Annotated in this window: 39 protein-coding genes, 1 tRNA gene and 1 pseudogene (2 of these 41 running past the window's edge); 16 read left to right on the forward strand and 25 right to left on the reverse strand. The window is 47.8% G+C overall.

The window, feature by feature from the left end:
- From AC15IQ_RS13955 to AC15IQ_RS13975, 5 genes are all read left to right on the forward strand, one after another.
- Positions 1 to 1917, forward strand: partial view of a PAS domain S-box protein gene (locus AC15IQ_RS13955; protein ID WP_483179884.1) — the 3' portion only. It extends 132 nt beyond the left edge of the window; only the last 1917 of its 2049 coding nucleotides appear in the window; its start codon lies beyond the left edge, outside the window; the stop codon is at positions 1915 to 1917.
- Positions 1918 to 1980: 63 nt separating this feature from the next.
- On the forward strand, positions 1981 to 3483 hold the full coding sequence (locus tag AC15IQ_RS13960; RefSeq protein ID WP_483179886.1) for a phospholipase D-like domain-containing protein: 1503 nt from the start codon (positions 1981 to 1983) through the stop codon (positions 3481 to 3483).
- 181 nt (positions 3484 to 3664) lie between these two features.
- Positions 3665 to 4519 (forward strand): DegV family protein, encoded by an 855-nt coding sequence (locus AC15IQ_RS13965; protein WP_483179888.1) that lies wholly within the window; start codon positions 3665 to 3667, stop codon positions 4517 to 4519.
- Between the two features lie 244 nt (positions 4520 to 4763).
- Positions 4764 to 5855 (forward strand): glycerol dehydrogenase, encoded by a 1092-nt coding sequence (locus tag AC15IQ_RS13970; RefSeq protein ID WP_483179890.1) that lies wholly within the window; start codon positions 4764 to 4766, stop codon positions 5853 to 5855.
- Positions 5856 to 6326: 471 nt separating this feature from the next.
- A complete protein-coding gene (locus AC15IQ_RS13975; RefSeq protein WP_483179892.1) occupies positions 6327 to 7046 on the forward strand; it encodes a hypothetical protein in 720 nt (239 codons plus the stop codon).
- A gap of 73 nt (positions 7047 to 7119) precedes the next feature.
- On the opposite strand, the gene AC15IQ_RS13980 is transcribed toward AC15IQ_RS13975, so the two are convergent.
- Genes AC15IQ_RS13980 through AC15IQ_RS13990 form a run of 3 tightly spaced genes read right to left on the reverse strand, consistent with a single transcriptional unit; the run spans position 7120 to position 9824 of the window.
- Positions 7120 to 7920 carry an ExeA family protein gene (locus AC15IQ_RS13980; protein ID WP_483176941.1) on the reverse strand — a complete coding sequence of 267 codons (801 nt, stop codon included), beginning with the start codon at positions 7918 to 7920 and terminating at the stop codon, positions 7120 to 7122.
- A complete protein-coding gene (locus AC15IQ_RS13985) occupies positions 7913 to 9268 on the reverse strand; it encodes a DDE-type integrase/transposase/recombinase (protein ID WP_483176942.1) in 1356 nt (451 codons plus the stop codon). The genes AC15IQ_RS13980 and AC15IQ_RS13985 overlap by 8 nt, the downstream gene beginning before the upstream one ends.
- Positions 9269 to 9317: 49 nt before the next feature.
- On the reverse strand, positions 9318 to 9824 hold the full coding sequence (locus AC15IQ_RS13990; RefSeq protein ID WP_483176943.1) for a DUF6431 domain-containing protein: 507 nt from the start codon (positions 9822 to 9824) through the stop codon (positions 9318 to 9320).
- Positions 9825 to 10505: 681 nt separating this feature from the next.
- On the opposite strand from AC15IQ_RS13990, the pseudogene AC15IQ_RS13995 reads away from it, so the two are divergent.
- Positions 10506 to 10724: pseudogene (locus AC15IQ_RS13995) on the forward strand (hypothetical protein); the annotation flags it as partial.
- Positions 10725 to 11114, forward strand: coding sequence for a (deoxy)nucleoside triphosphate pyrophosphohydrolase (locus tag AC15IQ_RS14000; RefSeq protein ID WP_483179894.1), 390 nt, complete (start codon positions 10725 to 10727; stop codon positions 11112 to 11114).
- A 110-nt stretch (positions 11115 to 11224) separates the two neighbouring features.
- On the opposite strand, the gene AC15IQ_RS14005 is transcribed toward AC15IQ_RS14000, so the two are convergent.
- Complete coding sequence (locus AC15IQ_RS14005) at positions 11225 to 11758, reverse strand: nitroreductase family protein (protein ID WP_483179896.1); 534 nt, start codon at positions 11756 to 11758, stop codon at positions 11225 to 11227.
- A gap of 2438 nt (positions 11759 to 14196) precedes the next feature.
- Between AC15IQ_RS14005 and AC15IQ_RS14010 the strand changes: the two genes are divergently transcribed.
- The 4 genes from AC15IQ_RS14010 to AC15IQ_RS14025 all read left to right on the forward strand — a co-directional run bounded on the left by AC15IQ_RS14010 (position 14197) and on the right by AC15IQ_RS14025 (position 16322).
- Positions 14197 to 15048 carry a rolling circle replication-associated protein gene (locus tag AC15IQ_RS14010; protein WP_483179898.1) on the forward strand — a complete coding sequence of 284 codons (852 nt, stop codon included), beginning with the start codon at positions 14197 to 14199 and terminating at the stop codon, positions 15046 to 15048.
- Between the two features lie 20 nt (positions 15049 to 15068).
- A complete protein-coding gene (locus tag AC15IQ_RS14015; protein WP_483179900.1) occupies positions 15069 to 15215 on the forward strand; it encodes a hypothetical protein in 147 nt (48 codons plus the stop codon).
- 125 nt (positions 15216 to 15340) lie between these two features.
- Positions 15341 to 15796, forward strand: coding sequence for a DUF4429 domain-containing protein (locus tag AC15IQ_RS14020; RefSeq protein WP_483179902.1), 456 nt, complete (start codon positions 15341 to 15343; stop codon positions 15794 to 15796).
- Between the two features lie 181 nt (positions 15797 to 15977).
- A complete protein-coding gene (locus AC15IQ_RS14025) occupies positions 15978 to 16322 on the forward strand; it encodes a hypothetical protein (protein ID WP_483179904.1) in 345 nt (114 codons plus the stop codon).
- A gap of 438 nt (positions 16323 to 16760) precedes the next feature.
- Here the strand turns inward: AC15IQ_RS14025 and istB are convergent, their stop codons facing one another.
- Together istB and istA are read right to left on the reverse strand one after the other, a co-directional pair.
- Positions 16761 to 17483 (reverse strand): IS21-like element helper ATPase IstB, encoded by a 723-nt coding sequence (gene istB, locus AC15IQ_RS14030; RefSeq protein ID WP_483179907.1) that lies wholly within the window; start codon positions 17481 to 17483, stop codon positions 16761 to 16763.
- Complete coding sequence (gene istA, locus AC15IQ_RS14035) at positions 17480 to 18976, reverse strand: IS21 family transposase (protein WP_483179909.1); 1497 nt, start codon at positions 18974 to 18976, stop codon at positions 17480 to 17482. The genes istB and istA overlap by 4 nt, the downstream gene beginning before the upstream one ends.
- Before the next feature lie 584 nt (positions 18977 to 19560).
- Between istA and AC15IQ_RS14040 the strand changes: the two genes are divergently transcribed.
- Together AC15IQ_RS14040 and AC15IQ_RS14045 are read left to right on the forward strand one after the other, a co-directional pair.
- A complete protein-coding gene (locus tag AC15IQ_RS14040; RefSeq protein ID WP_483179911.1) occupies positions 19561 to 19860 on the forward strand; it encodes a DUF503 domain-containing protein in 300 nt (99 codons plus the stop codon).
- Positions 19861 to 19980: 120 nt separating this feature from the next.
- On the forward strand, positions 19981 to 20742 hold the full coding sequence (locus AC15IQ_RS14045) for a M99 family carboxypeptidase catalytic domain-containing protein (RefSeq protein WP_483179912.1): 762 nt from the start codon (positions 19981 to 19983) through the stop codon (positions 20740 to 20742).
- Here the strand turns inward: AC15IQ_RS14045 and AC15IQ_RS14050 are convergent.
- From AC15IQ_RS14050 to AC15IQ_RS14095, 10 genes are all read right to left on the reverse strand, one after another.
- Positions 20708 to 22405, reverse strand: coding sequence for a putative amidoligase domain-containing protein (locus AC15IQ_RS14050; protein ID WP_483179914.1), 1698 nt, complete (start codon positions 22403 to 22405; stop codon positions 20708 to 20710). The genes AC15IQ_RS14045 and AC15IQ_RS14050 overlap by 35 nt on opposite strands.
- A gap of 16 nt (positions 22406 to 22421) precedes the next feature.
- Entirely contained in the window at positions 22422 to 23726 is a 1305-nt protein-coding gene (locus AC15IQ_RS14055; protein ID WP_483179916.1) for a YheC/YheD family endospore coat-associated protein, read from the reverse strand.
- Between the two features lie 341 nt (positions 23727 to 24067).
- Positions 24068 to 25132: a redox-regulated ATPase YchF gene (gene ychF, locus AC15IQ_RS14060; protein WP_483179918.1), complete on the reverse strand. Its 1065-nt coding sequence runs from the start codon at positions 25130 to 25132 to the stop codon at positions 24068 to 24070.
- A 90-nt stretch (positions 25133 to 25222) separates the two neighbouring features.
- Positions 25223 to 26410 carry a M24 family metallopeptidase gene (locus AC15IQ_RS14065; RefSeq protein WP_483179920.1) on the reverse strand — a complete coding sequence of 396 codons (1188 nt, stop codon included), beginning with the start codon at positions 26408 to 26410 and terminating at the stop codon, positions 25223 to 25225.
- Positions 26411 to 26581: 171 nt separating this feature from the next.
- The gene (locus tag AC15IQ_RS14070) at positions 26582 to 27421 is read right to left on the reverse strand and encodes a PH domain-containing protein (protein ID WP_483179922.1); all 840 of its coding nucleotides are present in this window, start codon (positions 27419 to 27421) and stop codon (positions 26582 to 26584) included.
- A gap of 42 nt (positions 27422 to 27463) precedes the next feature.
- On the reverse strand, positions 27464 to 28303 hold the full coding sequence (locus AC15IQ_RS14075; protein ID WP_483179923.1) for a 3-hydroxyacyl-CoA dehydrogenase family protein: 840 nt from the start codon (positions 28301 to 28303) through the stop codon (positions 27464 to 27466).
- Positions 28304 to 28323: 20 nt separating this feature from the next.
- The gene (locus AC15IQ_RS14080; RefSeq protein WP_483179960.1) at positions 28324 to 29412 is read right to left on the reverse strand and encodes a 6-phosphofructokinase; all 1089 of its coding nucleotides are present in this window, start codon (positions 29410 to 29412) and stop codon (positions 28324 to 28326) included.
- 121 nt (positions 29413 to 29533) lie between these two features.
- Positions 29534 to 30682 (reverse strand): S1C family serine protease, encoded by a 1149-nt coding sequence (locus AC15IQ_RS14085; RefSeq protein ID WP_483179925.1) that lies wholly within the window; start codon positions 30680 to 30682, stop codon positions 29534 to 29536.
- 470 nt (positions 30683 to 31152) lie between these two features.
- Positions 31153 to 32523, reverse strand: a complete 1371-nt coding sequence (locus AC15IQ_RS14090; RefSeq protein WP_483179927.1) for a YheC/YheD family endospore coat-associated protein — start codon at positions 32521 to 32523, stop codon at positions 31153 to 31155.
- 22 nt (positions 32524 to 32545) lie between these two features.
- Complete coding sequence (locus tag AC15IQ_RS14095; RefSeq protein ID WP_483179929.1) at positions 32546 to 33919, reverse strand: YheC/YheD family endospore coat-associated protein; 1374 nt, start codon at positions 33917 to 33919, stop codon at positions 32546 to 32548.
- A 134-nt stretch (positions 33920 to 34053) separates the two neighbouring features.
- Here AC15IQ_RS14095 and AC15IQ_RS14100 point away from each other — a divergent pair, with 134 nt between their 5' ends.
- Positions 34054 to 34521 (forward strand): 2-thiouracil desulfurase family protein, encoded by a 468-nt coding sequence (locus AC15IQ_RS14100; RefSeq protein ID WP_483179931.1) that lies wholly within the window; start codon positions 34054 to 34056, stop codon positions 34519 to 34521.
- 10 nt (positions 34522 to 34531) lie between these two features.
- Positions 34532 to 35512 (forward strand): tRNA 4-thiouridine(8) synthase ThiI, encoded by a 981-nt coding sequence (locus AC15IQ_RS14105; RefSeq protein WP_483179932.1) that lies wholly within the window; start codon positions 34532 to 34534, stop codon positions 35510 to 35512.
- Between the two features lie 109 nt (positions 35513 to 35621).
- Here AC15IQ_RS14105 and AC15IQ_RS14110 read toward each other — a convergent pair whose 3' ends face one another.
- The 4 genes from AC15IQ_RS14110 to AC15IQ_RS14125 all read right to left on the reverse strand — a co-directional run bounded on the left by AC15IQ_RS14110 (position 35622) and on the right by AC15IQ_RS14125 (position 40844).
- The gene (locus AC15IQ_RS14110) at positions 35622 to 36176 is read right to left on the reverse strand and encodes an SGNH/GDSL hydrolase family protein (protein WP_483179934.1); all 555 of its coding nucleotides are present in this window, start codon (positions 36174 to 36176) and stop codon (positions 35622 to 35624) included.
- 255 nt (positions 36177 to 36431) lie between these two features.
- On the reverse strand, positions 36432 to 39179 hold the full coding sequence (locus AC15IQ_RS14115) for a UPF0182 family membrane protein (RefSeq protein WP_483179936.1): 2748 nt from the start codon (positions 39177 to 39179) through the stop codon (positions 36432 to 36434).
- A gap of 146 nt (positions 39180 to 39325) precedes the next feature.
- Positions 39326 to 40393 (reverse strand): CofH family radical SAM protein, encoded by a 1068-nt coding sequence (locus tag AC15IQ_RS14120; protein ID WP_483179938.1) that lies wholly within the window; start codon positions 40391 to 40393, stop codon positions 39326 to 39328.
- A gap of 136 nt (positions 40394 to 40529) precedes the next feature.
- Entirely contained in the window at positions 40530 to 40844 is a 315-nt protein-coding gene (locus tag AC15IQ_RS14125; RefSeq protein WP_483179939.1) for a hypothetical protein, read from the reverse strand.
- 217 nt (positions 40845 to 41061) lie between these two features.
- Between AC15IQ_RS14125 and AC15IQ_RS14130 the strand changes: the two genes are divergently transcribed.
- A complete protein-coding gene (locus tag AC15IQ_RS14130) occupies positions 41062 to 42756 on the forward strand; it encodes an IS1634 family transposase (RefSeq protein WP_483176844.1) in 1695 nt (564 codons plus the stop codon).
- 329 nt (positions 42757 to 43085) lie between these two features.
- Here AC15IQ_RS14130 and AC15IQ_RS14135 read toward each other — a convergent pair whose 3' ends face one another.
- From AC15IQ_RS14135 to AC15IQ_RS14155, 5 genes are all read right to left on the reverse strand, one after another.
- Positions 43086 to 44255: a D-alanine--D-alanine ligase family protein gene (locus tag AC15IQ_RS14135; protein ID WP_483179940.1), complete on the reverse strand. Its 1170-nt coding sequence runs from the start codon at positions 44253 to 44255 to the stop codon at positions 43086 to 43088.
- 13 nt (positions 44256 to 44268) lie between these two features.
- Positions 44269 to 45870 (reverse strand): UDP-N-acetylmuramoyl-tripeptide--D-alanyl-D-alanine ligase, encoded by a 1602-nt coding sequence (locus tag AC15IQ_RS14140; protein ID WP_483179942.1) that lies wholly within the window; start codon positions 45868 to 45870, stop codon positions 44269 to 44271.
- On the reverse strand, positions 45863 to 46642 hold the full coding sequence (locus AC15IQ_RS14145; protein WP_483179945.1) for an alpha/beta fold hydrolase: 780 nt from the start codon (positions 46640 to 46642) through the stop codon (positions 45863 to 45865). The genes AC15IQ_RS14140 and AC15IQ_RS14145 overlap by 8 nt, the downstream gene beginning before the upstream one ends.
- A gap of 391 nt (positions 46643 to 47033) precedes the next feature.
- Positions 47034 to 47109 (reverse strand) — tRNA-Trp (locus AC15IQ_RS14150).
- 149 nt (positions 47110 to 47258) lie between these two features.
- Positions 47259 to 57671 carry the final stretch of an S-layer homology domain-containing protein gene (locus AC15IQ_RS14155; RefSeq protein WP_483179946.1) on the reverse strand. The gene runs 17001 nt beyond the window's last position, so 10413 of the gene's 27414 nt are visible here — the last part of the coding sequence; its start codon lies beyond the right edge, outside the window; it ends in the stop codon at positions 47259 to 47261.

The following is a 57671-nucleotide window of genomic DNA, read 5'->3' on the forward strand; positions in this document are numbered from 1 at the left end:
GAACCCACATCAGTCGATCTGCCTTATACCGGACAAACCACTGAACACGGTTACCCGATCGGTTTATGCTGCGCTGAGAACAATCTGCAAAAACCCGATTACTGTTGGGCTGCTCTGCTGTCATTAGAAGAAGACTATTTCCGGCAGGCATTCTATTCCAGTCCGGTAGCTATGAGCATAACCACCTATGATTCCACCCATATAGATGTTAACCAGTCCTGGATCAAGATGTTCGGTCACAGCCGCGAGGCAGCCATTGGAAAGACTACCGCCGCATTGGGGATTTGGGCCAACAAAGACCTGGCCCTGGCTTTCAATCAAAAGCTGTTGTCCAAGGGTATCATCGACAACTTCGAGATGCCCTACCTGACTAAGGATGGAAAAACCGGCACCGGACTGGCTTCGGCCAGATTATTGGCGATGAAGGGTGAACCGTGTCGGCTTATTACCGTAACCGACATAAATGCATTAAAAGAGATTGAAGAAAAACTGCGCAAATCTCAAATAGACCTGCGTCTATCAGAGGAAAAGTTTTTCCAGGCATTTCAATTCAATCCAGACCTGATGGCTCTCTCTTCTTTAGATGAAGGCCGCTATATCGAGGTCAATGATGCCTTCGTCAAGCTGACCGGTTTCCAACGAGATGAGGTCATAGGCCGCACGGTTGACGAACTTGGTATCTGGGCGGAGTCGGGGCATCGCGAAGCCCTTATAGCATTGTTGAAACAGCACCAAAGAGTGCAGGGGTTTGAACTTGATTTAAGGACCAAGTCGGGCGATATCAGAAAGTTGTCATTGTCCGGGCAGATCCTTGATATAGACGGTGAAGGCTACTTGCTCAATGTCTCCCGGGATATTACCGAAAGTCAGAAGATGATGGAACAGTTGCGCTTCTCCGAGGAAATCTTGTCGTTAGCCTTTGAAGTCTGTCCTTTTATCATGTCTATAACCACACTGGAAGAAGGCCGCTATATTAAGGTCAACAATGCCTTCTGCACCATCACCGGCTACAGTTTGGAGGAGGTTATCGGGCGCACTTCCACAGAAATTGGTTTTTGGAGGGACCCTAATGACCGGGCTGAACTTCAACAAGAAACTGCCAGCAGGGGTTCGCTGCGTGACATGGAGTACTGGTTTCAGCGGAGCAACGGGGAGGCCAGACTGGGACGCTATTTTTCAGAACTGATTGATATTCAAGGTGAAACCTGTCTGCTGAGTGTTATTATCGACATTACCGATATGAGACAGATGGAAAATGAAATGAACCGCCTCGACCGGCTCAACCTGGTAGGAGAGATGGCAGCCAGCATCGGCCACGAGATACGCAATCCCATGACAACTGTAAGGGGCTTCCTGCAATTGCTGCGAGAGAATGATGTCTACCAGGAGGCTTATGAGCATTTCGATGTGATGATCGAGGAATTAGATCGAGCCAATTCTATAATTACCGAATTTCTTTCCCTGGCAAAAGACAAAGCGGTGGAAATGGAAAACGACAATATAAATTCTATCATTGCCAAACTTCTTCCGTTGCTGCATGCCAAGGCAGTAATCAGGGATCAGTCTGTGGCATTTGATATGAAACCCACTCCTGACTTTAATCTGGATAAAAAAGAAATCAGTCAGCTTATTCTGAATCTGGTCAACAATGGACTGGAGTCTATGTCAGCCGGCGGAATGCTGAAAATCAGCACCTCGGTTGAAGATGGTTGTGTCATCCTGGCAGTAAGTGACCAGGGCTCAGGCATAGACGACTCCATACTGGATAAATTGGGCACACCATTTCTAACCACCAAGGAGCAAGGCAGCGGTTTGGGCCTGGCAGTATGCTACCGCATCGCCACCAGGCACAATGCACGCATAAACATTGATACTACCTCACAGGGCACCACTTTTTATGTGAGGTTTGTGGTGTAATGGCTTGTATTATCGATACTTCCAGGAGGACCTTGAATTATATCAAATAACGAGGATTATGTGGTGCACAATAATTTAAAGACCGCTATAATCAGCCTGCTTTTAGCTTTCCAACTGCTGCTACTGATTATTGCTATTCTCAAGTTCACCGAATATTTCCCGGAGTTCTATATGGCCTGCCTGCTGTTGAGTGTGGCGGTGGTTTTAATGGTTATCAACAGCCGCGACAATCCCAGTTATAAGCTGGCCCTGGTAATCCCCATTATGCTGTTCCCGGTATTCGGCGGGCTGTTCTACCTGCTTTTTGGCCGCGGCAGGGCCAACCGGGTTTTCCATGCTGACCGGGAGCGGCTGGTGACCGAGGAACAGAAAGCCCTGTCTCACGTTTGCTGCCAGACTTTTCCCGCCAACCAATCTCTAGCTTTACATTTTAATTACATTCGCAATAACAGCGGCTATCCGGCGTATGAAAACACTGAATGCCGGTATTTTGACTCAGGTGAAGCGTTTTGGCGGCAAGTGAAAGCGGAACTGGAGAGTGCCCAGCGGTATATTTTTCTGGAGTACTTTATTATCGCCCAGGGCAGGCTGTGGGATGAAATACTGGATATTCTCTTGCGAAAAGTGAGCTGTGGGGTGGAAGTGCGCATAATCTACGACGGGCTGGGATGTGTGCATACATTGCCGCGTAAATACAATCAGAAGCTGAATAAAATGGGTATTCGCTGCCAGGTATACAATCCCTTTATTCCCGTGGCTTCTATCTGGCATAATATTCGCGACCACCGCAAAATTGTTGTAATCGACGGGCACACTGCATTTACCGGTGGTATCAATCTGGCCGACGAATATGTGAACAGCATCTCCCTGCACGGCCACTGGAAGGACAGCGGATTAATGCTGAAAGGAGCGGCAGCCTGGAGCTTTGCCGCCATGTTTCTGAGTCTGTGGTGCACTTTAAAGGAATCAACTGAGAATTATGCTGATTATCTGCCCATACTGGGAGAATTTACAAATCACTGCATTGTACAGCCTTTCAGCGATATCCCCTCCGATCAGATACAGTTGGGCAGAGATGCTTATCTCAATATGATTAGCCGAGCTGAAAAATACATTTACATAATGACCCCTTATCTTATCATTGATAACGAAACGCAGGCTGTTTTAAGCCTGGCCGCCAAAAGCGGAGTAAAGGTGTGTATTATCACTCCGCATATCGGGGATTCCTGGTTGGTGCATCTGATGACGCGCAGCTATTACCAGGGTTTAATCGAGAATGGAGTATCTATTTACGAATATACACCAGGATTTGTGCATGCCAAAAGCGTGGTCTGTGATGATAAGCTGGCAGTGTGTGGTTCCATCAATTTCGACTATCGGAGCTTCTACTGGCAGCTGGAATGTGCCGTATTGCTGCATGATGCCAGGTGTATTGCTGATATGAAGGCGGATTTTGAAGGTACTCTGGCAAGATGCCGACTGGTATCCTTGCATGACTGCTATCATGATAAGTGGTACAACAAGTTTTTACGCATGCTGCTGAGCATTTTCGCTCCGCTGATGTAAACCGCACCGGAATATTCAATTATCATCATTTGTTCCGGGTTCATAGGCAGGTTGGAATGCCAAAAGCATCCTCCTGTTCAGCCTCATTATGAAAACCGAAAGGGTTCTGTTAACTGCTGTCGAATAAACAGGATATGAATATGGCCTTCAAGTACATAGATGACAGAGCGGGGGAAAAGTAATGGGAATTCAGGTTATTACTGATAGCACGGCTTATATCGACAAAGAGACTTGTCAGCGATTGAAGATTCAGGTTCTTCCCTTGAGCGTCCATTTTCCTGACGAGTCTTTTAAAGAAAACGAGGTGGACCAGGACTATTTCTATGGCAAAATGGAAAGTGAGAGAGTGATTCCCAGTTCTTCTCAGCCGTCTCAAGGCGAGATGGAGAAGGCTTTCCGGGATAGCCTGGCAAAAGGTCATGATATTGCCGCGATATTCATTTCCTCCGCCATGAGCGGCACCTACGCCACCGCACTGGCGGCCCGGCAGCAGCTTAGTGGCGAATTTCCGGCTGCCCGAATAGAGATCATGGACTCACATACCAACTGTATGGCCTTGGGATTGCAAGTGATCGCAGCTGCCGAGGCGGTGCAAGTCGGAGGTGGTATGGCAGAAGCCTTACAGGCCGCCGCTGATACCAGGAAAAACATTCACTTCTATTTTGTCCCCGAGACTTTGGAGTACCTGAAAAAAGGCGGACGCATCGGTACAGCGTCTGCCATATTGGGTACTATCCTTAAAATTCGCCCTATTCTCACCGTAGATATGGAAAAGGGGATGACCCATCTGCTGGAAAAGGCGCGTGGCAGCGCGGCCGCTATCAAGCGCATCCTGGAGCTGATGGATGAGGATCATCAACGAAAGGGTTTGAAGTCAATTATCGTACATCATATCAACGCTGCTGAAAGAGGATTACAACTAAAAGCAACCCTTGCGGAAAAATATCAAATATCGGTGGATTTATGCTCAATAGGCCCGGTTATCGGCCTGCATACCGGACCAGGCACCATCGGGGTAGTATATTGCACCTATTAATCTAAACAGTACAGATTGAGACTATCATTAAAAATGATGTCACCAGGGCTTGATTCAAAAGAAAGCAGAGAATAAATAGATTGATCCTGCCGGCCAAATACGCGATACATTCATATCAGCAAATACCTCCCTATGGCTAGATAATGGTCTATACTCATTGTCCCTCCTTAAATGGCTCTTGCCGAATATATAAACACATTCAGTCCACAATAAGCCTATATCGAATTAGGAGGGACAACATAAGATGATTAAAGTTTTAAGTTCCCCAAGCAAATATGTCCAGGGGCCAGGTGCATTGAATGAGGCCGGTAACTACATGAGAAACCTTGGTGACAATGCCTTAATCATTGCTGACGCTTTCCTGGTGGGTGAAGCCGAAAAGTATTTTAAGTCCGGCAATCAAGGCATCAGTTGCACGATAGAAAAATTTGGCGGGGAATGCAGCAAACCGGAAATAGAGCGCTTAAAACAAGTTGCATCTAAAGCCAATGCGAATATAATCGTAGGTTTCGGGGGAGGAAAAACACTTGATACCGCAAAGGCTGTGGCATACTACCGCAGCCAGCCAGTGGTCATCTTGCCCAGTATAGCTTCAACTGATGCACCCTGCAGCGCCCTTTCGGTAATTTACACAGAAAGCGGTGAATTTGAAGAGTACCTGCTGCTTCCCAAGAATCCTGACCTGGTTTTAGTGGACAGTCAAATAATTGCACAAGCACCGGTTCGTTTCTTGGTATCTGGAATGGGAGATGCCCTGGCCACAAAATTCGAGGCAGAAGCCAGCAGTAAACGCAGTTTGACCACCATGGCAGGAGGTGCTCCCTCTATAAGCGCTCTGGCCCTGGCTGAGCTTTGTTTGCAGACCCTGTTGGAATACGGTTATTATGCCAGCCTGGCCGTGGAGAAAAAAGTCACTTCTCCGGCGGTGGAAAAAATCATAGAAGCCAACACCTACCTGAGTGGAATAGGTTTTGAAAGCGGCGGCCTGGCAGCGGCTCATGCGATCCACAATGGCTTTACCGCTTTAGAGGAAACCCATCAATACTTCCATGGTGAAAAGGTAGCCTTTTCAACCCTGGTGCAGCTGGTCATGGAGGATCGTGATAGCGATGAAATCATGGAAATCATGGGATTCTGCAAGTTAGTAGGCCTGCCCGTTACGCTGGCGGAACTGGGCCTGGCTGAAGCAGAGCCAGAAAAACTTATGAAGGTTGCTGCTGCCGCGACAGTTGAAGGGGAAACCATACACAACATGCCGTTTCAAGTAAATGCTCAAATGGTGTATGACGCTATAGTTGCCGCAGACGCCATAGGTCGGAGTATTATTTGTTGTTAATAGGTAGTCGCCTGCGATTGTTGGGTTGTTGATAGAAGACCAAGACACCCCCTGGTTACCGATGTGGTAAAAAGGGGGTGTCTTGGATATCTGCAGCCATAATGATTCACAAGAATAAAGACAATACAGTACTCAGGAATACATTAATTGCTCTATAACGCAAAGTTCCTTGTTCACCGGTGCCAAACATGAGCCCATCATGAATACCGAACAAAAAAAGAAATCCTCTCCTGTAACCGGATCGTGATGCCAGTGTCCTTCGTTAATGGAGCGGTCTGCGCCTTTTAATGGAGGACGAATTGCGGGTATTTACATAATAGGGGACTGAATTATCCCACATCCCGGCTGCCATAATTAATGCAAGTATTTAGTTGCTCTAGGGCAAGCTACAATAAACCACTGTGCTCTAATATTTGAAATGCTGGAAGTATAGCTGTTAGACACAAAATAAATAAGGTTATGATTTGCCAAATGAGCTACTTTTATACTAACACTATTTGGTATTTGCTTTTAGGCCTTGCAACTATAATAGAATTAGTCATCACATTTTATAAAGCTGACCACAGGCTGAAATTGGCTGCTTTTTACGTTACCATATTTGGTGCGGTATTGAATGTGGAAGCGTTTATACTGATATTCTTCAAATCATATGCTTATTATCCAATGATACTGCACAATCACCCTTTTCCGTTTAATGACATGCTTGCTGGCAATCTTTTTTCCCAGACGTCACTTTCCGCAACCGCTTTGCTGGTGGTGGTATTTAAACTACCTTATTATTGGTTTGGTATAATGGCGGTACTTTATGGTATTATCGAAGAGTTTTTTTTGCATTTGGGTATTTACCGCCACTATTGGTATAAAACGTGGATGACAGTTTTACTCTTGCCAATATACTTCTGGGCAGTCAAGCATATGTATGCCAGTATAAGAAATCGCATCAAACCCATTTTACATTATGTGTACATATACTTAGGGTTATTTGTTTATAACAATGTTTTAATTACATGGCTTTTTCAGCTGTTGGGTATTCAGGAATTCCAAACCACAGTTTTATCAGATCCAGATATGAGCCGTCATCTGTTAGTCTGGATACATTTTCATTTACTGGTCATTCCTTTAATGATTGTCTATTTTGCGAGGATGAATCGAAGTTGGAAAGTGTTACTGCCACCCCATAATGTCCGGTGATAGACGGTGTAATTTGGCCAAAAGTTGACGGATGTGCTGACCGTTTGGGCAGCCCCTTAAGGGGCAGGGAGAACTAACTCAATTCTCCCTGAACAACTAGCTTAACCATATGATCATCAATAATGTTACGTTTGTTCTGAGCTCCATAAAGCAGACAATGAGTGCAGACCTTGTTAACCATTCGCGCTGCTCCACTTGAAAACTTGAATATCTCATCAACAGCGTTATCAGAGAAAATATCATGTTCGGCACCGGCATAAGCCAGGTGTCTTTTTACATATTCGCCAACCTGAGAGCGATCCAGGTGAGGCAGCTTGCATTGTATGTCGATGCGTTGCCTGATGGCCGAATAGGACTGAAGCTTAAGCCTATCCCAGAGTTCATTCTGGCCTACCAGAATCAAAGCCATCGGGCTTTTGGCGTCCATTTTGAAATTCAACAGGAACCTGACTTCTTCCAACATCTCTTTGTCCAATAGATGGGCTTCATCCACGATAACCACGGGCTGCAGGTGGTGGATACCCTGCATCAGTTCGATCTCTTTATGTAGTTGCCGTTTAGCGTCTCCCCGGTAGAATTTAGCCTCACAGCCCAATTGCTCTAATAGGCCTTTGTAGAAATGCCGAGGTGTTAACTTGGAATCAGCCAAGTACATCACCATATACCGAGATGTGTCCAGGATTTCTTTAAAGCACCTTATGGTAGTGGTCTTACCGGTTCCACAGTCTCCGGTTAATACTGCAAACATCTGCCGCTGGGCGGTGTACTCAAGCCTCCCCAGGGTTTCTTCCAGCAGGTGTGACTGATACAACTGATCAGTGGGTATATCCCTGGAAAAAGGTGTCTTTTGGAGACCATAGAAACTTTCAAACATGCCCTTCGCCCTCCTTGCTTACTGAACGATAGGAAACGGCGGGGGTATAGTTGTCTTTGCGCTCCTGGTGCTTAATAGCTGCTGCTTGGAGCAGCCTTGATGAATCAGTGGGTTCTTTCTGCATGAATTCGGGTAAGGGCGGTCTCTTACCCGCCCGTTCTCCAATCACCAGTTGCCGGGCTTTAAAGGGCTGGTGTCCTTCATATTCGATGGTAAGTTCACTAATATCTGCCGGATCGAAGATGACATCGACTTTGCAGCCGATAAAAGTCAGACCTACTTCGTATTTTCTGCTTTCAAAGCTGATACAGCCTGATTTATCTACCTTTCTTTCCTCACAGTGCATAAATGCACTGGCTAGTATTTCCGGATCAAGGTATTTCAAGGTCTTACGGTCACTCTGGTATGCCACTGCCGGACTAAGCTCACCCTCTATTCCGGAATGAGGCTTGTGCTGGTAGCATTCCTCCAGCCAGACTGTGAACAACTGATTTAATCTGTCTAAGGTTTGTGGTTCCTCTAATCTGGCCTCTGCTAAAAATGAGTCAACCACCCGGTTAAAACGTTCAACTTTGCCAGTGGCTTCGGGGGAATAGGGTTTTGCAAACAGTAGCCTGATTCCCATCTTGGCACAGGCTCGATTCATCCATTTGTTGCGGTACTGACCGCCGTTATCAAAGTATACTTTTTCCGGAACGCCGTATTTTAGGATGGCTTTCTTGAAACAGTCTTCAACAATTATTTGGTCTAATACCGGGTAGAACTCACCATGCAGAATGAAGCGAGTAGCGTCATCCACAAATGTAACCAGGTAGACTTGCTTCTTTTTACCTTCCTTGCCGATGGGCAGGTAGGGCCCGTATTTTATGTCAGAATGCCAGAGCTGGTTACGGTATTTCTGCTGATAACGTCTGGCAGCTACACCGGTACCGGTATACATGCGCATTTGCCGACTACTGTAACCTCTCTGGGCTAACTTTTCCTGCAGGGTGCTACGCTTGATCTGTCCTGGCTGAACTAAGCCCTCCCACTCCATGATCTGAATGATTTGGGATATGCTGCGACTGGGTACTTGGCGGCGCAGCAATATGGCCTGCTCCAGGACGTTAATGGGAACTGCTTCTTCGCTACACCGTTTGCCTCTGCCTTTGGGCTTTAGTCCGTTAAATCCTTCTTTCCTGTACAGGTCTAGATACCTGCGTAAGGTGCGCTCGGATATCCCGGTCTGTTCACATATCCGGGTTTTGATTACCTTAGCCTGTCCGGCATCCAGGCCTTCAGCAAGGAGTGGGGCCAGCATATGCACCCGCTGGGCCGCTATCTCTTCTGCCTTCTTGTCATTTCTCAATGCTCAAGCCTCCTTTTTAAGCTTTAACATTGAGTTTACCTTTACACTTTTATGGACAAAACGCTGAACGGGTATGTGACCATAAATTTAAATTGGCTATGGGTTTGACAACTCTGGCCAGCCAACCGGGTGCATCTCCTACATGCTGCCAGATCCTGTGGAGCTTGGACGGGGGAAGGCTGGATAAACCTCCCACAGATTCCTTTAGATCATACCTTAGGATTATTGATGTCAGGCAACTCTGGAAGTAGTCAGCTCTTTCAAAAAACCAGTTCTGCCACCGCTTAAGGGTAGACTCATCTGCAATTACACTCATCTGTCTTTCCTCGGTAATTGTAGTTTCTATACTCTCCCGCACATGGTGTTTGTAAGGAACTAATATATCCGGAAGTTCATGATGAATCCTTTTGCAGTCAACACATCTCAGTCTACGAATACTCAAAACTATCTTGTTTCCATGGGTATTGATACAGCTTCTTTTGCGGCTGCCTATCACCTTTAATCCCCCGCTGCAGCAGGGACAAGGAATCTGCTCCAAGCTCCTAACAGAAAACACCCTTGGAAGGGTTCTCTATCAGCTCATATTTTGATACAATAACCATACTTGGTGTGGACGTCTCTGGTGCTTCTGTTGGTCGCATTAGCACATTTATACAGAGGCGTCTTTCCTTTCTGTATAATATGGTCATTATATCCAGCTATTTTTGGTCAGGCAACTCCGTCAGCTTTTGGACGGGTTAGGTTGGCTTTAACAGGAAAGCCGTGATTGTTGCTGCCGTTTTTCTTATTTATTATATCTGGTATAGACTTGGTTTAGTCCTGATTACAGACGGTTGGTTCTTGCCTGTAGCAGCAATTGTCATGTTATGGACATACTTGTGCATACTTCTGATGGACCGATTATATCGACTTCCGGTGGGCCAAAAAAGTATGTAGCAGTAGAGGTGTTATTGACTCATCCGTTTTAAATTACATTTCCTTATTAATCAGAATACTCCAATTGAATTTCTATTTGCATTTCAATATCCTGCGTCTCTTTCTCCTTCCAGTCATTGTATCAATAGGTTCGAAACCGATTACCATTGATTTCCAACAAATGGACGATTTTGTATACTGCCTATAGAACTTTATTTCCATATATTCTGCCGTGACCCTGTTGGCAAATGGTTTAGTCCTTAACCGGAGCGCCAATTGCGCCCTAAAAACAAGAACACCTGAACCAGAGTGCGATTGCCCCGGTCAGCGTTACATCCACCACAAAGAGATGGACAGTACAGTGCTGCTGTTCGTGCGTGAGTATAAAAAGGACATAGCCGGAGCGGCGCCATACACCTTTCTAGGGTTGGCAGATTACGTAAAACATGAGGGCTCACGTCCCATGAATATTACTTATAGGCTGCACAAGCCCATTCCAGCCAAGTATTTAAAGAGAACTAATAAAATGGTGGTGGGATAATTGACCGAAGTCGTAGCTGCTTTAATCTGGGATGGCAATAAGTTTATGATTTGCCAGAGACCAGCGCACAAAGCCCGGGGTCTTTTGTGGGAGTTTGTAGGCGGCAAAGTAGAACCCGGCGAGTCAAAGGAAGAAGCCATAGTCAGGGAGTGCCGCGAGGAATTGGCCATTACCATCGCTGTGGGTGATGTTTTTATGGACGTTGTGCACGAATATCCGGATCTGATGGTCCACATGACTTTGTTCAATGCCGCAATAACTGAAGGAATACCACAGAAACTGGAACACAACGATATTCGCTGGATTGCAGTGGATGATATTTCACAGTATCACTTTTGCCCGTCAGATAGAGAAATTCTGAATAAGCTGGAGCAACAGCCATGTTGCTAAAAGCCAAGCTAGAAGAAGGTGAAGTGTTACCAGTCAAGTACGGGTCTGATTCTTCAATCACCAGGCCCGCCTTTTCCCTTATTAAGTTATTTTAATTGAATTAATAAATATCACAGAATATCACCCCATGTATCATAAACAACCATTTCTTTCAGGGGACGGCGAGGCCGCAAGACCGGTTCTTCAGCTGCTTTCCCCAGCGGGATCAGTGATACAGGACGAAAGCTATCAGGCAGTTGGAGTATTTTTTTGACCTTGCTGCCGCTGAAGCCTCCCATCCAGCACGAACCATAACCGAGTGCATGGGCAGCCAGCAATATATTCTGGGTAGCATTGGCGGCATCCAGCAGACAAAGTAAATTACGCCCGTTATCCCCATATTTAACAGCCGACCTCTCGGGATCCACACAAACTGCAACCACTACCGGGGCCTGCCCAATTTGCTCCTGACCAAAAGCGGCCTGCTGTAGTTCAGCTTTTACCTCGGTATTCTTGACCACCACAAAATAGCAGGGCTGAAGATTCCCGGCTGAAGGAGCCATGCGGCCTGCCTCCAGAATAACTCTCAAATCCTGTTCATCAATGGGATCAGGCTTGTACTGTCGGACACTCCTCCGGGTCATAATAGTCTCTATGCAATCCATAATTAAACCTCCATGATTTAATTCATATATTTATTATAAAATAATGAGATCGTTGCGGCAGTAGATTCGTCTTATGTACTCATCCAGATAGCTTTGGAAGTGTTTACGTTTCTCGTAGTGTGGAGTACATTTGAAGATTAGCTTTTAAGTAATATGACACCACAAGCATTATGCTCAGAAGGCTCAGTCGCTCATAAATATGCTATTGACCACGATATTAAAGTTGTGTTGTCAGGAGAAAAAGTTAATAATCATTAACAGCAAATCAGATAAGATATACCCTCAAGCCTCTTATAGGCACTTACGAGGTAGTAATCCTATTATTGGATATAAATTACCGATCTAAACATTAGATAATTGGCCTGGTACCAAGACCCCCCCTAAGTGTTAGTACACTGAGCATAAGGTCATGACAAGCTGTACCTGCACAACCACTATCAATAATCTCATTAACCTTAAACAACTTTAAGACGGCTGCAAGGAATCTTTCAGTCATTATGGGGCAGGGTTGCTATAAGTACATCCATATCGTCAACGTAGTGGGAATACAGATTACTAAGACTCTAGAGCCATTAGTGACATTTTCAACCATCGATGATGATATCCTGGTGGATGGGGAGCAGTATGTAAATAATGAAATGCACTTTGATCTCACCTGATAGGGGAGGAGTCCCTGAGTTAGGGGTGACGGAATCGTAATGTTCTAGGTGAAACTGTCCTATCACTAGTTATTGGGTGCGCCTCAAATATTCCCCGTAAATATCTTGAGCTAATCATCAGCCGAATGTTCAAGCACGCGTACATCAGAAAGTGAGAAAGGTCTCCGCTTCCGGATATTAGGGGATTGGCGGCCTTTCCATGTGCGACGAGTTAGGTTACATAATATTCAGTTGATTAGGAAGTCCGGGTGAGGGGACTTCTTTTTTATTTTAGCAGCATAACAGACCGCATTCAGCGCCTGAGTAGTACCAGCCGGGAGCGGACGAACAATTAGGAGCAGGCTTGACAGCGGACGATAAAGTGAGGAGCAACGCAAGGCCAGGTGAACGAAGCAAAAGCCTATATTAAGGCTTCATTTGCCCAACTCGTTCATAATACGCCCCAGTGGGGCTCACAGCGTTTTTTTCTATAATTAGGATGCTGGGACCTTTGAATGCTTTTTAAGAGGCCTTATTAGGCCTCTTAGAAGCTCCTTTTTCTGGTAATGGCATTTTTAAACTCAGGCGGCTAATCAGAAAATCATCCTGAGACAATTTTAGAAAGCCCCTCAGTATAATGAGGGGCTTTTTAGATTCAAAATCTGAACAGTGAAACTAGATCCTTAGAATCGAGTTCGTATACCGGATTTGTGAGTCTTTTACTCAATGGGAAGAGATGAGCGTGGGGGGAGATGAGCGTGGGGGGAGATGAGCGTGGCAGGAGCACCTTTCTCGTATTTTTGGCTAGTTTACATAATGTTCAGTTGATAGGAAGTCCGGGTGAGGGGACTTATTTTTTATTGAGCAGAAGAACAGACCGTATTCAGCGTCTGAGGAGTACTGGCCGGGAGCGGACGAACGATGAGGAGCAGGCTAGACAGCGGACGACAGAGTGAGGAGCACCGCAAGGCCAGACGGACGAAGCAAAAGCGGCACCAGACTTTCTGAGAAGCAGATCAGGAACCCGGACTTACTATAACTGGTGTTATGTTGATCTAGCCACACCGAGCCATTGGTACGGTTATTGCAAAGTTAACTTGATTATAGGTACACTTAAGTCGATAAATTGACCAGCAAAACAGTCTACAACCAGCAGTAATAGCTGATTTCAAAACACTACAAAAAATTATAAACAGACAGAGACAGTTAACTAGTAGTTGATGATTAGGCAGATGGATATTAATGGGCGTTTTTTATGGCCTTGCTCATCCATAGGGCATTATACTGCGATTTGCTCGTATTTTCTTCAAAATTTCGTTCTAGTTTACATAATGTTCAGTTGATAGGAAGTCCGGGTGAGGGGACTTATTTTTTATTGAGCAGAAGAACAGACCGTATTCAGCGTCTGAGGAGTACTGGCCGGGAGCGGACGAACGATGAGGAGCAGGCTAGACAGCGGACGACAGAGTGAGGAGCACCGCAAGGCCAGACGGACGAAGCAAAAGCGGCACCAGACTTTCTGAGAAGCAGATCAGGAACCCGGACTTACTATAACTGGTGTTATGTTGATCTAGCCACACCGAGCCATTGGTACGGTTATTGCAAAGTTAACTTGATTATATATTAATATGCCTAATGCGCAAATTGTCATCATAGGGACACTTAATTCGATATACGAATTTTCCTGAAACATATTGATAAATTTTGTTATATGGATTACATTCGAAGTAGTGCTAATTGGTAAAGGTTGGCATTCTCCCAGTTAAGTTACAAATAAATATCTGAAAGTGAGGTGGCACAGTGCCTGCAACCTACAATGTTAGGTTGATACAGGCAGGTAACATAGTTGAGAGAATAGAGTATGAAAAACTGGTTATCGTTAATGAACAATCAAAAAATAATAGCGCTGCAAAGTGTGAATATAGCGGTTCAAGAAAGAATAGTGAGAGAGATGGTGAGAAGAAGAAAAACCGCCTAAAAGTGATATATAGAGCGCGAAATGAAGTAAGAAGGTTAATAAATTCGAATGTAGGCCAGTACCAAGATGAGAATCATCAACCATTTAAACCTGTCTTTTTAACCTTGACATTTCAAAGAAACATTACTGATTTGTCAGTAGCAAACCGGGAATATAGAAAGTTCATTAAGCGCTTTGGATACCATGTAGGCGATAATGAAAGCTATATTAAGTATGTGGTTGTTCCCGAGTTCCAAAAGAGGGGAGCAGTACACTACCACCTGGTGATATTTAACCTGCCCTACATTAAGGCAAAGATAATTGCCCGTATATGGTCTCATGGTTATGTTAAGATCAATGCCATTGATGAGGTCGACAATGTAGGAGCGTATGTCTGCAAGTACATGACCAAAGATGTATTAGACGGCAAAGAAGATAAGCTGGCAGGGCAAAAGTGTTATTTTCGTTCACGGGATCTTATTGAACCAAAGGAGATAAGACTACTTTCCGACAGCCCGGAATGCAAAAAGTTAGATGAGTTAGTAAGCGGAATGGCAAGTTCCGTGGCGTATGACCAGGAACATGACAGCGAATATTACGGCACAATCACATATACCCAGTATAGAGGTGAGAATAGCTGTTGGAAGGAGTTGTTCAATACATGGCAAGAAATGCGCGCATATCAATTAAGGTGACAACTGACATGAAGAAAGAGATGGAGAACTTAGCAAACAGCTATGGCCTCTCAATTTCGTCTCTAGGAGCGTACATAGTGGGTCAGTGGATGAGCGAGAAGAAAGAACAAATAGCGCGGAGGCAGGGGGCAACTGCCGGAGACTACAGCCAGGGGGCCCCTGAGTAAAGGGCGAGTGAAGCGAGGGCGCAGCCTTTACCCTTTAATCAGGGTCTTGGCTAGTAGTAGGCTTCGGTTTGCCACCGGCAGACGCGCGATATTAACTCTTGATTAGCAGATATGGGGGAATTTAAATGCTGTTCGAACTTAATGGAGTAAATGGGCAATTGCAGCTTTTCGATAACAGAATTGTTATATCGAGAAAAGGCGCATTGGCTAAATTGACCCAAGGCTTTTCGAAAGGTGAAAAATCGATATATCTATCACAAATATCTAGTATTCAGATTAAACCTGGTAATAACCTAACAAATGGATATATTCAATTCACAATATCTGGTGGAAAAGAAAATACTAAAGGTCTCATTAGTGCAACTCAAGACGAGAATACGGTTATGTTTAAGAAAAAGGATAATGAGTTAGTTGAGAAAATCAGAACTGAAATAGAAAGGTTAAAGGGTTTTGACGGCTCCAAAAATCATTCTACAGTTCTTAGCCCTGCAGACGAAATCCGGAAATATAAGGAGCTATTGGACGATGGCATTATTACACAAGATGAATTTCAGGAAAAGAAGAGAGAGTTATTAGGTTAGCTATAAGGCAACACATCGATTATATAGCCACCTGGGGAGGCTCCGGGGGAGGGGGCCCAGGTGGCTATAGCATATTACGTTCCAATACAAGTTGTATCTGCGATGTATGAATGAGCAACTGCAAGTCTGTATGTACTTGGCGATAAAATGCGTGATTGGGGAAGTGTTTTTGGACCTACTTTTGAAGATTTTAGACCCATTGTTGGGAATGATTATTCTTGCAATTATTTTCGGGGTCGGTTCATGGTTAATTGAAAGAGCTAAATGGATGATGAAAGAATCTCAACCACAGTGGGTAAGATGCGTAGTACCTGTTCTAATCGTTATCTTAATTTTATGGTTTTTATCTACTTGGTGGGGTCTGTTAAATCTTGGTTTTGCTATGTTACTGTTTTCATTTTTTCTTATGACTCCTAAAGGATACGGTAGGTGGAGTGGAGGGTTTTCCGAAGACGTTAACCAGTTTGGTGGTTTTGTGTTTTGCGCGAGTTTATTATTAATTATTTTTTCAAAGTTGACGGATTAAAAGAGATGGAAAAGCAACAACGACCTAGTGGGAGGGTATTAACGTAATTCAAAATCCCAACATTCATGTAAACTAGCCAGAACAAAAAAGTAGAACCACGCACTTTCATGGCTAGTTTACATAATGTTCATTATAGGTAGTTGGAGAATCGGCTTAGAGGACTTGAAAGTGCGGCCCATCCTGGCTTAGCGCCACCGCGTTTCACCTGTATATCAATTGCATAAATAATTATGGAGTACTGCCCCGGTAATTACCTGAGCAGTTCTTTACTTATTGGTTGTCAGTGAAAACACTTTATTTAATCAATTGAAGGAGCTAGAAGTTCAGAGCAGTTTTTTCTCTCAAGCCATCTGGATCTACTGACAGGGGGGCCACTTGTTTTTGGCAAGTAAAAAATACAGCAAACGGCAAAAAATAAATCCAGCACCCTTAGTTCCATTATTTCCTGATAGTGGAATATTTGAGTCGGTAGCTTTGTCCACCAAAAACCAGCAGATGGCTGTGGTGAATTAAGCGGTCGATAATCGCACTGGTTAGCTTCTCATCGTAGAATATGCCGTTCCATTTACTGAATTCCAGGTTGGTGGTAATAATAATGCTGCGTTTTTCATAGCAGTCAGCTACTACCTGAAAGAGTAGCTGAGCACCCTGGCGATCCAGAGGTATGTAACCCCATTCATCACAAATTAATAAATCCAGCTTGGATAATTGCTTAAGCATCTTGCCCAGGTTTCCTGCCGTTTGAGCATCATTTAGATCATTAACCAGGGTTGATGTTCTGTAAAATCTCACCTTCTTTCCTTGATTACAGGCTTCCACCCCGATAGCGGTAGCCATATGGGTCTTACCGGTTCCCACCGGCCCGTAAAGGATTAGGTTTTCCTTGCGTTCCAGCAATTTAGCAGTTTTCAGATCATCTATCGGAATGGAAGCCGGTATTTCTACATGATCAAGACTATAGCCGTTAAAAGTTTTAATTACATCAAAAGTGGCCTGTCTTAAACAGCGATTTTTACGATGTACTTCCCGGGTTTTTAACTCCATTTCCAGAAGCTTGGCCAGAAATTCTTCATGTGTGTCGGCTTCAATACACGAATAGTTCTTGACCAAACCATTGCCCCAGCGCAGCTGCTTGCAGTAGTCTTTGATAAGCTCTTTCATTTATTCTCACCTGCTTTCAGAAAGACATCATAGCAGGTCAGATCAGGTGTAAATATTGCCGGTGAATTTATGCCGGCAGATATTAGCGGCAAAAAATCATTAAAAGTGGGTTCGGTTAATCTTCGGTAACTTAATAGAATGCTATCAGTATCCGCTTTGCCAGAATCCATGGTTTCCAGCAAACAGATGGTGGCAGTATCCATGTCTGTTTCCGTAATCATTCGGAACAGCAAGTGAAGACTTTTCTTTTTTTCCTCATAGGTTAAATCTGCAAGGTATTCCTGCCAAGGATCAGGTAGTTCATGATAAAAACCAGTGTATTTCAAAGCATTAGGTCTTTTAGCTAATGTACTCAGATAGGGCAGCCAGTCCATAACTTCCTGTCCCTGACCATATAGCCGCTTATGGGTTACGATTAACTGATATTGCTCATTCAGTATCTCTATCTGATGTGCTCTTAGTTTTATGTATATTTCTTTTCCTGCCACTTGGGGAGAAGCGGAATATATATTACCTTCACAGCGCACTTTACCATATTTATTGGCCACCTGCTTTTCTGTACGACCTATCTCAAAAGGTTTGGCGGGAAGGGGTAACATGGCTGCAAGGTCTTTATTGAGCAGTTCTGATATTTCCAATCCTTTGGAGTAGTGTTTTCGTCGGTGGTCTTTTTCTGCCACGGCAAAAAGTCCATGGTTAAATGCTTGAATATCGTCAAAAGCTGGTTCAGGTACAAAGAAGTTTCTGCGACTGTAGCCAACTTTGTTTTCAACATGACCCTTTTCATGACCTTTACCAGGGTTACAAAACTGTGCCTTAAAGCCATAGTGGAGCGCAAATCGGTAAAACTGATCCACAAGTTTACGGTTTTCTCTATCCCCAATACCGGCAACGGCTGCTGACAGATTGTCAAACCAGATAACCCGGGGAACGTGCTTCAGATGTTCGAATATATCCCTTAATCCAGTTAACGGGCATTCTTGGTTTTGGCCCCGGAATACCTGGGGATATCCGGCATTGCTGTAAGGCAAGGAGAGTACCAGCTCATATCCTTTAAGTTTCTTGCCTTGTTCGATCATGAAAATCTCGCCAAAGTCCACCTGTGCTTCACCGGGCGGATGCTCCAGTGGAAGGAAGCCCTCTTTTTCTCCGTAAAGTTCCTTTTTCTTGGCAGCTACATAAGCTCGCACAGTTCTTTCGCAAGCATCAAATATATCTCCATGTTCATTACGCAGACGCTCATAGATTCGGGTTCCAGTGTGGCGCTGCTTAACCGGTCGGTTCATGTCTTCTATGAGCCAGGTATCTATTATTGGTTTAACCGGGTCAAGCTTGGAAGGCCGCCCTCTTTTGGGTTTTGCTTTCTCATTGAAATCAGATTCTTCGGCGTATTCCTTTACGGTTCTGAAATCATGCCCGGTCTCTTCTGCAATGCTTCTTAGGGATTTCCCTTTATGGAAGCTTTGGTGTTTGATATGATATCTTTGAATCATCGTTAGCATCCTTTCTTTCTACCCCCTTTGTCCTTGCAAACAAAAGGGTAGTATATTTTAGGGGTGCTGGCGATGATTTTTTCCATTTCTCTGCTGTATTTTTAACTTGCCATTCGCTGTACTTTTATTTTGCCATAGACACCACTCCCCTCTTTCTTTTATATGGAGCGGTCGCCGTAGTATCTGCTGTCTTTCTTGATAATCGAACCTCCCATAAGAAGACAGTATGTGTTCAAACAACGCTGCATTAACGCTCTGAGGTACTGGTCGATAATAGCGGGCTAGGCCTGCCTAGATGGATTTGTGGCTGTGGAGAACACCTCGCGGTTGGAGCAGATCAATTCGGAGATTTGGCATCCAACTGTCTGGTGGATAAAGTGTGCAGACGTAGTGTATCGGCAGTAAAGTCTGATCTAATCCTGTGAAATGTCATTCAAGCTTTTATTAATTTACTGAGACTATTACTTTTTATGAAGGTGCATTTCCGTTGGCCGATACCGTTTACCGCATTTTTGCGGCTTCCTGGCACTTCTGTTACAATAAGGTGGTATCTCAATATTCTGTTACGAAAGGAAAGGTCTGGCGTGTATGTGATTTATGGTTACTGCGAACTATTTATGCCTTATGCCTCCACATTAAAAGAGAAACGCATGGTAGTCCGCAGTATTCAGGACCGCTTAAAGAAGCGCATCAATATTTCAATATTGGAAATTAAGTATAAAGATCTATGGCAGCGCGCTATGTTGGGTTTCGCAGCCGTCGCCGGGTCCCAAACCGATATAAACCTAATCCGTGAAGCCGTTCAGTCCACTCTCGATCTGCACCTCTCTGAGGCCGAAATTGTTGGTCTTCACTTCGAACTTATTCCCATAGTTACCGATTAAAACCATACCTTTACATTATTTACCTTGACAGATGGGCAGGATTCTCCTAATTTTTGTAGAATTTTGTCACAACTTACTTTTTTGTAAAAAAGAATTTGTCAAGGAAAGGAATGAGTTATTTTGAAAAAAGTAAGCTTGCTGTTAAAACGTTGCTGTATTATGACTTTGATTACATTACTTGCATTCTCTGGACTGGCTATAGCGGCCCCGATAGCACAGGCAGATACTGTTAAAACTGTTACCATCGCCTCTGGCACAATATATGCAACCCCTATGTATATTCGCGACAGTGGAAAACCCGGCCCTGTAGTTATGATCGTGGGTGGTGTGCACGGCAACGAACGCGCTGGATACACTGCTGCTGCCAAGGTTAAGAATTGGGACATTAAAAAGGGCAAACTAATAGTTTTGCCTAAGGCTAATAAAAAGGCTGTGGACCGGCACACCCGCACTTATAACGGTGACCTGAACCGTGATTTTCCGCAGGGGAAAAACCAATCTGCCGATACCAGCCTAGCTAGATCGATTTGGTCAGCAGTTAAGAAGTATGATGTTGACTGGCTGATGGACATGCATGAAGGCTACGGATATTGCAAGCGCACTAAATCAGTAGGCCAAAGCCTTATATACTACCCCAACAGCACCACCCAGACGATGGCCAGCGCTATTGTCAAAAACCTCAACAGTAATATTAGCACCTCTTACAAGAAGTTCAGCCTGTTCAGGTATCCTGTTAAAGGGAGTTTGGCCAGAGCGTCCGGACAGTACCTGGGGGTAAAGGCCTTTATCTTCGAAACCTGCGATGATCCTTCATTGAGTGTACGAGTGAATTATCAAACCAAGGCCGCTAATACCCTACTGTCGCGCCTGGGTATGCGCTAACCACCTCAAAGTGGGTGGACACCCGACGAATATGTTCCGGTCCGATAACCCTGGCCAAGTCAGGGTTATCGGTTTCTAAATCCGGGTAGAACAGGTTCTGGCTGTCTGTTCCTGGGATGACAATGCTTCTGGAAACACGCGCATTGCGCGGACTGCGCGTGCGAGCCATAAGCGAGCTGGCTTGCCTGCGCCGCGGTCGGTTATGGGTGGGGATTACATCAGACTCCAGTAGTGCAACGTCCGAAAAGTCCGATTCGAATTGGGTATCATCGAACGAGGCTTCAACCAGTTCTGCGTCGGTAAACCTTCCTGATTTTTTTTTTGTTTTTCCGCCTAATTTCCAGGTCTTGCGAAGATCCCGTTTTTCATCCCAGGATGCCTGGTTGTCTACCATCCATTTTAGAATGGAGATTTCCTCAATATATTTGCGTCCGAGATCAGTAGCTTCGATTTCAGCCCAGATCATAGGGAATACCTTGCGGAAATGGTCTTGATCCCCCCGGTAAAAAGCCTGCTGCGCCTGGGGATTATTGAGATAATTATGGTTTAGCTCGGGATAGTGGCTTATTACCACTTTAGCCAGACAAAGTACGGCTGTGGCTATTTCCCTGCTCACCAACCAGCTTCCGGGAGTGCGGTATTCGAATCCGCCGTGGCTTTTATTGCGATAGTCACTGAGCTTTCCATACCTTTTACGTCTTTTAACAGCGGTAGCCTGATTTTCAATCATGAAAACCGGTATACCGAGGTAATTGTCTAAAGCTCTCAATATAGCGGCGTTCAATTTTATGTTGCTAAAATGTATATGCCCGCCGATGGAATAGCCCGGAAAGGGTTGACTACCCGCTACCCATTTCACATTGGCGGAAGCGACCATTCGGTTGGCATAGCCCAAAGCCTCCCTAATGTTAAGCACTAAGTGCTGGGGCTCCGAATTAGGTCGAGGGCGTATTTCTGCGATAGGTCTCTGCTGCCGGTTAGGAATACGAATGGCATCACATCCTACAATACCGTCTCTGGGAAAATAATCGGAGGCAGCCACCATTCTCCCGCTTTTTCGGTTTACGAGCATAAATTCCGGATCCGCCCCTAGCTTCACTTCTTTGTGATTCATCAGGCAAATAGCCTGAAGCTTTTTTACCACCCGGTCCACATCCTTGGAGCGCAATTCCGGCGATGTTTCCAGTCCAGCGATTTTCCACTTTCTTCTGTTGGTTAATACGACTTCGACCATTACCATATCAAGCCCCAATAATATGGAAACCTTCCGGGCTAGCTGCGCTGCCTTCATGTTTTCATTTTCTTTGATATATTTAGGTTTAGCTCCTTTTCCTTTAATCTCTACGCAAACCGATAGTATATCGAGATCGCAGACCAGGATCTTGTAAACCCGGTTGATATTATCTTCTTCAGTATCCAGGCACAGCACCCGGTTGGCCTGCAGAACATCAAAAGCCTGTTTCTGATTCATAGCCAGTTTCACTGCGGGACCGTTGTTAAACATACGGGTGGGGCCGGGATGAGTACGCAAGTCGATTTGAAGATATTCAAGTCCTATAAAAGTAGTTTCACTGGTTTGAACGTTAATGTCGTCGGTTTGCTCCAGTCGTTCAACCAATTGCCTACCAGTGGTGCTGGCAGCGTATAGAAGTTGGATATTCATAGGCTAGACCTTTCTGTCAGTTTCTTCTTTGTTCTGCAGCCGCAAATATGCAGTAGTCTATCAAAAGCTGCAGATGGCGTCGGCGAATATCTGTTTCGTCGAAATGAGTTGGCTTGGAGTTTACCTCCAGAATCCACATCTTGCCCTGCGAATCAATGCCGATATCCATGGAGACGATAGCAAGGTTTAGGCCTAATCGCTCTTCTAGTAGTGCGGGAACATGGCTGCAGATGAAACTGAGCTGATCTCTAAGCCCGGTTCTGGTGCTTGGGCTGGGAAAGGTTTGCCTTATTACCGTTTCATATGTTTCAGCCCGTCCTCCGTTAGGAATATGAGTTACAAATTGGCCCTTGCCTGCAACCCGGAATGCGGCTCCAGTATGAACCCAGGCACCGCTGCCATCCTTTTGAAACTGAGCGCGCATATCAAATACGTTGCCTTTTAGGGTACATAGTTTAATACCGCGCTGCAGCAGACCGTCTCTATTACCCATCTCTTCTTTCAGCAAGTTATACAAGTTATCAACAGAACTGCATTTTTTCCACTTGGTTGGCTTTGCTGATGTTGCCACAGAAAAACCGCTGCCCTTAGGTACTATCTTGATAATGCCTTTCCCCAGGGAACCATGATCTGGTTTTAGTAAGACCTCCTCACACTGCTTTAACATAATATTCAGGTTTTTATGAGTGAACTGTAAGGTCAAGGGAAATAAGCCACATACCTCAGGCACAGCGCTTAATGTCTCATAAACCTCCCATTTGTACAGGAAACGGCTGTTGAAAAGGTGAATCGCCGGATCATCTTGAAATTGTTTCAACAGCCCTTCAATATGAGCGGTGTTCTCTAATCTGCGCCTGCGAATCCGGTTGTAGACGATATCAGGACGAGGAAAGAGACTGGTGTACCACTTATTGGCAGCGTTGAGGCTTATGCCTTTGATCATGCCGTTCTTTTTCCCCACCCCAGAGGCGTTGAACAGATAAATCAATACCCCGCGCTTTCGAGCGTATTTGACCATCTCCCGGTATATCTTGGCCTCATACGGACCGGGATGTCCCTCTGGTCTGAGAGAGCTAATGAGAATGCCGATTACAGGCCCTAGATATAAGCCTTGGAAATCAGCATAATAGATAAGATATGGCCTGGCGGGAATATGCAAACGCCGTGCCAGCGCTGGAGATATGGAGATAAGACGGCGTTTACTATCTACTGCTAAGTCAGGCTCATTGACCGGGTTGAGGTGATTGCCAGCATGAGCCATATATCTTGAGTTTTGGTGGTGTTTGGGTATATCTAGTTCAATAGCAGAATGTTTTCGCATGACATGCCCCTTGTTAATTCTCTACTCTCATCATATGAGTAATGGCTATATACCGTGATTGTTGTGTACACTGGAAAACAAAATTAAATGGGGCTGTCTGTATGTCTAAAATGGATATTAAGGGAACAGCAAGCGGGGGCAAGAATGTGCCAGTCAACTTAATTGTCAACCGTCTCTCAAGATCGGAAAGTGCGAAGTAGGGTTGCATAATACGTGAACGAAGGACCTGGCCCATCATATTGACCTTTTGATAAGCCTCACACAAAAAGAGGCTGCCTTCGTAAGACAGCCCCATGGTTTTACAACCGTTTAGTTTGTCGGTTTACCCCGCCGGTTTAACTTTACACGTTAAAGCGGAAATGAATTATATCGCCATCGGTCACTACATACTCCTTGCCTTCAAGTCGAAACAGGCCCTTCTCTTTTACTGCTGCCATGCTACCCAGTTCATGAATATGTTCATAGGACACTACTTCTGCTCTGATAAATCCACGCTCTATATCGCTATGGATCTTGCCGGCGGCCTTCCTGGCCGGGCTGCCTGCGGTTACCGTCCAGGCTTTGACTTCATCTTCTCCAACGGTGAAGAAGGAGATCAGGTCGAGGCTCCGATAGACGGTGCGGGCTACCCTTACCATGCCGGGCTCTTTCAAACCTAGTTCCTGCATGAACTCAGCTCGTTCATCCCCATCTAATTCAGCGATATCCCGCTCTATGGCAGCCGATACCTCCACATAAGGGAGTTGATGGCCTTCCAGGTATGATCTGACTTCGTCCTGGCCGGGATAAAGGTCAGCTTCCAGATGATTCTCCCCAATGTTCAGACATACCAGCATAGGCTTGGTGGTCAAAAACTGGTATGACAATAAGAGTTCGGCCTCTTCCTGATCCAGTTCAACGCTGGAAAGGGGCTGCTCATGCTCCAAAGCCTGCTGCAGTTTGTGCAAAAGAGCCAATTCTTTTTCCTGGCCCTTTTTCTTTTTACTTTCTTCTATGCGCTGTATGCGGCGTTCCACCAGTCCAAGGTCAGCCAGGAGTAGTTCATAATGGATGTTTTCGATGTCGCCTACCGGGTCCAGCTTATCACCTTGATAAGGTACATTCGGGTCTTCGAATACCCGCACTACATGCAAGAGAGCGTCGGCTTTGCGCACCGTATCCAAAAACACTGCCGCAGCCTTCTCACTGCCCGGACTTAGCCCAGGTATATCCACCATTTCTAATTGCGCATAGGTGGTCTTCTTCGGTTTGTAGAGGGCAGAGAGCCAATCCACCCTGTTGTCGGGGACTCGTGCCATGGCGGTGTTGGTTTTTCCCACACTCAGGGTCTTGACCTTACTCTCCGTCATCAGTTCAAATATGGTGGATTTGCCCGCCAAAGGCAATCCAATTATTCCGAGTTGCATCGTTTTTTCCTTCCTTGATTTGTTGATGTGTTTTTATCAATATCCACTGCCGTTTGATTTTAGCATAAATCCAGTGTCGTTTCCTTATTCTTATTCTACATAGCCAATCACCTGCGGGGTGATGCTCAAGCATTCCGGGCCGTTTTCAGTCATCACATAGGTGCTCTCGGTCCCAATAGCCCCTTCCTCAAAGACGAACTTGGGCTCCATGGCGAACACCATTCCAGGCAATATGGGGGTCTTTAGCCCGGGGGCAAAAACCGGCATCTCATCGGTCTCTAAGCCTACGCCATGACCCACAAAGCGGGCGCGCTCCTCTTTGTAGCCCAGGAAAAACTCTTCATTGCCTGATTCCTTGGCGAGTTTAACTGCCAAATGATAAAGCTCTTCAGCAGGGGTCCCTGGTTTAAGGATGGATAACATCTGTTCATTTATCATCATAGCATCATTATAGGCCTGCTCCAGTTTGGGTGACAGCTTGCCCAGGCAGAATACCCTGGTCTGGTCGCCGCAATAGCCATTGGCCACACCTACATAGTCAATAAATACCACCTCATCACGCTTGAGTTGTGCATTGCCCGCGCCCTGTGGCCAGGCTGGGGTAAGGCCGATGCCGCTCACCGAGCCGTCCATGCCGCTGGCGCTGCAGCCGGAACCGCCAAAACAGACATTGCCCAGGTAGTAGTCCTGGTTAAAGGCTCGCATTTTGGCGTTGCCGATCAAACCGGCTCTTCGCATGGCTGCTTCCAAATAGCTGGCCAGTTCCACTTCCCTTATCCCTTCACGCAGGACCCGAGGCACTTCCTTGAATCCGGCATCTAAGATTTGCATGGCGGCCCGTATTTGGTCTATTTCAAAAGGCGATTTTATCATGCGTATCTTCCTGAACAAGGAACTGACATCGGAAAAAACCACATCGGGAAAAGCCCTTTCGTAAGCATGCAGATTACTCACCGGCAGAACATCGAATTCCAAGCCGAGGCGTTTGAGACTACTATGCCCAAAATCGCTCAAGACCCCGGGCAGGTCTTTGACCCCTCTGATGGGCACCACATTCTTGAGCGGTGATTCCTCTCGTCCGCGGCGCAGGCTTTTGCGAATCATCAAGACCGGTTCGCCTGATGCAGGAACGAAAAGTTGCGCATTCTGTACCGTTCCCGCCAGATAGAACATGTCACTGTTCAAAACCACGATGGCCCCGTCAAGACTCTTTTCCATCATCTCTTGTTGAAACTTTTTGACCCTGTCATAGATCTCTTCTCTTGGCGTTAATAACATTACTTACTCCTCCCTCCTAATACTGAAAAACCGATGCTCTTTTGTTTAATTAGTTAACATAATACTCGTTATGTTTTCTAAACCGGGTTGCCTGTCTTATCCTAAAAGTAAAAGCAGGGAGCATTGAACCCGCAAATGAGGTTAAATTACTCCCCGTTGGCCTGAAACAGGTCATTTCAAGGTTATTTCACCGAAAGACACAATAAAGAAAATGCCATTCACCATAATTCCCAGGGCTAGTATGGCATAGCCACCTCCTGCGGAAAACTGGTAAAGGCGAGCTGCATTGCTGGTGTTGAAAAAGAACAGGCCTACTGCCAGCACCAACAAAAGAATCACCAGTTTGGGCGCTCCCGAACCTGGGAAAAACACCAACAAATAGATGGCATAGGCCAACAGCATCCATACATTGATGCTCTTCAACAGCCGGTAAGTATAGTCGTTCTTCTCCGATTCCCCACGAACTTCTTCGGGCATTTCATCGATGTTGATTACTTCGATTTCTTTTTGAGCATGGTCAGCGATGTACTGCAGCATATCTTCATACATTTCAGCCGGAGGGGTAATCCCGAAAAATCCCACATTACTCTTGATATAGATGAAGCCTTTGTCAGGATAGGTGGCGTACATGCGGATCGGCCCCAGTCCCTTGGCTATATACAGCCCCACCTGATAACCGGGCCAGTCTGCCCCGACAATGGAACAGAGATTACATTGGCCCTCCACTCTAATTACGTGGGTAATCTCTTTCCATGGCACCACCTTGGTGTAAGCCCCCCATTGCAGGATCAGGCCTTTCTCCCCTGCCTTATAGGCGAGATTAAACGCTCCTGCGGCTAGAAAGGCGAACACCAGCATAAAAAGGTAGGTGGGAGCTAGAAGCATAATTTTTAAGACCTTGTCTTCAGGCCCGAGCGAGTAGTTTATCCCCCACAAAGCCAGTATAAATGCTGCTATAATGACGATTACTGTGAACCATACCCCAACTCCAGGTTTGGCGCGATACTCCATGTTGCCCATTCTCCTCTCCAAGGCCAAATGATTTCTATAGTATTAAATATATTCATAAAACCCGCGCCCACATCTTTTTCCCAGGTGCCCAGCCCGGACCATGGTAGTGAAAAGCGGGTGAGGGCGGTATTTGTTGTCTTTAAATTCTTCACAGTACAAGAGCATGGCATTGTGTAAGTTATCCAGGCCAATCATATCAGCCAGGGCCAATGGACCTAGCGGCATGCCCAGTCCGGCACAAGCAGCCTGGTCAATATCCTCTCGTGTGGCCAGGCCGTCGCAATAGATGTGTATGGCTTCATTAAGCAGAGTCAATGCCATGCGGTTGTATAAATACCCAGTACTCTCCCTTTTGAGCAGCACGCTGGTTTTACCTATGCGAGAGCAGAATTGGCGTGTTTTTTCAACAGTATGATCGTCTGTTTCCAGACCTTTAACCAATTCCACTAGAGGTTTCTGGGGCACCGGGTAAAAGAAATGCATGCCGATAATCTGGTTGGCCCTGCGGGTAGTGGCCGCTATTTCAGTAATAGAGAGACTCGAAGTGTTAGAGGCCAGTATGGTGTGCGGCGGGCAAATGCTGTCCATCTGGGTAAATATTTGCTTCTTGACCGCCATATTCTCAACCACTGCCTCGATTACCAGATCCGCCTGCCCAGCCAGTTCAAGATCAGTTGTGCCTTCGATGCGTTCCATGATGCGTTCAATTTCATCACGGTTCAATTCACCCGCCTGGACCAGTTTGTCCTCGACAGTGTTGATGCCGTCATCGACCAACTTCTTCTGCAAGTCTCGGAGGATCACTTTGTAGCCCCCCGCAGCCGCTACCTGAGCGATCCCCACCCCCATGATGCCTGCTCCGAGTACGGTTATGGTGTTCACTGCTGATTACCTCTTTTCAATTACATCTCATCCCCAAAATTTATTCCGATCCCTCGGGCTGCTGCCACCAGATCGCCCTGAGGATCGACTTTGCGTATCTCTTTGATAGCATCCGCTATAGGTACCGATTTTATCTCTGTACCCTGCAGGCTGACCATGGATCCATATTCTCCGCGAACGAAGGCCTGCACCGCTGCCACTCCGTAGCGGGTGCCCAGAATGCGGTCATAGGGGATCGGTGACCCGCCTCTCTGCAAGTGCCCTAATACGGTCACCCTGATTTCCACATTGCGTAAGACCTTGCCCAGGTCTTCGGCTACCTTCTCACCTATTCCTCCCAAGCGGATGGGATCATGGCTGGTAGGGACATAGTTCGAAACCACCATTTCGCCTCCGATGGGGAAAGCCCCTTCAGCGACTACGATAATGCTGAATTTTTTACCCTGGCGGTAGCGCTGAGCGATCTTCTTAAGGATAGCCTCCACTGAAAATGGTATTTCCGGAATAAGAATAACATCGGCGCTGCCTGACATGCCCGCGTGCAGAGCAATCCAACCACTGTACCGGCCCATGACTTCAAGTATCATCACCCGGTGGTGCGACTCGGCGGTGGTATGCAGCCGATCCAAGGCCTCTGATGCGGTGTTGACGGCAGTATTAAAGCCGAACGTAACATCTGTAGCGGAAAGATCGTTATCTATGGTTTTGGGCACTCCCACTATGGGTATGCCTTTTTCATAGAATTGACTGGCGATATTCAAGGTCCCGTCCCCGCCGATAACGATTAACCCGTCCAAACCGAGGTTCCTTAGATTTCCAATGGCCCGCTCAGATTCATCGGTTTGCATATGTCCTTCCTGGGTTACAGTTATAAAAGAAAATGGGTTGTCCCGGTTGCTGGTTCCCAGTATGGTGCCCCCGGTATGACTGATGCCTGATACAGTGCGGGGATCCAGGGCCATATAGTGGTTTTCCACCAGGCCGCGGAAACCATCCAAAAAACCGATCACCTCAATTCCGTATTGCATAGTGGCAGATTTGGTAATGGCTCTTATGACGGCATTAAGGCCGGGGCAATCCCCTCCCCCGGTTAAAACTCCAATATGCATGACCTTTGACAAGTTGCAATTCCTCCTTTGCCTGCACAAACAGCCTGAACGGGGATGGCCCCAGCACAGGCGGCTCTGTATTACATTACTTCTTTACTGTTATAGATTTCCCCTGTTGAAATCAGGGTTTTTCTGTCAGCACCAGCGACACCTGCATCGGGGTGCGGCTGCGGATTATTTGCAGCGTAATGGTGTCCCCAACTTTATGACCTTTTAATATTTCCTGCAGCTCATCATAATTGTCTACCCGGCGCTGATCGATCTGGGTGATGACATCATATTTGGTCAAGCCAGCTTTTGCCGCCGGTGAGCCGTCCTCCACCCCGGCCACCACAATGCCCCGGGGCTCTACCCCCAGGGAATTGGCCAGTTCCTGAGATACCGACTGCAGATAAATGCCTATATACGGCCTGATCACTTTGCCCTGCTGGATGAGGTCATTCAAAACCTCGTTGACAGTATTAATGGAAATGGCAAATCCTATGCCCTGGGCTTGGGCATTTACAGCCGTATTTATGCCTACCACCTGTCCGCTGAGATTTAACAGCGGCCCTCCACTGTTGCCGGGATTTATGGCCGCATCAGTCTGAATCAGGTTCTTATAGACCCGGTCCTCGATCTGCATGGGTCTCCCTTTGGCGCTGACCACCCCGGCGGTTACGGTATGGTCTAAACCGTAGGGATTACCGATGGCGACCACCCAGTCCCCTACCCGCAAGGTGTCTGAATCACCCAATTCCAACCAGGAAAATTTTTGGTTAGCGGTGATTTTCAGAACCGCCAGATCTAACTCATAATCTTGTCCCACCACTGTAGCCGGAAATTTTTCACCACTGGCCATGTTTACGGTAATAGTCTGGGCATGGTCTATGACATGCTGATTGGTGACCACATAGCCATTTTCATTGATAATGACCCCGGTCCCGATGGCAGTCTGTTCGCTCTCTCGAGGTGAGATGCGGTCGCCGAAGAAGTCGCGAAAAAACGGGTCCATGAAGGGGTTATTACCCGCTACCCGAGCAGTGGTCTCAATGTTGACCACCGCCGGACTGACCCTGGTAACCATGTCCGCGATCCCGGTAGGACCAATAATAACCGTCCCTCCGCCGAGAGGGCTGGGTGTTGATGGTTTACTCTCCTGGGCCTGCTGCTGTCCGGCATGTTGGCCCCAGACATACTGTGATAAGTAAAAGCTGCCGAATCCAACTGCGGCAACAATAAGTAAAATCAATATAAACTGCACGGTGCGGTTTTTATTCAATTTCTCCACCTCGCTTCAATCCTCATACCTGCAGTTTCATTATACTAAATAATTCTTATTCCGGGGACGCCACGCGGAGACCTTTTAAGCACGTCATTTTAGAAGTCACTGGTAGCACTCCAGGATGATCCCCAGGTACCCTATAAGTATTTCATTCTAGAAATCGTTGGAGAGTAGCTTGTGACTCACCGGCATTAACCTACAAAGAGGTGCCAAAGTACGGGAAGGCGTTTGAGGTGATCAAGAGAAGTGCTCTCAGTAAGATAGTGGGGTAAGCATCATCTTTAGTCTGGGCTGAACAATTGGGCTAGTGCAGATAGACCAATCTTTCGGCAAGATAAGGGGGAAATTATGCTGAATCCGGGAAGTTCCCGTCATAGACAATCATAAGGCTCACAAGTCTACATAATGCAGGAGGAGTTGTTGACACCAACATAGTCAACACCCCCTGCTGCGTCACGCTCTTTATATGGCCTACTTTATTTTTTGGGGAAGCCGGCCAAGTAGCAAGCATATTCTAGCGGCCGCCTAAAAGTACTGGCGATCAGCCCCTTATAATTCTGACTTGCGGTGGTTTTACGGGGCTTGGAATTTACCTCAATCAGGTATAAGGTGCCATTGCGGCCTATACCAATGTCCAGACCCAATTCCCCGTAATTCCCTTCAAAATAATCCTCCAGAGTAACAGCCACTTCCTTGCAAAGGTTTTTAATAAGGGTATCCTTTTTTTTGCGGGTTTCCTTTCGATATAGATAGCTCATAAGTCGTCTCAATGTTACATAGGTGCCCCCGCTGCTCAAATTAGCGATATTACTCCCATGGGGGGCGACGCGGGCAAATTTTTTGCCGATTACCCATTCACCCAACCCATTCTTTTGATAAATTATGCGAATATCGAAGTTTGAACCGCGATATTTGGCCAGCTTTAATCCCTCCTGGACCAGGTAGGGACGGCCTCTCCTGGTTGCAGCAGTTTTATCCAAAAGTTCCTTAGCGGTTCCTACTGGGCCCTTCATACGGCCACGAGGACTTGTGCTATAGCCTATCTTTCCATTGCTGTTTTTCTTCACATATATGATGCCTCTGCCCAGAGAGCCGTTGCAAGGTTTAAGAAACAAAACCTCATATTTCGACAACATGGTTTCCATCTCCGCAAGATTCAAAAGCCGGGTTTCCGGAAGGTTTTCTTGCAATTCCGAATTTTGGGATAAAGCCTCATACACCTGCCACTTATTCAAAAACGCCGGGTTGAAATACTGTAAATCAGGAAGCGCAAGCAATTTCTGTTTGGCCGCTTTTACGCCTGCCTGGTTTTCAAGCCTGCGGGTGGTCACCCGGTCATATACCACGTCCGGCAAAGCATAGGTGGCTGACGACCAGTGCCCCCGTTCTGAGGAATTTTGGCGGTAATTATATCCCTGCACAGTGTTATTGGCCCAATTGATCCCATTAGGGGTGAAGACATAGACCTGGCCTTTCAAACCCTTACCCAGATGGCTTAAATATATTAATTCTGCCTGCAGGCTCTTGGGATCAGGGTCTGACATGTTGGGCAGCCGGGTGGCGAGAATACCAATTGTAGGCCCCAGGTGGACAATATTTTTTTCACTATCGTAACGGAAACGCAGCCCATGCCCTTTGCGCAGATGGAGGGCTCGGGCCAGTTCCGGAGATAGAATATAATCGGAGGCTGCCCGACTCGAAAAACGTGCACTGGCAGTTACCACAAGGCCCCCCACCCTTACGGCAATTGTTTTGTTGGGGGGTATATTAAAGCGGTCACGTAAGCCATGGCTGATTACGATCTGACCGACGATATTCTTCATATAATAGCCCTCACTATTCAGCATTATTTAAACCTGATAACAGCTATTACTGCACCGGTGTATTCGGCTCGAACCCTGCCAGGTAACGGGCATATAACAGGGGTTTCACCACCGTCATAAATCGGGTCTTATTCTGATGCAGCAGCCTAAAGACCTGCCGCCCCGGCTTGAGATTGGCTTCGATAAACCAAACCCTGCCTTCACGGTCCACACCGATGTCAACTCCCATCTCGCCGGTCGGACCAATCGTAGATTCCAATGCCCGGGCTGCCTCCAGACTCACATAACGAATAGTCTCTATTATCTCCTGTACCTTCTCCTCGTCACGGAATTTTGCCCGCAGGACTCCGTTGACCCTCAAAGCATAGCCACCAGAACTGATGTTGCTGGTTATTGAACCACTCCGGCCAACCCTGCAGGCCATACCGGTAATGGACCATTCTCCACTATGATCTTTCTGGATCAAAACCCGCACATCAAGAATATTACCCCCGCTGCGGATCAGGTTGATTTGCTTCTGCACTATATAACGGCGGTGCCCCATGATCCGGTGCAGCTTCTGCCTTAACCCGCTCACTGATGAAGCAATACCGCGATAGACCCCATCACTGTGGCGGTATTGAATTTGGTATCGGTTGCGCCCGGAAGTTTTGACAACCTTGATTATATTGCGGCCCAGTGACCCGTTGATAGGCTTAATGTAAACCCCCTTATACTTATTAATCATAGAATCGACCTGTTTTAGGTTAGTCACCAACTGGGTGTCGGGAACGTATTGAGCCAATTCCGGATGCTGACTTATAATCTTATAGGTTTGCCATTTGCCGATCAGAGCCGGATTTGAGATTGCCACCCCACGCGATTGAAGACTGCGGCGGACTCGGTTGTTAGAGGAAAGATATCCCTTGCAGCGCGGATAGACTACATCAGGCATGGGAAATGTTGCCCTATACCAACGCCCCCCAGCATAAGTCCATCCGCTGATGGTATTGTTGCGCCAGTTAATGCTGCTGGGACTGAAGCCGAAGCATATCTGACCCAGTCGGCGCGAGGAAGTAATCATCTGTTTGAAAAATGGTGATTGCCCGGCAAATGGCCGGCCAGGGTCTCCAGTGCCCTCTGCCATAATACCGACTACGGGACCCAACCGGATCTCTGACTCTCCGGTGTATAAGCCATACCTTCGCCCCGAAGACAGAAACAATCTGCGCATGGTCGCGGGATTCAATGCTATGAGATTTTTATCTGTTGCCTTCTGATTCACCTTGGGTTTAAGGGTTCTCCTGCGTTGACCGACTCCAAAGGAGATTTGCGAGAGGTTGGCAATATCGAATTCATCGGCGATTTTAGCGCTGATCGACACCGTATCAGCAGAAAGTCTGGGATTTGATACAATAGTAGCCATTCTAAATTGAATCATGCTTTATCTCCAGTACAAAAGTTTTGTATCATATAATATGAGTACCACGCTACTTTTGCTAACCATGCACCGTTTTAGGAATAATAATATCTATCCGGTAGATTATTGTATGGCAATTTCCATGGAGGGGTGCGGTGCTGATAATAAGTGCATGCCTGTGCGGCATAGACTGCAAATACAACGGCAAAAACAACCGTAACCCGGTGTTCGAGGAACTACTGCGCCGCGGACTGGCGTTGCCGGTGTGCCCGGAACAATTGGGAGGGCTTGCGACCCCGCGGGAGGCGGCAGAAATACTGGGGGGAAGCGGAAAACAAGTGCTGGAAGGTCAATCAAGGGTGATGAACCGGCAGGGGCAGGAGGTTACCGCAGCTTTCATAAGAGGGGCTGAACAAACCTTAAAAATTGTACAGGCTGTAGATCCGGATCTTATCGTTTTCAAGAGCCGCAGCCCTTCCTGTGGAGTGGGTACAGTTTATGATGGCAATTTCTCTTCGCGTCTCAAAGATGGTGACGGGGTAACCACCGCTCTGCTTAAAATGCATGGCTACAGCGTCATAGATGATGAAACCTACCTAGCCCACCACGAGCAGCAGATTTAAAGGAGATATTATGAAAGCTATAAGCCTATTTTCAGGGGGACTTGATTCGCAACTGGCGATACGAATGATTGCCCGGCAGGGTATCGAGGTAATTGGGGTATGTTTTCAGACCCCGTTTTTTGGCAATAGCCCTGGTATTATAGACAGTGCAGATAGGCTCGGGATCCGACTTGATGTACTCGATATTAGCCAGGAGTACATCAAGGATATACTGCTAAATCCCCGCTATGGGTACGGCAAGAATTTCAATCCCTGCATCGATTGCCACGGCTTCATGCTGCATAAAGCCGGTGATCACATGAAGGAAGTCGGAGCCTCCTTCCTGGTGACCGGTGAGGTGCTCGGACAGCGCCCCATGAGCCAGAATAAGTCGTCCCTGGCCCTGGTGGAGAAACTATCCGGCTACCCAGGCTTGATAGTGCGGCCCCTGTCTGGCAAACTGCTGTCAGCCACTATTCCCGAGCAGGAGGGCTGGATAGACCGGGAACAGTTGCTGGATATAAGTGGGCGGGGCAGAACGCGTCAAATTGCCCTGGCGGAGGAGTTGGGCATTGTCGATTATCCCTCTCCGGCAGGAGGGTGCCTATTGACTGAGCCGGGGTTTGCGCGCCGCTTGAAGAGCCTGCTGCAGTATCGGCAGATCCCGAATTGGTCTGATACCGAACTGCTGAAAGTAGGCCGCCATTTTTACTTGGAAGGTGCACTTTTGGTGGTGGGCCGCAATCATTCCGAGAACGAACGGCTTAAACATACTGCCCTACCTGGAGACATCATGATAAAAATGGCTGAGCGCCCCGGTCCCACCGGCCTATTGCGCAGGCTTACGCCTAGCCAGGCGGACATTTCTCATGCTGCCGCCATTGTAGCCCGCTACAGCGATGCAAAAAACCTGCCCCAGGCGGATGCTAAACTCTTGGACCATGAGGGCAGGCTCTTGTCACATCTGACGGTTATTCCGTTATCTCCTGATCTGACCCCCACCATGGTATAGAAAGCGCGATCCGGTAGTCTTATATCCACAAGCACTATTCCAGACTGCATTACCCTCAAACCTGCGGGGCCAGTGCATCTTGAGCGGCATCCTGGTCAGGCACCACACCTTAATCAAAAATGGCTGTGTCAATTAGCTCAAACATCAATCGGTAACCTTCTTTATCGGGGTGTCCGCCATCAGCTAACAGCAATTCCGTTATAACCCGGCCTTTTTCATCGAAAAATGCCTGATGGAACGGAATCAGGGGGATATTGTTCTCGGCAGCATATTGTGCCATCCATTCTCGAATCCTGACCAGTAATACCTCCAGGTAGGGATCATCCACTGCAGTCGGTGTCCCTAAAACAACCTTAATGCCGTTAGCTTGAGCTATGGTGGTCATTTCCCGATAGTTCCAGGTGATGCGGTCGAAGGATTCAGCACACAGAACATCATTGATGCATCCGGAGATTACCACATGGGTAGGATGGTGGTCCAGTACCGATCGTTGCAGGCGTCTTAGCATATCATAAGTGGTATTGCCGTTGATGCCCTGGTTTATCAACTCAGCATCCCCCAGCACCGTCTGCAACCGATGTACCCAGGAACATTCCGGTCCCCAAGGAAAGCCCCAGGTGATGCTATCCCCCAGGAATACTATCTTTTTTCGCTTATCTGACAACTCTCGCACCTCATATACTCGGTATACACCCTCAATACTCGGGGACATACCCCTGTACTCGGGGACATCCCCCTTTATTCGGGGACATTCCTCTTTACTCGGGGACATACCTCTATACTCGGGGACATTCCTCCGCAGGAGGTGTGTCCCCGTTCCTTGACTGGTGTGTCCCCGTTCCTTGACTGGTATGTCCCCGTTCCTTGACTGGTGTGTCCCCGTTCCTTAATTGGTGTGTCCCCGTACATTGTTTTGCGTTTATTGCTGGGTCAAGGCCTCCAACCTTCTTATCACATCATTGAGCTTGTTTAAGCTCTCTCCATATCCAGCCCAATCCCCGCTCTGCAGTCTGTTCTGGGCCTGATCGTATAATTCCCGGGCCTGTGTTGCCAGGCTCTGTACAGTGTCCTGGCCTTGCTGTGGCTCCTGGCTAGGTGTGGTAGGTTTGCCTGGCTGTGAACCTTGTTCTCCGAACAGCCTCATCAAAGCTTGATCCAGGCTGGGCTCCATCACGATGCTGTTGCCAAAGGCCACCACCACCCGTTTCAGTTCCGGCAGCTGGCTGCTTTCAGCCTGCAGGTAGACCGGTTCCACATATAACACCGCATCATCGAAAGGTATCACGATCAAGTTGCCGCGGTACACCCTGGAGCCGGCCTGATTCCACAATGTAAGCTGCTGGGAAATTACCGTATCCTGAGTGATGCGGGCCTCGATCTGTTCAGGTCCGAATATGGTCTCCTGTTTGTTGAATTCATAAACCAGTAGCTTTCCGTAATTATCCCCATCCATACGGGCCGCCATCCAGCCGATCATGTTGGGCCGATTTTTAGGGGTAAAAGGCATCATCAACACATATTCAGGCTTTTCCTCATCGGGGAAGCGCATGATTATATAATAGGGTTCCATTTCAGTTTGCTGATCGCCCACCACTTCCCTGGGAATCAGCCAGGGATCTTCTTTGTTATAGAAGACATTGGGATCTAACATATGGAAATTGCGATACATGGCCGTCTGGGCCCTAAAAAGGTCCTCGGGATAACGCACATGGCTTCTAAGCCCGGCCGGCATCTCCTCAAAAGATTGATAAACCCCGGGGAAGATGCTGGCATAGGTCTTGATGATGGGATCGTCGTTATCGGTTATATAGAAGCGGGTGTCCCCACTGTATGCATCCACAGTGATCTTGACCGCATTGCGGATATAGTTTTTACCGTTGCCACCGGGATAAGGCTCTGAATACGGGTAATAACGGGTGGTGGTATAGGCGTCCATGATCCAATATAGCTTGCCATCATCATTTAGTACTATATATGGATCATGGTCAAATTGCAGATATGGGGCGATGTTACGCACCCGCTCATTTATCTGTCGTCCCATCAAGACCTGGCTTTCATTGCCGATGTCGCTTGACAAGAGTACTTTGTAATCTTTCATTACCCAGCTCAACACCAACCGGCGCACCCATGAATTCACTTTGATGCCGTTTTCTCCCTCATAGTTGGAGAAGATATTCTTATCGCCCATGGGGTAGTCGAATTCCGGCTGCTTGGTATTGACAATCACGGTATTGTTGGTGCGCTCGCCGAAGTAGACCTCGGGCCGGGTAATGGTTATGCCCTCCACCGCACGCGGGGGTACATCCTGAATAAAGAAACGCGGGAACCCTTCCTGGGCAATCTCGGTGACCGGGCTCATTAAAATCCCGTAGCCATGAGTATACATCAGGGTCTGGTTGACCCAGGTCTGAGCATCCTCGGAAAGCTGGCTTTGGTCGAGCTCACGGGCCGCCACCATTACTTGGCGGTACTCACCATTGATGGTATAGCGGTCTACATCCACATCATTGAATACATAATAGCCTCTCAATTGCTGCAGGTTCTGGAAAGTCACCATCAAGGGCTGCCAATCCCAGAGGCGAATGTTTTCGACAATACCTTGATTCTCAGGCTTGTTGATATCAAGCGTAAAAGTATTGGTGAAAGGTTTGATCTCCGCTTTGTCGAGAGCATAGGCAGAGCGGGTATACTTGATGGCATTCTCCAAATAGGGTGTTTCCCGATTGAACTCGTTGGGCTGGACCACCAGTTGTTGAATCGCTGACGGATAGATGCTGCCCATCACTACCGCTATAACCAGCCAGGCTCCCAGGCTCCACAGTATCCATTTAATTTTCTTGATCCACAGATTGGCCAGGATAATCAAGGCTATAATCAAGGTGATGATTATCAGCGCTTGATAAGCTGGCAGGGTGGCATGAACATCAGCATAAGTGGCCCCCCACACAATACCCGTCGGGGAGAATAATATCCCTAAAGAGTCAAGCCAGTAGCCCCAGGCCTTGAGGATCAGAATCAGAGCCAGCAGTATGGCCAAATGACTCTTGGCAGTGCTGAACTGACTCCAGTCGCCTATCAACAGATCCGCAGAGGCGTTTATGATATAAAGCACCCCCACCATGATGACGGTCAGGACTAAGGTCAACATCAAAATCGCATAGATATCATGATAGAAACTGAAATTGAAGAAATAGAATCCCAGGTCACGGCCAAATATGGGATCGGTGATTCCTACCGTAACGCGGTTCAGGTATTGCTGTAGTTCGAGCCATTTACCACTTCCGGAAGCAGCCACTAAAAGCCCGGCAAATACTGATAACCCCAGAAAAAACCATTTCCCCATCGGTCCGGTAAGGAAATCCCGCCATGGGGACAGTGGTATCTGGTCGAGGTAAATTACACCTCGGCCATCTTCAGTGCTCTCGGGCCTTTCCATTTCTCCCAGGTGCCGACGGGTAAAACTCAGGTTGAAATAGAAGAACAGAAATGAAACGGCGAACAGAGCAAGGTAAAGGGCCACCTGGTTACCAATCATAATGGTGAAAACGTTGGCATAATTAATAGAATCAAACCACAGCCATTTAACGTAAAGACCTGCCAAGGTTGATAGCACGCCCAGTGTCACCAGAAGCAAAAATATCTTGGTGTTGCTACTCATTTTTCGCATTAAGCCTTCCCCCTTTCGGTATATTTTGCAGCCAGTCTTTATTATTCTTAATTATATCTTCTCTAAATGTTAAGAGAACCCCTGCTGCAGTAATAAGAAGCCACAGCCCTCTGTGGTCTATACCGCAACCGGATTCTCTCTCCGTATCAGTCGAATACCCTTAAGACCTCATAAGCCGTATCCCGCAAGGCCGGAGTCCGCCCGGTGGAGCGGATCAATTCCAGCATGCTCTCCAGACAAGCCCTGTAGTTGTCTGAATTTGGGTTCACTAAGTGGCCTCTCAACAACAGGCTCCCCAGGTCATCTGCCCCACACTCCAAAGTTCTCTTGGCTACCTCTTCATTGTAGCCTATCCAAGAACCATGGATATGATCAAAATTATTCAGGTATAGCCGGGATAAGGCCAGGAATTTCAGATATTCCTCAGCAGGCAAGGGTTCAACTAAAAAACCATTGTTGCCAGGCCGATATACCCAGATGATAAACGCCCGAAAACCCTGGGTCTCGTCCTGTAATTCCCGAATCAGGCGCAGATGAGCCAGACGCTGCTCTATAGTCTCTACAGTTCCCATCATCATAGTGGCAGTGCTCTTGATCCCCAGGCCGTGGGCAGTGCGCATGACCTCGAGCCAAGTAGAGGTGTTAATCTTGTTGGGACTGATCAGATTTCTGACCGTGTCATGAAGTATATCCGCTCCCCCACCGGGCAATGAATCCAGACCGGCCTTTTTTAACCGCAATAGGGTTTCCTCCAGGCTCAATCCTGATATTTTGGCGATAAACACCAGCTCCGGCGGAGTCAGCGAATGTATAGTCAGTCCATAGCGCCCCTTGAGGTTCTTGAACATATCCTCAAAATAGTCGATTTTCAGGTCTTCATTCAATCCCCCTTGCAGAATCAGCTGGGTGGCGCCGAATTCCATGGCCTCCATGACTTTGCCGAACAGGGTAGCCTTGTCTATCACGTAGGCATCATTATCGGTCTTATTACGGTAAAAAGAGCAGAATTTACATTGGCAGGAACAGATATTTGTGTAATTGATAGTCCGGTCGATTATGAACGTGATGAGATCATCCTGAAATATCCTGTCTCTGGCCTCACAGGCCGCTGCTGCGATTTTGTTTAGGTCTTCGGTCAAATAGAGAAATAAAAACTCTTCATCGGTCATTCGCCGTCCTTCAACAACTGCGCTCAAAATACTCTTGCTATCCAATGCCGCACCGTCTTTCCTGCTGTACTAAAATTACTACTTACCAAGCCATACACAGAGTGTAAACCATGACATTAATAATCAAACCCCGGAAGCCTTACCGCTTTGACTTGCCAGGCTTGGTCACACTTCCACCCTATTATCGCATGCGTTGTTTTCTATTAGAAGGGCTTTTCTTGAATGCGGAAGGGTCAAATTCTTCGGTAAAGGTCAGAGCCCACTCCAGGCGGCGGATTATCTCGTCTGTACTCCCTAAACCGGTATAGATCAGGGGCTGGCAGCTAAACTTCTCAATGAAAATCCGTAGCCCCAGAGCGGTTTCTTCCAAGTCCGCCAGGCCTCTTTGGGCTTGTTCATTCTCCCCGGCATCCATCATCTCTTTGAGCCTGGCGATCTTCTGGCAGATCTCTTCCAGGGTCTCATTTATTATACCTGCAGGCAGGAAGTTGGTCATACGAACAGAACTCCCCTCCTGTTTTTGGTTATTAATTCGTCAGAATTAATGAAATTTCCTTTTTCCTGACTTTTGCAGATAAGCTGAAAAGAATACCCGTGTAAATGCTGTAATATTAGTATTTATCGGGTATTTTTTATATCTCTCTACTGTATATCTAACGTATGTATGTTATAATATGGTTATACTATACTTGGTTCATACGAGGGGTGCAGGCATGAGCAGTCTACAGGTATATAACAGCCGAGGGATCAAATATGTGAGAATCGTGGAGTCTTATCGGGATCCAGTTAATAAGAAGCCCAAGACCAGGGTACTTAAGGTATTAGGGCGTGCAGACGAATTGGAAGCGCAGGAGCCTGGAATTCTGAATCGTTTGCGCAGAGAATGCCGGGAGTCCAGGGCTTTCAACGAGAGTCTTAAACAAGAAGCAATATTTAAAGATATCCAGCATTACCTGGAAGGATCTGATAACGACGCTGCTAAAGGCTTTCCTATTCGTAATTACGGCGTTAAGGTATACGAGAGTATCTGGGATGAATTGAAACTTGATTACTTCTTCGATTATCGCCAGAAGCGTGATTCCAACCTTAAGTTCAAAGTCAAAGATACGACATCTATGCTCGTTTACTTCCGGCTGCTAAAACCGGCATCAAAGAAAAAGAGCTTTGAACAAAAGGAGTTCTTTATCAACTCCAAGGAAATGAATTTAGAACAAATATACCGGAGTCTTTCTTTTCTTGCCAATGAAAAGAAATCTCTGGAAAGGCACTTGAACAAGCAGCTATCACTTAAAATGACACGCAACCTTGGAGTTGCTTTCTACGATGTTACCACTTATTACTTTGAGTCAGTCAGAGCCGATGAACTTAAGAAGTTCGGTTATTCTAAAGACAACAAAGTAAATCAGGTCCAAGTCGTAATGGGGCTCTTAATTGACGATGAGGGCATCCCAATTAGCTATGAACTGTTCCCCGGAAATACCAATGATTTTAAGACGCTGGTGCCAGTTATGGAATACTTACGGGAAACCTATGGCATAAAGAAGATTATAATAACCGCTGATCGTGGGCTAAATTCTAAACAGAACCTGGCCTACCTCAGGTCAAAAGGTTTTGATTATGTCATGGCATACAAAATCCGATCTGCAAGTAAAGCAATTAAGAACCTAGTTCTTGGGGACGAGGGCTACACTGTGGAGAGCCCGCAATTTAAATGGAAGGTCTGCAATTTTCAGAACAGTGTTAAGATTAATGGCGAAAAAGTCTTGCTCGATGACAATATGGTGATAACTTGGTCAGCTAAACGTGCTGAGAAAGACCGTAGAGACCGCGAACGATTGATAGAGAAGTCCCGGCGCCTTGTGGACTCCAAATCCAGTCTCAAAGCAGAAATGAAAAAGGGTGGCAAAAAGTATGTGCAACTGGCCATTTTTGATGACGATCACGTTTCATTCAACGAAAATCAGGTTGAAATGGATGCACAATTCGATGGATATTATGGAATTCAAAGCTCGGACAAAAGCCTGTCAGCGGCGCAGGTGATAGGGATCTATCAAGGCCTTTGGAAGATTGAGGAGAGCTTCAGGGTTATGAAAAGCAATTTAGAGGCCAGACCCATCTTTGTTTGGACAGAATCGAGTATTCGCGGCCATTTCGTAATGTGCTACCTGGCTTTGGTAATCCAGCGGTATCTAGAATACAAACTCAGAAAAGAAAAACTTGAGTTGTCTACCGAAAAGATCCAAGATGCTCTTCGAAGTGCTAATCTTACTGTTATTGATGATGCAAAAAGCAACAGCTCATATTATCTAAAGAACCAATCAAATGAAGACTTTTCGGCAATCCTAAGTACTTTACAACTTCCTGAAATCTTACCGTATGGTAAACTGAAAGACATCCGCAAAGCTTAGATATACAATCCTACAATTAAAAGAAAAGCTCTCAATTGCCTATCATCTAGGGGCGCGGAGAGCTTTCTTCTTCCTCTATTTTGCAAAAGTCAGGAACACGGCGATCTTCTGGCAGATCTCTTCCAGGGTCTCATTTATTATACCTGCAGGCAGGAAGTTGGTCATACGAACAGAACTCCCCTCCTGTTTTTGGTTATTAATTCGTCAGAATTAATGAAATTTCCTTTTTAGATGTCGAAAAATAAGCGGGGCATTCCCGGTCTTTTCGGACAGGGCCGCCCCAGTACGCTCACCGATCTTAATGAACACCCTGCCATGAGTAAACCCTGCTATTTGAGCCCTTTGGCACCGCCTTTGCCCTTCATAGCCAGGATGTTGGTGTCATAGGAAAAAACCAGGTTATCTCTTTCCCGGGTGCGCTTCAAGGCCAGTTGAATCAGTTCTTCGGTCAATTCAGTGAAGGATTTGCCGGTGGCCTCCCACAAATAGAAGGATAGGGACCCTGGGATGGTGTTGATTTCGTTGACATAGACCTGGCCGCTATCGCCGTCAATAAGGAAATCGATGCGCGATACCCCGCTGCAGTCTAAAACTTGGAAAGTTTTAACTGCCAGGTCCTGAATCAGCGCAGTCTGATCGTCGGGTATATTAGCTGGAAGTTGTCTGGCTGCGCCGCTCATGCCCTTGCTGCCTTCATTCATGTATTTGTCTTTATAGCTCAATATCTTTTCAGTACTTATCGGCTCCTCGCACACCGAAGGCAAAGCCTTTTCATAATCGCCCAGAACCGAGCAGTTGATCTCACGCAGATTCACCACTTTGTGCTCCACAATGATGCGGTTGGAGAAGCGTGAAGCCAGGTCCAGGGCATCTTCTAACTCCTCACGGTTGTCGGCGGTGGTTATTCCCACGCTGGAACCTGAATTGGCCGGTTTTACTATCAGCGGATAATCAAGTTTTGATTCAATATCTGCATAAACCCCGGTGGGGTCGGAGAACCAGCGTTTGGAATAGAACCATACATAATCCAATACCGGCAATCCGGCTTCTTTCAACACCATGCGCATGGCGATCTTATCCATGCCCAGTGCAGAAGACAAGACATTGCAGCCTGCATAGGGTATATCCAGCATCTCCAGATATCCCTGTAAACAGCCATCCTCCACATTGGTGCCATGTACCACCGGCAGGGCCACATCCAGGGTGCCCAGTCGGCCTTTGCGGAATATTGAGGCAGGATATTCGGTCATCACCTTTTCACCATCATGGTTGGTAATTACAATCTGCTTGCTGCGGCTTAAAAGCCGGTCCAGATCTTTGTAATTCTGAATGTCTTCCAGGTCATTACCGGTGTAAAACTGGCCCCGTTTGGTTATGTAAACCGGAACCACATTGTATTTATTGCGGTCAATGCTGTGGATCACTTGCAGGGCTGAAATGATTGATATTTCGTGCTCTACCGACCTGCCACCGAAGAATACACCCACATTAATTTTCACCTTTTCATCTCCTTTACTCATTGTATGTATCGGGCAGGTCGTTCTCAAACAGAACCACACTACCCGGCTTAGCGATAAGGTTGAGGTGCTGCAGGGCCTGGTTTAGATTCCGGGCCACAAAATATTGGTTTTCGGGATAGAAGGCTTCTTTGAAGGCCTCCTGTATAGGTTGTGTCTGGCGCGGCCCGACTAGGATGACATAATCACACACCGCTGCCGCTGCCTGCCCAAATTCGTAGTTCAATTCATATTCCCGGTTGCCCAGCTCCACCATCCCCGGGGTTATCATTATTTTATTACTTCCCTCCATTTTAGAGAGCACTTCCAGAGCCATTTTAGAGCCTACTGGATTGGAATTGAAGGCGTCATCTATAATGATATAATCCTTGCCGCGCTTCATCTCCAGACGATGCTCCACCGGGGCCAGGTTGCGCACCGCCAGGGCTACCGTGGCCATATCCATGCCCAGTTCACAGGCCACCGCAGTGGCAGCCAGTATATTGTATATATTGTGCCGGCCCAGCAGGCGGGTTCTGAAGACCCCTTGCTGACCCTTGCGGCTGCATACGGTGAAAACCGTACCGCGCTGATCATATTGAATGGAACCTGCCCGGTAATCCAGGTCCTCGGCTTGAATGCCGTATCTAATATAATTTACTCCCGACACCCGGGGCAGGGAGCGGATATTTTCATCATCCCAGTTGACGAAAGCGACCCCGCCTTCCCCCAGAGACTGAATAAGCTCGAATTTAGTGCGTTTGATATTGTTCAGATCTTTAAATGTCTCCAGGTGCTGTTCACCTATAGAGGTGATTATGCCCATGGTGGGATGCACCAGGTCGCAAATTTCTTTGATGTCGCCTTTCTTGCGGGCTCCCATTTCCACGATATAGATCTCATCTGTGGATTTCAGGCGGGTCCGGGTAGTGAGGATGACCCCCATAGTGGTATTGTAACTCTCCGGGGTAGCCAGTACATTGAAGCGCTCTGCTAAGATACGGTTTAAGAAATTTTTTGTGCTGGTCTTGCCATAACTGCCTGTGATACCTATTACCCGGAGCGAAGTGTGTTTGGCCAGGATCTGTTCCGCATCCTGATAATACCAGAAGTTAATGGCCTGCTCCAATGGCCAGATGATTATTGTGGCTACTAATACCAGAATCCAGGCAAAGGTGCTGACCGCATACATCACTTCCAGGGAATTGAAATGCAATCCGGGAGACCAGAGGCCGTGTGCCGCCCAATAGCTCACGGCCAGCAACATTACGGCAGCCAATATCAAGAGCCTTTTTAAGCGGCTGGTGTAGACCATTTTCTTTTTAGCCCCGATCTGTCGCTGAGCGTTGTAATATGCCACTGCGATTATCAGGTAGATGATCCCCCAAATAAAATAAGCAACCGTGCTGCGCTGAAACCATAACCAGGCGATGGCCAGGAGTGGCACCAGATCCAGCCAGTCCATTGTCCGCCACAGGTTGCCCTTTGCCCAGCGCAGATAGCGCCCCACAAAATAGCCGTTTAACTGCATATAATGGGCGGCTTTATTAATTTTAAGAACGGTATACAAAAGCCAGGGGGCCAATACCGCTATAACCACAATGGTTCCGCTAGGCATCTTTGGTCTCCATATCATCCTTTAAAAACTGTGCGGTAATGTTCAGAAAATCGGGTAGACGATCCAGATAAGAGTAATGGCCGGCATTATCCAGAACCACCAGCTCGGAATCGGGAATCAATTGCTCCATGAGGCGTCCGTCTGAGATCGGGGTGGCAGTGTCATCAGCGCCCCACATCAAAAGGGTGGGTACTATGATCTGCGCCAGCATCGGGGTCAGGTCCTCATTTATTACCTTCACTAAAGTCTCCCGCATTACGCCGCGGGCATTACGGTAATCCTCTGATCCGGACCTATTTTTTAGTTCTTCCAGGCGGCGGCGGAATAGCTGTTTTAACCCCGGAAGCTGCATTATACGGCGGGCTGTTTTATAGGAATATACCTTTAAATAGTATTTGGAATCCCTCTTGGGGACAATTCCGGAACTATCCACCAGGATCAGCTTGTGCAGAGGCAGCCTTTCAGCAGCCAGGAAGATAGAGACTTTGCCCCCAAAAGAATGGCCCATCAGTATGGGGCACTCTATATTCTGGCTCATAAGGAATTTCTTCACTATCGTTGCATAGTCGGCCACGCCCCACTGATGAGGCGGCTGGTCGCTCAGCCCGAACCCTGGCAGATCCACTGAAAAGGTGTGAAAATAGCGTTCAAAATGCTTGTGTATAGGGTTCATCAAAGATAAGTCTGCGCCCCATCCGTGGAGCAGAACCAGATCCTGGCCCTGTCCGGATACCTTGAAATGGATCTTCAGCCCTTCTATTTCGACAACCAATCAACTAACTCCTTAATCTAACATCAACGCAGGTCAATCACTCTGATAAATCATTATACAGTTTCAGTAATAACTATGTGCATATTTGTAATATCTGTCACCGTCTGCGGCGAGAAATCCGACTTTATAAGATGGCTTTATTTTCCCACAAAACCTGAATGGTAACCGTATCCGGTTATATCTGCACATATTATACTCTTTTTTGTGATACTGTTGGGTGCAATTCCATTATTTTCAGGGCTTTGGATGGTCCTGAATGGATTCGTGTATTTAGACTCGGAATCTCGTTCTCACCAGGCATGCCGCCATCTAATATGTTTTTGAAGAGCAAGTAGTAAGTATCGGCTGAGAATGAATAAAGCCACCTAAAGGTGGCTTTCGGTATTCTTAGTGGCAGGGGAGAGAGGTCTCGAACCCCCAGCCCTCGGTTTTGGAGACCGATGCTCTGCCAATTGAGCTACTCCCCTGCGTTTGTCGCAAGACATATTCTAACACAAGTTCTCGTCCGATTCAAGGGTTATCCCTGGTTCATGCTTAGCTCGGTTGGGAATCGATTGTCAAGGCGACATAATCAATTGATTATGCCGCCTGAGTATTATCCGTCAAAGTTCCGATTCTATTTTTTCTCCAACAGATCATCGTCCACCAGTAATACTCTGGTATAGATCGCCGCATAACGCTGTATGATGGCAGCTATCTCGGCTCTGGTGGCAGGGGCGGCCGGGTCGATTCGTTTATTGTCCTTGCCCAGAATCAATCCTAAGCCCACAGCCCATTTCATAGCATCGGTGGCATAAGCAGAGACCTCTTCGGCATCCTTAAAGCTGCTCAGATCGCCGGAGGCCCTGACATCTCTGCCTTTGCTCGCAGTGTAGCGATAAAGGATGGTTGCCATCTGCTCACGGGTGATGGGATCATGGGTGCCAAAGCGGTTGTCGTCATACCCTGCAATGATGCCGTTGGCTTTTGCCCAGATAATCGCATCGGTGTACCAGGCATCGTTTTCTACGTCGGCAAAGCCGCTGTAGCCCTCAACCATCGGGCGCCCTTCCAGGCGATATAGGATCGTGGTCAGCATGCCCCTGGTAGTGGTACCGTTAGGATCGAACAGGTCTGCGGCGATGCCCGCCATTAGCCGCACAGCATGCACATAGGCAACCGATCCGAAATACCAGTGAATCGGTTTTACATCCTTGAAAGTGCCCTCGGCCAGGGGTACCAACTGCCCGCCGAATAAGGTGTATTCCCCATTATATGCAATTATCTGGTACCTGTCGTCGAGTACCGCGTAGGCCGTGAGGTTATCGGTTACAAATTGCACCCTTCCTGCTTCAACGGTAACATTGGATGGACTTATTTTGCCATTTCGGCAGGTTAAGACAGTCAGGGTCCTGCCTTCATATTGCATGCCGACCGGGATGCTTACAGTAACAGTACCTTCGAATTCCTTGGTCAGCGAAATATCGTAGTTTACGATGGCCTGGCCTGATTTCACCAGTTGCCGGATAAACTCACATGCCCGGCAAAGAGCTTCCTGATGTTCGGTCGTTTCAGAGACGATCAGTTTGGCGTCAGAGGGAATTCCCTTGCCGGAAACCGTCACACCCGTCTTGGGATCGGTAATGGTTACTTCGGATGGGATTCGGCCTCCGCCGCCTCCGCCGCCACCAAGGCCACCGGGCTTATAGTGGTTGGTCAGGTGGACGGAGCCATAGCTTGAGGATGCCGTAGGCGCATTTCCAGAAACCCATACATCAAGGGGATTGGTTGCAGATTGACCAATGTCGCCAAAAGCGTTGATATTAAGCTGAAGGGCCTTTATATTTCTTCCCGGGCCTGGGTCGATCACGCTGCCCGCAGCCAAAATGTCGGCCAGGGTCTGCACATCGATACGGTTTATTACCAGTTCCCCGGAGTTATTCTTCAGCCAGATTGATTCAGACTTCGCGGTGATTTCATCCACGGCGGTTGTCAGTCGGTTATCTGGGCTGCCGATATTACCGCTGGAATTAATCGTCAGCTGCCCGGCGATAATATTGTTGTTGTTTCCGCCGCCAGCTGCGGCACCCGAAGCAATGTCTCCAGCCACCTCCAGCCCTACGTCATTGCCAATGATAGTGTCTACTACCAGATCCTTCTGGTTTTTAATATAAACACCGTCTCCGCTGGCAGTGATACGATCCACATTAATAAGCAGCGGATTAGATATCTGCCCGACATCTCCGCTCAGGCTGTTGAGTTCGGCGTTGTCAGCTGTAATTACTGTGCCCTTACCACCTGTACCCTGAATGTCTCCCAATGAATCGATGTGAACCTCTCCGTTCACCACGACCGGCGCCAGGTGGAGGTCGCCGCCGCTTTCCAGATATAGCCCGTTGATGCTGAATCCCTCGCCGGCACTAACCTGCAGATTGCCAGCAGCGGTTACTCCCAGGGCGTTATCGGGTAAACCGATCGTCCCTCCGTTTAGCAGGTTCAGGTTAAGTCCACCTTCGGTACTGATGCCAGAAGCAGCAGCATCTGCCAGCTTGTTGGCTGCGATGCCTTCTAATAGTGCTGCGGCGGCTTCCAGATCGTTTCTCTCGGTGGTTTTTGCATCTACCAGTTCAGTTTGAGCCTGGGCCAGCTGTACATCTATCCCGTCCAGGACACTCAGGGCATCATCGCGTATCTGAGTAAGCTGCGGGATAGTTGCGTTCATGAGTTGGGTCTGCTGATTGCGCAAGGCCGAAAGTTCAGCGTTCTTACTGTCCAGTTGCCCTTGCTTGGCATCCACCAGGTCCTGTGCAGCCGCTGCATCGTCTGTCAAAGCGGCGATGATAAGATCCTGGGCGGCAATTTCATCTGGGTCAGTTAGTGTATCCCGGTAAGCGATGGCATTGGCCAGTGCAATTTGGGCTTCGACTAAATCATTGTCTGCCGCGGTCTTCTCACCCTGAATGATTGCCAGTTCAGTTTCTGCGGCGGTAATGAGGGTTGTTAGGCCCAGAAGTTCCTGCTCCGCCGCGGCCAGGTCGGCAATGGCTTTATCTAAAGCCTGTTGCGCGGCCGGGCGGCCCAATACTTCAGGGAGAATGTTGGTCACATAATTCTGTAAGATAATTACCTGAGCCGCAGCCAGATCAGCCGCACTGCGGGCCTGAGCTGCGGTAATTCTTGCTGCTGCGGCGGCGGCTATCGAATCCGAACCTCCTGCTTCAGTAATATCACCGTTGCCGGCGGTGACGGTTACATTTCCACCGCCAGTCGAAGTTATGGTGCCAACCACGACTCCGCCTTCCGCCGCGATATTAACCGTACCATTGCTGCTGGCATTGATAAGGTCAATGATCAGGTCTCCTATGACTTCATTAATGTTGATGGCACCCCCTGCGGTGCTGGCAGAGAGTTTTCCGCCACCTGCGGCATCGCTGTCTATTTCCAGCGGAGACCCAACACTACCAATACTGCCGTTGTCTGCTCTTAATGAAATGGTTTTTGCCCTTACATTGACATCCTGGCCCACTTTGTCACCAGCTGCGATACCCTCTACAGAGGTGATAGCAGCCGTGCCCCCTGCCTTTATAAACCCGATGACCAGGTGTCCTGAGGTATTTGACAGGATCAGGTCTAAGAGTGTATTGACATTCACCTGCCCCATCGCGCTATCCGCGATTAGGGTCAGGCTGCCGCTGTCATTGATGTTAATGTCTCCGCCGGCAGCAATCTGAGCGGTACCATCGATGTCGGTATCGATATAATTCTGGTTGGTGCCTACGGTTCCGCCAGCAGTAAGCGATGCTCCATTGCTGGCCATGATATTTTCCCGGTTCTCGTCTTCAGCCCGGACATCATAGATGGATCCAGGAGCGGTGAGGGACACCCTGCCAAATATAGATTCAATGACATTGATACCCATATCTCCGGTTAATTCGATGATTTCTATATCACCAGCCGCAGTAGCGGTGATGCTGGTGGCAGCATCGATATTCAGGTCGCGCACCGTGGTGTAGTCTACTGCAAACTGCATCTCTATTTGGCCACTTTCCGGGTTGCGCACTAAAATCCAGGTTTTCCCTCCGGTTTCACCGAAAGGCTCATTGATCTTGTCCTCATCGGTTATGTTGGCGATGGTGGTAGGTGGCCAGGATTTTTCCTCGACATTCAAGCCGGTGATGCTGCCCGTCGTGGCGGTCAGCTCAATATCCTCGCCATAGACATTGGTTTGGCCGCTGACCCCGGCGATGTCCGGGCTGGTAATAGTAACATCACCGTATGTAGAGACGATCTCTGCGGCGGTAAAGGTCCCCTCTTGCTGGGTCACTATGATGTCGCCCAGATTCTCAATACTTCCCTCACCGGTGGATTTCCCAATATTGAGAATAAGTACCCTGATGTTATCGGCATCGTCTGTAGGCTCTGGATAATCGGCCAGGGCCCATGCTGCTTCAATGAGATCAAGTTTTTGTTCCTCGGTAAGTGAATCCCAGTAGACTGCAAACAGATCATTGTCATCGATCCTGCTCTCCATCACATAAACCGGGATCTGTATAGGATTGCCCAATTCATCGACCCCGTCGATAAAGAGCGGGTTGCCCTCAGCATCTGTAGCCTGCAGGTAAGTGATGTTGCCGGCCCCATCGTCACTTGCCACTACCGGCTGCTGCGCATCCAGAGCGCCGGCTAACAAGGCTGCCATAGCAGCTTCAGTTTCACTCAAGCCCAAATTCAACAAGTATCTGATGTCATCGTCAGAGAGTCCGCTGTCCGCATTGAGTCTGGCATCAATGCTGGCTCGGTAACTGAGCATGACTTCGCTGCGATACTGTTCCACGATCCCGCCATAGTACATCTGATAAGCGCTCTGAATCTGTCTCACGGTGGCATTGGCTGCCAGCCCGAGCTGTCCGCGCAGTTCAGCCAGAATGTCATTCTTGGTGGCCGTCTCCGGCAGTCCCAATTCTAGAGCCAGCTCCGACAGTTCCTGGGGATCGTTGCCGCTCAGTACGGTGAGATCAAGCTTCGACTCCGGCGGGGCCACCCCCAGACCCAAGGCATCTACCAGTTCCGCCAGTTCTTCAGCATCCATGGAATTCAACGATGACACCAGAGTATCAACGGCAGCATCATCAACCCCCAGCAGCGCTTTGATTTCTTGCCCGGTTAAGATGCCGCTGATCAGGGCCAGCAGCTGATTCTCAGACAGGGTGCCATTCTTGAGCTGGGCAGCGATCTCTGCCGCGCTCTGGGCTGGCATGACCACGTTGACGATCTGGTCATCATTTAACATGCCATTGGTAGCCTCATCATGGCTGGCGCAAGTGCCGTTTTCATCCCGCCCATGGGTAGGCAGGGTATCGTCATCGGCAGCATTGCCGATATCCTGTACAAGATAGAGATTGGCCACGTTTTTGATGATGAACGGTTGGGCTGCTCCGCTTTCATCCAGCAATATGTTGATTTTGAAGGGCAGTGCCTCAGCCCCCATATCCCCACCTATATCCACCCAGGTGTCTCCTTCCCCGGCAGTGGAGTTTTCGCCGATGGTGAGAATGGAATCCTCATCCTGCATTAGCAAATCGCCGTTTACAGCAGTGATCTGCAGGGTGCCGTCCGAGTTGACCTGATCCACGGTGATGTCGCCTGCCCCCGATGTAATAGCAAAGTTACCTGTCGAGGTTACATCCACCCCATTCATATTGACATCGCCAGATCCAGTAGTGGCAGTCAAATCACCGCTGACATTTGTATCGTCCATGGTGATGTCACCGGCCCCGGTTGTAACAGCCAGATTGCCTGTGGAGGTGACATCCACTTGATTCATATCCACATCACCGGCATCGGTGGCGGCAGTCAAATCGCCGCTGACAACCACATCATCCATATTGATATCACCAGTGCCAACTGTCAGGTTAAGCTCTCCGCCCTGATTTATGCCTACGTTATGCATAAGGACATCGCCTGCGGTCACAGTAAGGTCCAGAAGGCCTCCCGAAGCGATTTCAGTATCATGGAGATTTACATTGTCCCCCGCTCCTGAGGCCACCACATAGGCGCTGGCGTCGTATGCACCTCCGGCCGAAGTCTTGATGAGCTTTAGATTTACCGTATCCGATAGATTAGGCGCAATCACCAGGGGATTGTCCGCAGTGAAAATATTGCCACTGTCTTCGGCCACAATTACCACGTTGTCGGATATTACGTTTATATTCCCTCCTTCGCCGTTATCAGTGAGGGTGGTGTTGGCGCCGGCGAAGCGCAGATTAACATTATCGGCGATAATGCTGTTGACTCTCACCTGCGATTCGCTGTCGAAGCTCTCTAAAGTCCGATTGACCGGTCTGGGTATGAAACCGGTGTTTCCTTCCGAGTCAATCCAGGTGTTATCTTCGAACAGGAAGGCGATCCTGCCATCGGTTAATTCCAGAACGGTGAGCAACAGATGCCCCTGCGGACTGTAAAGGTTCATCATCGCTGCCCCGTCAAAGTCAGCATCTGCCTCGTCCGATGATTGATAAACGGTTTCCAGTATTTCTTTTTCCAGGAGAACCAGGTTGCCCATGGTGTCGAAGCCGAAATAATCGGCATCGGCATAGAAACTGCTCATGGTCGCCGCCAATGCGTCAAAGGTCAGGAAGGTGAGGTCATTCTCGCCTGGAGCTGCCATATACAGGCCGGTCATCACCTCATGCAGCATCTGTTGGCTGCCTGGTGACAGGTAGGCGATCAGGTCCAGTTCTGTTCCGCTGCCTTCTCCCCGGTAGGCAGTAAAGATCTCCTGGTCGTCAGGTATATCTGCAGTATATGAGGTGCCCTGTTGGTACAGGTAGAACTCGCCCTCAGGAGTCAACAAGGCAGTTACCGCCTGGTTCTCGTCCAGGTAGAGAACGGTGCCTGCCGGGAATGTGCCATCATCTTCCAAGAGCACCCGTTTGTCCTTGCTGATCACCCCGTAGCCGTTTATATCCACGGGTATTTCCAAGCTCAACGCTTCGGTATAAGTGACCGTCAATCCGCCCTCTACCGGCCTGACTATAGTCAATCCCTCAATATCCCGGTATAAAGGGCTGACCTGATAGAGCCAGCTCATATCAGAATAGAATTCCGCTTGGGAGGCGGTGAATTCACCCTCCAGGTATTGCCCGGTTATAATATTAAATACACTGTACAGGGGCTGACCGAAAGCATTGGTCTTGGGCTGGCGAAGGTCGTACACCGGTATGCTCCCGGTGTCATAGTAATAGCCTTCATACCAGTCTCCATTTACGGTTCTGTAAGAGGTTGCCGCCACCAGCGAATTGGAGTAATAATAGCCTGCCAAATCGAGCCTGGTGTCGATTTCATCATACACCGCATCACCCGGCCCGCTGCTCATGAAGTACTTGATCATGTTGTCATAGGGATCCCGGTATTGATACTGCAGCACCGAAAAGACCGGTCTGCCGTAGGGGTCCGTCTTCTGAGTCATATTAGCCGAGAAGCTGATGGTCTCATCGCTCATATTACCAGATATGGCATTGCCTTCGACTGCCACCGGGAAAACCCTGCCATCCGGTGTAACCACCGCAGCCCGATCAACCAGATAGAGGATGCCGGAGTTGGCGTTGGTTGTGGTCACATTTTCCACGAACAGGTACCCTCCGCTTACGGTGCGGTAAGCGCCGTTCAAAGCCGAAGTGCTGTCATTAACCGGGCCGCTGCCAGATAGGTCGAGTTCATATACAGTGATAGTGGCTTGATCATCACTGAGAACGAAGTACCTGCCCAGGAGGTCTTGGTAGGCATTCTGCTCATTGCCGTTGTAATGGCCGCTGGCTGCCAAATAGGCCTTATGATAAGCGTTGTAAACCAGATCGAAATAATAGGCCCCGTTTTTCACCGTCAGGCCGGTGACTATGCCATCGGTCTTATTAACAAAGATAGTGCCCGAGCGGCTGCCCAGTACCCCAGCTGCGAATTCAGCACCCACAGCTGAAGCTTTGGTTTTGGTGCCGGTTACCACCTCACTAATAAAGGTAAGCTCTTCATCAGTCAGATCGGTTTCATACTCACCTGCTGCAACATCGTAAATCTTGTACACCAGTGCCGTTTCGGCGGTCTCGCCGTCGGGCACCACCTCGATGAGGTTGACCTCAATATTGATGTTTTCAAGTATGGTTATAGTTTCTTCGCTCTGCTCCTCGCCTTCACCAACAGTTACGGTTATGTCTTTGGTGGTAAAGTCCACCTGAACCGTAAAGCTCCAATTGTCGGTCAGCAAGCCCTGCAGATCATCCTCAATTTGCGCGGCCACAAGTTCTGGGGTGCTGGCGGCGGAGAATGAGTTCAGCCCATAGCTGTTGAGCACATCGCTGGCCTGCTGCTTGGCTTGCTTAAGCGACATATCCCGACCCAGTGCAACCACAGCAGCATGGAGCAGTTCATCCTTGGTGTAAGTGTACCCCTGTATAAAGGTGTACTCATCACCAACCACCTTAAATTCCACTACATGATAGAAGGAACGTTGGCTGTTTAGAGGTTCCAGAACATACAGGTAGTTGTCGCCTTTCATGCCCAGGAAGATAGGCTGCACTTCTGCTCCGTCATTGAGGAAAGCATTCTTATAATATACTCGGGTGCCGTCAGGCAGGGTCCAGCCCAGTTCACTGGCCTCGGTCTCTACATAGATGGTGACTCCCCCGTTTATAAGATGATCCTCGGTTATGGCAATGCTGATGTCTTCAAGGTCCCCATTGCTGTCATAGCTGTAAATGACGTCGAACTTCTCATGCTTAAACTGTATGTTTTGCTTGCCTTCTGCAGCGGTGAAACTTATAGCATCAAGGTCATATATCCTGCCGTCAAAGGCTATGACATTTACGATTTTGCCGCTTAAACGGTCGACTGCCACGATATCCCCGCTGGGCAGGTAGTAATGGGCAATCTGGTAAGACTCTCCGGAGTCTTCGGTCAAATCGGAATCACCCACCCAGTAATAGGAACCGCGGATGGTGATGCCTTGATTGGTCTTTATCATGCCGTTGGGCATAAGTGTATATGAAGTCTCATTGCCCAGGCTGTCATTGATAACCAGTTCATTTTCTGAACCATCCAGGCGTACCAGGGTGTCCCTGCTACCCGGCTGGGATACGTCGATAGATTGGCCGAGATTAGCATTACCCTGATACACCAATCCATGGGGGGCGTTGACCAGCAGGTCGGCAACCCCACCAGCCTGAATTTTATCCAAGGTCAGAATCGGGCTGACGGTGCGTTCGGTAGATTCCAGGTTGACTATCACATGGGTGAAAGCCGCATAGATATCTCCCAGAGCTTGCAGGGCGATATACGTCGGTCTGGCCGGTATGGTCTTGATTGTACCGGTAGTGCCCGGTATTTCAGGAAGATCCAGTATGTAGGCATTGAAACGGTTCGAAGCTTGGCCTATATTGCCGGCTCCTGCTATGGTCAAGCGGTTGGCCCAAACCGCTGCCGGTTTGCCCTGACCCTCATTGGCGGCAGTGTTTACATCTCCGCCATTCATGATGATGTCGATATTGCCATCGCCTACGTCAACACTCTTACTGAAATTTAGGTCGGTGTCATTATGCGATACTATGGTAAGACCTGGGATCTCGGTATCCAAGACGAAGCTGACCCGGTCGCCTATATTCAGGACCGGAGAACCGAGCTGACCGTTGACCGCCGCAATCTGACCCAGTATCAGATCGTAGGCTGACCAGTTGTTGACCACGATATTGGGCAGATAGTCATTGTTGAATACTGTAATACTGCCGTTTATTGCTCCGGCGCTGGATGCGCTTATGGTCAATTCACCCAGGTCCTCGTTGTAGAGTTTCCCCAGTGTTATGGTATTGTCTTGAGGGGACAGGGTCGCGGCTTCTGCATAGGCATCATCAAGGCCGGAGTATACGACTGTTCCATCCTCCTTGATGTCGACGAACATACCGGCAGCTGCACCACCCAGGTGTACCTGACCGTTAACATTCACCTTGCCGGTTGAAGCCATGGTCCCTTCTCGGTACTCCTTCTCATCGGAATAAAGGATTTCCTTAACCAGTACATCGACCCATTCAGTTACCTTGGTCCAGACCCATTTTACAAACCATCCGATGATGGGAATCTTGCTGACGCTTTTCACCAGTTTGTCAACTGTCCGCTGAATGGTCTTCCATACCCAGTTGACGACCGTATTTCCTTTGGCGGTGGCATCGCGGAAAACAACCTGATCGGTGATCAATGGAGATTCGGCTTTAATAAATATCTTTTGGCTGGCCAACTCAGCGCCGCTTCCAACCGCAACCGCAGCTGTGCTGCTGCCGCCAGCCGAAGAGGTGGCATAGACCTTTCCGGTCAGACCCACGATCTCCGCATAGCTCTCGGAGTGAATGTACATATCGATTACTGCGGCGTGGATATCCAGCGTATCAATTCCGCCTATAAAGGCATTGTTTATGTTTACTTCGGTTTTGTCAGTGACGGTCACATAAGATTTGGCCTCGGTGAGCGACCCGGCCGAAACCGTATAGGATACCGCGTAGGCATGCAGCTTCTGGTACAGATAGGAACTTATGTCGGTGTTCCTGCTGTTCAGATAACTTTGTGCCCCGTTGCCGCCGATAGTTACGATAGTATCCTCGATGGCGGTGATGCTGGCTTTGCTCATATTACTGCCTGCCAGGGTGCCCATGTGACGGTAAGCGTATGCATAGATGTCGTTTTTGCTGGAAGCATTGATTCCCAGGTCACCGAACAAGGCGGTAATTACCACTCCGTCGCCTATATTAGCATTGGTGTTGGTCTTGATGTAGGCACTGGACTCCGGTCCGCTGCCTCCGCTGACCAAACCGTATCCACCCATGGTGGCGGTGGCATTCTGCCTGGCGGTATCAGCCAGGACACTGATATATACGTCGCCATACCTGGAAATGATCCTGGCGCCATCGCCGGCGGTAAACTTAGTATTGCGGTTATTGAGCGCTGTGGCCGCGTACACTGCACCGAAATCGCCCAGGGCCACCGCATTGGCTTCGACCTTAGCGGTCAAGTT

Source organism: Syntrophomonas sp. DTU019, assembly GCA_913757435.1.
Classification (GTDB): Bacteria; Bacillota; Syntrophomonadia; order Syntrophomonadales; family Syntrophomonadaceae; genus DTU019.

What these genes read in the sequence shown, in the direction of transcription:
- AC15IQ_RS13965 (WP_483179888.1), top strand. Translation starts at nt 3,665, where the DNA reads ATGGGAATTCAGGTTATTACTGATAGCACGGCTTATATCGACAAAGAG.
- AC15IQ_RS13970 (WP_483179890.1), top strand. Translation starts at nt 4,764, where the DNA reads ATGATTAAAGTTTTAAGTTCCCCAAGCAAATATGTCCAGGGGCCAGGT.
- AC15IQ_RS13975 (WP_483179892.1), top strand. Translation starts at nt 6,327, where the DNA reads ATGAGCTACTTTTATACTAACACTATTTGGTATTTGCTTTTAGGCCTT.
- AC15IQ_RS13980 (WP_483176941.1), bottom strand. Translation starts at nt 7,920, where the DNA reads ATGTTTGAAAGTTTCTATGGTCTCCAAAAGACACCTTTTTCCAGGGAT.
- AC15IQ_RS14005 (WP_483179896.1), bottom strand. Translation starts at nt 11,758, where the DNA reads ATGGATTGCATAGAGACTATTATGACCCGGAGGAGTGTCCGACAGTAC.
- AC15IQ_RS14015 (WP_483179900.1), top strand. Translation starts at nt 15,069, where the DNA reads ATGGAGAACTTAGCAAACAGCTATGGCCTCTCAATTTCGTCTCTAGGA.
- AC15IQ_RS14020 (WP_483179902.1), top strand. Translation starts at nt 15,341, where the DNA reads ATGCTGTTCGAACTTAATGGAGTAAATGGGCAATTGCAGCTTTTCGAT.
- istB (WP_483179907.1), bottom strand. Translation starts at nt 17,483, where the DNA reads ATGAAAGAGCTTATCAAAGACTACTGCAAGCAGCTGCGCTGGGGCAAT.
- istA (WP_483179909.1), bottom strand. Translation starts at nt 18,976, where the DNA reads ATGATTCAAAGATATCATATCAAACACCAAAGCTTCCATAAAGGGAAA.
- AC15IQ_RS14050 (WP_483179914.1), bottom strand. Translation starts at nt 22,405, where the DNA reads ATGAATATCCAACTTCTATACGCTGCCAGCACCACTGGTAGGCAATTG.
- AC15IQ_RS14055 (WP_483179916.1), bottom strand. Translation starts at nt 23,726, where the DNA reads ATGCGAAAACATTCTGCTATTGAACTAGATATACCCAAACACCACCAA.
- ychF (WP_483179918.1), bottom strand. Translation starts at nt 25,132, where the DNA reads ATGCAACTCGGAATAATTGGATTGCCTTTGGCGGGCAAATCCACCATA.
- AC15IQ_RS14065 (WP_483179920.1), bottom strand. Translation starts at nt 26,410, where the DNA reads ATGTTATTAACGCCAAGAGAAGAGATCTATGACAGGGTCAAAAAGTTT.
- AC15IQ_RS14070 (WP_483179922.1), bottom strand. Translation starts at nt 27,421, where the DNA reads ATGGAGTATCGCGCCAAACCTGGAGTTGGGGTATGGTTCACAGTAATC.
- AC15IQ_RS14080 (WP_483179960.1), bottom strand. Translation starts at nt 29,412, where the DNA reads ATGCATATTGGAGTTTTAACCGGGGGAGGGGATTGCCCCGGCCTTAAT.
- AC15IQ_RS14090 (WP_483179927.1), bottom strand. Translation starts at nt 32,523, where the DNA reads ATGCTGAATAGTGAGGGCTATTATATGAAGAATATCGTCGGTCAGATC.
- AC15IQ_RS14095 (WP_483179929.1), bottom strand. Translation starts at nt 33,919, where the DNA reads ATGATTCAATTTAGAATGGCTACTATTGTATCAAATCCCAGACTTTCT.
- AC15IQ_RS14105 (WP_483179932.1), top strand. Translation starts at nt 34,532, where the DNA reads ATGAAAGCTATAAGCCTATTTTCAGGGGGACTTGATTCGCAACTGGCG.
- AC15IQ_RS14115 (WP_483179936.1), bottom strand. Translation starts at nt 39,179, where the DNA reads ATGCGAAAAATGAGTAGCAACACCAAGATATTTTTGCTTCTGGTGACA.
- AC15IQ_RS14125 (WP_483179939.1), bottom strand. Translation starts at nt 40,844, where the DNA reads ATGACCAACTTCCTGCCTGCAGGTATAATAAATGAGACCCTGGAAGAG.
- AC15IQ_RS14130 (WP_483176844.1), top strand. Translation starts at nt 41,062, where the DNA reads ATGAGCAGTCTACAGGTATATAACAGCCGAGGGATCAAATATGTGAGA.
- AC15IQ_RS14140 (WP_483179942.1), bottom strand. Translation starts at nt 45,870, where the DNA reads ATGCCTAGCGGAACCATTGTGGTTATAGCGGTATTGGCCCCCTGGCTT.